Genomic DNA, 57,376 nt, shown 5'->3' with positions numbered 1-57,376 from the left:
GGACATCTTTAAAAATCAAATGAATAAATGGTTGGCCACTATACCTAATTATATCAAGCAATGCTTAAATATTTCTGTGTGCGAAAGTTGAGTTAAAAAATAAAGTACCTTAGTCAATTTTTAAACACTGCGATTCAAGTTGTGTCCTAGATGTTGGCAATGGAAAATTAGGATTGTTCGGTGCGAAAAACACATAAAGTTTCTCCGTAAATATCAAGCAATACAGTATCTAGTGAAACAAAACAAGAGCTGAGACGTATGAAAATGGTGCTATACCGTATTTACATCCTTAACGATTAATCAGCCATCCGAGACGAAGGAACTAGGTGATGCACTTGAGGGGAAAATTGGAGAAGAGATTTTTCTATTTATATACTGGGGAGGCAATGGCAGCAGTCATTTTTTTTATCATTAGTTTCATTTGGAATAAAGTCTTTGCCCATTTGCATTTATATTCGCTGTACTCTTTTTGGATTTCGTTTTTTCTGTTAGAGTTTCTCTTATTTCAGGGTAGTGTGTATTGGTTTGCAAAATGGAAGCGATTAAAAAAAGAAAATACTGCCATAACTCCTGCTTATATCGTCCATCGATTAAAAAATATAAAGAAATGGAATACACTGTTTATCATCATTTCGCCTTTCATGTTTTTTGTCGATCTAGTCAGATGGTATCCGTCGGTACCTGCAACAGGATTGTACATAGCGGGATTTATTTATGTTTTTGCCATACTTGAGTATATAAACTATTTTCATATTCAGCTTTCATATGACAATTTTTCTGATATGAAGTACCTCTTAAAGTCGAAAAAGCTGAAAAAATCGTGTTTACGTAAAGACTTTGAAAGATTAGGATAAAGTAATAAGATAGCGGAAGGAAGATTATAAATGATACATATTCTGCTTGGCGCTTCACCTTCGGGGAGTTTAAAAATGGTCTTAAGGGATTTAGATGTGGAGAAAAAAGAGCGCGTCATTTCTTTTTGGGAAACATTCTCGGTAGGTCCGATCTGGAGACTGCATGAAGACATTGGAAAAGAAGCGAGATTTCATTGGATAAAAAATAATTTGACGGATGCATACAATGAGTTTCATGAGTATGAACAAAACTTTCAAAAAACAGTCAATGAAATAACAGCGATTCCAGAAGGATCACCTATTATGATATGGATTTCTGACAACGCTCATGAACAGACCGGATTGCGATTTGTTTTATATCTATTGAAGAATAAAAATAATGACATCTTCCTCATCAACACGACAAAGGTATATGGCGAGCTTTTTAAGAAACGAAAAGAAAAATATACTGTTTTGGATACAGGTGAAATTCCTCCTGAAAAGCTTCGATTCATATATGAACAAAGTAAAAATGAACCGCCTCTTTCCCAGCATGAAAGAGAGAATTTTGAAAAGGAATGGCTCGCTCTTGCAAATACTCGCGAAGTATTGCGAATTTGGCAAAACGGAACGATACACAGCGTTTCGGAAGATTATTATGATCTTTTCATAATAAACAGAGCGAAAAAGCTGCATAATGAAATGAAGACGAAGGATTTTATAAAATCAGTTAGATTAATCGGTGAAGTACTGGGGCATCTAGACCAATATGTAGGAGATGAATTCTTGGAATATCGGCTAAGAAAGCTGATTGAAAAGAGAGCTTTTGAAATGGAAGGCAGTCTGGAAGCTATGGCCTTCTATAGTGTTAAATTGCGATAGGAAAGTGGTGAAATATGATTTACGCCATTATTTTATTTATTCTTGCTGGTTTAGCTGAAATTGGCGGAGGGTACTTAGTCTGGCTATGGATACGTGAAGGAAAACACTACTTGTACGGAGTTATTGGTAGTATGATCTTGGTTCTATATGGGCTGATCCCTACTTTGCAAAACTTTCCTACATTCGGTAGAGTATATGCCGCTTATGGCGGCGTGTTTATTATTCTTTCTGTTTTGTGGGGATGGTGGGTTGATAAAAAAACTCCTGATATTTACGATTGGATCGGAGCAGGCATTTGTTTAATTGGAGTTTCAATCATGCTTTGGGGTCCAAGACATTAGACTGTCCATTCTGATAGGGATTTTTAATAGAATAGCTGCAATTAAATAATGTGCGAGTGAGTAAGCTTTCTCGGAACATATCGAGCATGAGCAAGACAAATTCCGTATAGGGAGTATGGCATCCTAATTAATTGACAGTTTTAGCGTTATGCTGAATGACTTTTTTCCGGTGATGCCGATAATGTGCGATTTTTTAATAAAGGCTTCAGCTTGCCGTTACACTTCAGAGATATTACAGGCTCTGAATAATGGCAACAAGCGTGGCGGAAGGTGCAATCAAAATGATTTTTTTGTTTTATTTGAATAACAGATCGCTCCCATTCCCGACCAATCCAACGAGTCTTTAAAAAATGGACGAAAATCTCCTTAATGTCAAGCTATTGCAATTTTTTTAGTATATAAAAAGATTGCTGGCGTTCTTAGGAAGCCCCTGCTGTTGAATTGGTGAAGCGAGGAATTCAATTTTTTAGAAACTTTTATAGAAAAAAAACGTTAATACATATGTAAGGAATATAAAAAAAACGGGGTGTGCTCATGATCTGGGCGTTGGTATTGATTATGCTTGGAGGAGTGTTAGCTGGTTTTTTGCATGTTTGGTTGAAAAAGCGGATATCCTTTTTTCCGTTATTGGTGATAGAAATCGTACTGTTATCTGTTCTTGCAGTCTATTTATTTATAGCATATGAATTAGGTTTTACAATTAGAGCGATGTCTAGCTTTGGATACTCTTTTCTTATGTGTTTAATCACGTTTTCCCATGAATCGGGTTACGATAAAATAAAAAATGAAGCAAACAGAGTGGAATTTGAAAAGATTGAACTCAATAAACATTCGAGTCGGGTTTGGGTTGATGCGGCATTTGCGATGACATTCATTGGTCTATCTGTCTTATATTTTGTTTTCAATTCATACGATTCTGTTTGGTCTCTCATTTTGTTATATACGAATGCTGTAATGATTTGTCAATTGTTAAAAAAAGCTGTTCTTTATCGAAACCTTGAAGTGTATTTCAGTAAAGAAACAAATTGTATTTACATATTATCGAACATCAAAGCGAAACGATATCCGCTTTCAGAACTTTCGGAAGCAAAGCTCGAGTCAAATGTTGATGTACTTAAATTATTCCCATTATTTACGATGTTTTCAACAAATGAAGATTTCACGACAAGTATGGGAAATACATTAAAGCTAGTATTTTCAGGCGAAACTGTCTATTTTAATGCTAAAAACACTTCTTGGCTTGCGACCATTGAAAGCCGGGAAGAAAAGGAACTACCGTCGGAAATTGCACAAGTTGAAGTGCTTCCATTTTATCATAAAAAAAATATAAAGAGACTTCTCGGCAAAATGTACTTTGCCATTTCCGTCAAAGGAGTCGGCGCCTACACGACATTGACTGTTATCTTATCACTGCTAAAGGTTCCTATTTGGGCGATCACGATTGCGGTCATTGTTTTTTGGATATTTAATCTTTACATTTCTGATCGATTATTAAAAATTGCATTAGACGTGAAAGAGATAGATGATCCAAATGTTTTAGCTGTTGCAGACAAAGTGCTAAGTCGGGCTGGAATTTCTGATGTGAAAGTTTTTCAAGCAGAGGCGAATGAATTAAACGGTTTTGCAGCTGGGGCAAACATCGGTCGATCAATGATCGTATTAACGTCGGAAACGTTAAAGCTTCCGTTGGAAGCAATCGAAGCGGTTTTTGCTCATGAAGCTGTGCATGTAAAAAAACGGGATGTCATGATCGGTCAAATTATACGTATACTTGCGCTTTTAGTAATTGCTTTGTTCATTTACTGGTTATACCATTCTTTTCTATTAAGAAATGAGTCTCTTCTTTTTTACATTGTTTTTGCTCTTATTTTCTTCTTTCCTCTTATCCAGTCTCTTCTTTTGCAATGGATGGAAGTGCGGGCAGATCATTTAGGGGCTATATGGCTTGACAACGGAAATGATCAAATGGCAGACGGTTTAACTGCTTTAGCTGTAAAACAAGATGAGTTGACATACAAAGCACAACGCTACAATTTAAGTAATGAAGAAAAAAATTCCTCGATCGAGCGGGATTCATGGTTTTTCAGATTTCTAGAATTTCAATTTATGATCCACCCGCCAATGTATTGGCGTATTCAATCTTTAAAGGAAACTGGAACGGAATGGAACATGAAAAAAATACGAAAGTGGTGGAAAGAGCGTTTTTACGAATCGCTTCCTGATAAAAAGAATAAAATGGAAAGCATGTGAATCATTTTTATCGTTTGAAATGCTTATTAAAAATTAAACGATAGAAACATAACCCCCATACGAGAAAATGTGACGAATTTTCATATTGAGTCGGCATTTTGAGTGCCGGCTTTTTGTATTTTATGGGTATCCGTTGATCATAATCTTTTTGTCTTTACCTTTTCCAAATGCCGGGAAAATCGTAATGAAAGACGAAAACCAATTTGGTCGCTAGCAGTCAGAGTGAGAAATAGAAGAGTATTTGTCAATCTTCTTTTCTGCAGATTTGACCACATAATTTAGGAAAATGAATGTGTTTTTTTCTACAATAAGTAGATAACAATTATGATAATGAGATGCTACAATCAACTTAAAGATAATTCAAAATATTAAGTAAAAGAGAGGTGTTTCAGATAAATTGCAAACGCTTACTTAAAATGTGAAATACAAAAAATTTTTGATGAGGAGGTCTATAATAATATGAAACGGATTAACCCAATGAACGTAATTGACAACAGCCGCATTCATTCATTCCATATTTGGCTGATTTTCTGGTTATTTATCGTTATTATGTTTGACGGATTTGATGTTGTCATTTACGGTGCTTCTGTCCCGCTGCTTATTAAGGAATGGGGAATTTCGGATGTCACTGCCGGGGCTATTGGCAGCTATACAGTTGTCGGAACAGCAATCGGTGCTGTTTTGTTTGGATTGCTATCGGATAAAATAGGGCGAAAAAATATTATTTTGTTGACTACGTTCTTGTTTAGCTTTTTCACGCTGCTCGCAGGTTTTGCAGCAAATCCTGTCTTATTTACGATCTTTCGCGTCATTGCAGGTGTTGGTCTGGGCGGAGTTATGCCTAATGTCGTTGCAATAGCAACTGAATATTCACCGCGACGGGTTCGCACAGCAATTGTTTCATTCATTTTTTGCGGTTATTCTGCAGGAGCTATTCTAGCAGCGCTTACAAGCAGGCAGCTCCTTCCTACAGTTGGATGGGAGTCAGTATATTGGGTAGGCGGGATTCCTTTATTGTTCATTCCTTTCTTGTTGAAAAGTGTTCCAGAATCCATCGACTTTCTTTTGGAAAAAGGAAAGGAAGAAGAAGCTAAAAAAATTCTTGCCAAAATTGAGCCGGGAATTAGCAGCGATGGGGAATTTGAAAAAAAGGAAAAAGTGAAAGAAGCGGGATCGCCTATTGTCAGTTTGTTTGAGGAAAAACGTGCATTCAGCACCGTTATGTTCTGGATTTCCTGCTTTAGCGCATTTGTATTGATTTATTCCATGAATACATGGCTGCCGCGCCTTATGATGGAAGTTGGCTATGATTTAAGCTCAAGCCTTGCATTTACTGCTGTCATGCAAATTGGAGCGATTGTCGGAACAGTTGTTTTCGGCCCTATAGTTGACCGGCTAGGCTTTAAAAAAGTGCTTGTTCCATTGTTTTTCTGTGGAGCCATTGCACTATCTTTAATCGGTTTTGCCAACAGTACATTCATCGCTTTTGCCCTGATTTCTGTTATTGGTGCAGCATCCGTCGGGGTTCAAAATATGGCTAACGCATTCGTTTCTCAATATTATCCTACTAATATGCGTTCAACAGCTGTAGGAAGTACAATGGCATTTGGTCGTTTAGGCGGAATAGTTGCCCCTACATTTGTCGGGATTTTACTTTCATTAAATTTACAGCCGCAATATAATTTTGCAGCTATTGCCAGTGCAGCAGTGCTTGGCGGTTTAGCAGTATTGTTCATTCAAGAGCAGCATTCAGTCTATTATAAAGAGAAAAAACAATCTGAGTTAATAAATGAAGATGTAGCCGTCGAAAAATAATTTTTGTAAAATCCCGAGGAGATGGTCTCTTCGGGATTCTTATATAAAGGGATACCTATGATTCGTACGAATCGGTTTGTTCAGTACTTTTTGGCTCATCGAAATGTGACATAGAACGGATGATAAAATGAAACAAGAGCATTATAACTATAAGCCTGCGCCGACATCGATGCCTGTGAAAGATCTTGTGTTTCAAATGTTATCGATTTGCAAAAACAGTGAAATCAGGATGTATTTGGTGAAAAATTGAAATAGATGGAAAAAGACTTAAAAAAACTGGCAGAAATATATATCGAAAGTACAAAAAGCCTGTTAGAATCCGTGATGAATGAGGATCTTTAGCGCCAAGTCGATATTTCCAAAATTTTTGATTCGAAAATGTCTGGATTGCAATGATTTCAAACTGCGATGGCTCATGAAATCCACCATAAAGGGCAGCTTTTCGTCTATGTACGAGAAATACGGATCTTCCACGTTATGTGATGCGCAGCTGATGAAAGGAACCAGATGATTATCGAACAGAGTCACCTCGTTTCTTTCAGGACTTTGTTTGTGCGGAATGCAAAATAAATCGATGTCCCTAATATGGCAATTAAGAAAATATAAAGCGGATAGACTCCAAGACCATCTGCTTTTCCGAGTGCAACTTGAGCAGTTCGCCAGACCCCGAATAAAAAGAAATAAACTATTTCTGCTTGCAATAAACGGATGTAAATCCTTCCTTGATTATAAAGAAGCTTTTTTTGTTCTTTTGTAGCATTGTACTGATAATAAAATGCGTCGGGAATGCGGGACAATAATGTTGTCAAGATAAATATTCCTAGTCCTGTAAAAGGCAGAACAAGAATGAAGCCTTTTCCGCCGAATCCATCCGGTTCGCCTTTGAAATTGAAATGCCGTGGTATAGTATCCGGCAAATGCTCCCAAATGAAAATTACGTAAATGAACATTGCTGAAAGCCCAATAATTGAAAGTGTCAAAAGAACATTTTCAATTTTCTTTTTTTTCTCCACAGAGAAAACCTCCGTTTTCCATTATCGATGTTTTCATACGTATTCACCGTTTGTTTTGTTTCATTTAATCGCAGCTGCAGGATTCTATTATTCATTTACATCCCAAGTAACTGTAAAGCTTCCTTTCAGCTTGTCGCCTGTGACGATGATATGGTAGATGCTTTTTTCTGCCGCTTTGATTTGATATGTGCTTTCGTCGACTTCTTTCATGGCGACAACGTCGCCGTCTTTGTTCAATACATGAAAACCATGTCCGCCTCCGTTATTGTTTTGAATTTTAACGGAAAACGTAATCGTTTGACCTTTTTCCGCATAAATCGGAATGGCGTGTTCTCCGTGGAAATAGTCGAAAAGTGCGATATAGCTTGAATTCCTTTTCCATTCGCGCCAATCTTTTTTTACAGTAAAATCCGTGTTTAAAATAATACACAAAATAAACGGAGCACAGATTGCAAAAATATATTTAAAAAATACGTTTTTTCGCGCCATGTATGTTCCAAAATAAAAAACTAATGAACAAAGAGCTCCGACTGTTCCGCCAACAATCACCATCATCCATCCGAAAGGCAAAAAAATGAGATATCCTGCCAAAACGTAAAAGGCAATTTTAATGGTTCCAGTGATTTTAGGAATTTTCACAGCCAGCAGGTCAATAAAAATAGAACAAATTATTCCGTATCCGTAAAAAATGCTCCAAAGATAAGGGTTATTCAAATCTTTTGAAACTCCATACAAGTCAAAATCAGCTGCAATGAAAAAAACAGTAAAAAAAATAAACAGCGAGAATCCGGCGCCGGTGAATTTGGGTTTAACATAAGAAATAGCATTGAGGATATTTTTTTGTAAAAACACTAAGTGATCACAGCCTTATATTATTTTCTCAATATTATGTTTATTATAACATTAATTTTTCTCTGTACATTGACGTTGCGTAAAGGTTTATGATGATCTTGTCAGGAGGTGAAAGGATGGAATATACGGTAAAACAATTAGCAGAATTGACCGGAGTTACAACAAGGACATTGCGATATTACAATGAAATTGGGCTTCTTATGCCAGCGAAAATCAATTCATCCGGATATCGCATATATGGGGAAAAAGAGGTTGATAAACTGCAGCAAATTCTTTTTTATCGAGAGCTTGGAGTTGATTTAGATACAATTAAAAAAATCATCAATTCACCATCCTTCGACAGCATGAAAGCTTTAAAGGAACACCGCGAAAAGCTTCTTGCAAAACGCAGGCAGCTAGATTCATTAATCGCAAATGTGGAGAAAACAATAGCGGCAAAGGAAGGAAGGATCACGATGAACGATAAAGAGAAATTTGAAGCTTTTAAACAAAAATTAATTGAAGAAAATGAAAGAAAATATGGGTATGAAGTTAGAGAAAAATATGGAGACGAAATCGTCGATCGATCTAATCAAAAACTGAAAAACATGACAAAAGAGCAGTTCGAACAGCTGAAACAGCTTGAGGAAGAGGTCTTGAATACACTGAATAAAGCATTTGTAACTGGAGATCCAGCGAGCGAGCTGGCACAGAAGGCAGCTGATTTGCATCGTCAATGGCTCTGCTATTTTTGGGATCATTATACGAAGGAAGCTCATAGAGGAGTAACAGAGATGTATGTAGCAGATGAAAGATTTAAAGCGTATTATGATAAAAAACATCTTGGAGCAGCGGAATTTTTAAGGGATGCAGTTCGAATTTATACCATGAATTGAAAAGAATTTTTTACAATTCGGTCTTTGGAATGCTTTCTTTAATGAACCATATTTTAATTCTGTGACATCAGCTACCCATTTTTCATTTGGCTTTTCCGCTGTGAATTCACGATTCAATATATTTTCTGCAACATGTTGAGGAGTAGATCGCTTATAAGATTTCTGCTTTTTTCGAATAACAGATTGTATAGCGGCAACTTTCATCAGTCTTTATGATTGAAGTTCTGACCAAGCTTTCGATTTATATTCAACGTCATTCGACTGTAACCATAGATGCCGTCAACTTTCTCATGGAGAGCTTTCATCTCTTTTACGATTTCTTCATTCTGAAGTTCTCGGGAGGAAGGCGAACGTTTTAACCGCTTATAGTAAGCAGCTCGTGAAATACCGGCGATTTCACATAATAAGATTATGCTTAGGTTTTCTTTCTCATGAAGTTCCCGGATTGCGATATACTTGTCTTCAAAACGGATTTGGTTTGTTTTCGCCTCCTTTCGATTTCCTCTAACTTTCTTAAAAATAGATTCTCCGCACGTAAGCGTTCATTTTCTCTTTCTAACTTTTTCATCTCCAGTTTCATTTTTCCTTCTGGAGATAACTTTGCTTCTTCTTTTTTTCTTCCTCGTTTGTCTTTAAGCGCTTCTTCTCCACCATTTTCATACTTCTTCACCCATTGATATACTTGTTGATAAGAAACTTCATAAGTCTCTGCTGTTTTTTTTATAATCTTTTCCGTTCCCTAAACAATTAAGCACAATTTGTATCCGTTCATTCCAAGTCGTTTTTCTTCCTTTAGTCATAGAGCTTGTTTTTCCTTCGACGTATCCTTTAAATCTCTATGGCTATTATACTTCTTCATCCATCGTTGAAGTACCGATCTACTTGAAATACCATATGTCCTGACAATCTCGTATTGTGAGAACTCACCAGATAAATAATCTTTTACAGATGCTTCCTTAAAACCTTTCCAAGAATTTGAACGTTCTAAACCCTCTATTCCAAATTCCTCAAATTCATTTATCCATTGCCTTAAAGAATATTTAGTAATTTGATGCCTTTTACAAAGCTCTTGATATAGTACATTCTCGGTTTTCATATGCAAGTAAAACTTCAAGTTTGAACTCTGTAGTATATTGCTTATACATAGAAAAACTCCCCCTAAGGTAAAACAGATTTTTTATATTTTAATCTGTCTACCTTAAGGGGAGCATATCATGAAAGATCAGCCTCTTTATTTTTTACTTAAAACGTATGCGCTAAATCTTTTGCTCTCGCAATTGCGTTTTGTTTAATTTCCTCTGCTTTTTCAGGTTGAGCAGCATGTCCTTCTACAAACAAGCCTTCAAATGAAGGAACACCGAAAAATTGCATCACAACAGCCAAATAGCGGTGACCCATTTCCATTTGAGCTGCTGGACCTTCTGAATAAATGCCTCCACGCGCTTGAATATGCAGGGCTTTTTTATCAGTCAATAACCCAACAGATCCTTGTTCAGTGTATTTAAACGTTTTGCCTGCAACTGCAACTGCATCAATATATGCTTTCAAGACAGGCGGAAATGAAAAATTCCATAAAGGTGTAACAAAAACGTATTTATCCGCTTCAATAAATTGTTCACAAAGCTCTGAAAGACGTCCAACTTTCGCTTTTTCCTCGGAAGTAAGCTCATCTAAGCTTTTTCCGGATCTCAGTTTCCCCCAGCCATTTAATACATCAGCATCGATTTGGGGAATATATTCTTTATATAAATCAAGGTGAATTACTTCATGGTCAGGATTCGCTTCTTTATAGGTTTCGATAAAAGCCTTTCCTGCTGCCAAACTGTAAGATTGGGTGTCATCAAGTGGATGTGCTGTAATGTACAATACTTTTGTCAACGTAAACCTTCCTCTCTTGGTGCAATTTTAGTTTTTTAGTGAAAAAATAAAATTTATAAATTTTTATTTTGAAAATATTTATTTCGAGATAATTTTATAGGAATTTGTTTTAGATTTCAAATGATTTGTTTGTAAAAAAATTTATCCAATTTTAGTAAAATAATTTGTTTTCAGCTGTCTAATTTGTTTTTCACGTCTTATCGGTCAATAAACATGGCTGATCTACGAATGAGACTTGATCAGTTATTTTTGATTTTGAACGCTTTCGTCGTGAAAACTGTTTTTCATCCATTTGTTTGGAATATAATTTATTATTCCCTGTAATGTGAAGCTTAGCTATTGCCATTTTCTCCTTAAATGATAAGACAGCATTTTCTTTACGGAAAGGCGGAGTAAATGCCCGTTTCTAAATTCTTTTCCAATAATCCCATCGTCCTTCATTTATTTCTTTTTCGATTGTTTTAATATATTTCTTTAGTTCAACGGGCATCTCGTCATTTTCCAGCTCATCCATTGTAAAAGTAATCATTTGCGCACCGCTGAAATCCATGACCTGTACAACTCTTTGCCGACCTTTAAAATATGTTAGCATAATGTGATATTTACCCATTTCGTTTCACCCTATTTTTCGTTTTTTTATGGGACCAATTGAAAGAATGTTGGATCGTTTAAACGTTCGGAAAGTTTTTCGAAAGTGGCAGTAAGCGCGAATGTATTTATCGTTAAAGTCTTTTACTGTAATCAATCTTTCTGTTATTACCCCTTGATCGGTCATGTAGATCATCTTTAAAGCAAAACCGTACTTTTTGGCATTCAGCAGCAAACCGTTCATGATTTTCACCTCACAAAAAAGAACGTTTGTTCTATTTTTATTATATGCGAATATATGTTCTGATATGAAGAAGAAAATTTTGGAATGATTCATTTTTGGGGGCATCTTTCTTTAGAATGGAATGGCAAAGATTGAAATCACATGGAGAAGGGAATGCTGTTTTTTTTTTTTTTTTTTTTTTTTTCGAGAAGCGTGCAAGTGGGGAAGTTAAAATCATTTTAAATAAAAAATAGCTGTCAAGCGGGCCTCTATATCGATGATTTATTGACAACACATGCTGTCTTGGAGTGCGTATGAAAACAAATCAGCTTAAATTTAAGAAGCGAGGCGGAGTGCTGTGTTGACATAACTCATCTGCTCCAAGGATGGGGAGAAACTAATCTTATTTATTATATAATGCGGCAAAATTTACATCCCATTAAATAGAACTGATGAAGTATCATAAGCTGCCAAAGCTTGTTCAGGCAGTGTGTTCAATAGTGATATTTAGAAATGATAGATATCGAGTGTTTCAAATTGCAAGATGTATGTTTAATAAAATCAAGATTTTTCTGCAAGCACTAGCTCCTAAAATGAAATGCATTTTTAATTGAGGCTGTACAGAAAGTCAAATCTCCATTGAAAACAAAAAATCATAAACTTTCAAAAAGATGAAAGGGGGCGTCAATAAGCAGATAAAACGGCTTATTAGACAGCCCCCCGCCATTGTCCGCACATTCCTTCATTAAATTTTTTGCAGAGCTTGTCTGACATCTTCTTTTAAATCTTCGATATGTTCTATGCCGACAGAGAAGCGCACGAAGTTTGCCGGGATTCCTGCGAGCTGCATTTGTTCTTCGTTCATTGTTCCTTCCCACATCGCTGCTGTATGTACAACGAGAGACTCGACTCCGCCAAGGCTTACAGCGTTAGGAGGAAGCTTTAATGCGGAAACAAAGCGCTGTGTTTCAGCATAACCGCCCTTAATGGAAAAGGCAATAACGGCACCAAAGCCTTTCATTTGCCGCTTAGCAAGCTCGTGCTGCGGATGGCTTGGCAGCCCCGGATAATATACCCGTTCAACTTGAGGCTGATTCTCAAGAAATTCGGCTAACGCCAAAGCGTTCGCGTTAATCCGTTCGATTCGCATAGGAAGCGTGCGCAAGCCTCTCAGCAACAGCCAACCATCCATTGGCGAAAGCACTGAACCGATGGAAATATGCGTATTCCAAATACGTTCAGCTAATTCCTCGTTTGTGCAAATTACGCCAGCTGTCAAATCATGATGGCCGCCCATGTATTTTGTTGCACTATGGACAACAACATCAACCCCAAAGTCATGTGGACGCTGATTGATAGGGGAAGCAAACGTATTATCTGCGACAACGATAATTCCATGCTGGCGGGCAAGATCACACACTGCAGCTAAATCTGTCAATACCAATGTAGGATTGGCAGGCGTCTCAACCATAATAAGTTTTGTATTCGGACGAATTGCCTTTTCAAACGCAGAAGTGTCGGATTGGTCAACGAACGTCACGTCAACACCAAATTTCGGCAGCAGCTCATCCATAATTTTCGTTGTGCTCATATAATGATTTTTTTGGGCAATCACATGATCGCCTGCTGCTACAAGCGATAAAATAGTTGTCGCTATCGCTCCCATACCAGAGCCGGTTACTAAGGCTGTTTCAGTTCCTTCAAGATCTGCTACAATTTTTTGAACCCGTTCATGCACTGGGTTTCCGTAACGTGTGTAATATCGCGGATGACGAGGTGTTCCAGCAATTTCAGAAAATTCGCTTGCACTATGTGCCTGGAATGTTGCGGAATAGTAAATAGCAGGATTGACTCCTTTTTCGTCCGTTATAGAATCGTCGCCATGGATGACAATTGTTTCATCTCTGAGTGCTTGAGGATTCCGTTGTTCTTGTTCATTTCTTTTCATTATTTATTTCTCCCTTAAATCAAAGTAATTTTATAGATATTATATATCTATTATTAAAAAAATAAAACTAGTTTGAGAATTCATTTTTGTTCATTATATGATAAAACAGTATGAAACTTTTCGTTTTGATAAGAAAGGGGGGCTTGAAAAATGAATTATACAAAACGTTTAAACGAGTATTACGCCGTGATTTTTACATCGGAAAGAACAGAAGGGGACAATGGTTATGAGGCAATGGCAAAGGAAATGGATCAATTGGTGTCCAAACAGCCAGGTTTTTTAGGTGCAGAGAGTGCAAGAAATGAGAATGGGTACGGAATTACAGTTTCATATTGGGAATCATTGGATGATATCAAACGCTGGAAAGAAAATGCTTTGCATAAAGCGGCGCAGGATAAAGGCAGGAAGGAATGGTATAAACGTTATACAATCAGAATTTGCAAAGTAGAAGAGGAAAGGGTTTTCCATATTTGATAGATACTATAGCCCAGAAGAATGGCCGCTTCCCTAAAAAACAAAACCAAGGGAAAAGCATGAGACTAGGTTCATAGTAACTTCGCAAAATGTTTTGGCATAGCGCTGGATTGGTGAGAAAAAATTGCATATTATATAATGAAGTAAAGATTGTTCACTATTTGTGAACATTAGGATTGCGCAACTTTTCATTTTAGCTTAACACTGGAGAGAGAGAAAAATGTTAAAAAACATAAACAGCATAATGGAAAAGATGCTTCCTTTTTTAACCCCGTCAAGTGTTGTGATCGGGATTGTATTTTCAACTATATTTGACGATTTTTCTCAGCTTGTTCCGTGGATTTTTGCTTTTATTACGTTTGCGGGCAGTTTAAATCTTAGTTTTCATGCGTTTAAGCAGGCTCTTTTGCATCCGCTGCCGATTTTCGTCGTTCTTTTGCTGCTTCATCTTTTCATCCCGCTTTGGGCGTTTGCTGTCGGCCATCTTGCTTTTCAAGAAGACAGCTTCACAATCATTGGTTTAGTTTTGGCCGTGATCATTCCAACTGGTGTTACAAGCTTTATTTGGGTATCAATCCATAAAGGAAATTTGGCTTTAGCTCTTGCTGTTATATTAATAGATACGTTTATTTCTCCTTTTGTCGTTCCTGCCAGTTTATTAGTATTGGTGGAGAGAACGGTAGAAATCGACGTATGGAATATGATGTCTGGCTTATTTTTCATGATTATCCTGCCTTCCATTTTAGGAATGCTTGTAAATGAGTGGACGAAAAAAGAATTGAAACAGCGTATTGCAGCCGTTTTAAGTCCGATTTCGAAAATAGCCTTATCGCTAGTAGTGATCATCAACAGTGCGATAGTAGCTCCTTATTTGGCGAACCCGAATAAAAAATTAATTTTGATTGGTTTTTTCGTTTTTTTGATTGCTACAAGCGGCTACTTTTTTTCATGGATGGCCGGGCGTCTATTAAAATTTCAACAGGATGATATCATCACTTTAACGTTTACGGGCGGAATGAGGAATATTAGCGCCGGTGCAGTGCTTGCGATCACTTATTTTCCGCCGCAAGTGGCGGTACCGGTTGTCTTAGGCATGCTTTTTCAGCAGGTTTTAGCTTCTTTTTATGGACGCATGCTTGAAAAAGTTTATCACCATGCGCTTACTGAAAAAAAGTATGCGGCAAATGCAAAATGAACGCTTTTATGCAAAAAAGCATTAATAAAACGTTATGTGAGCATCCCCTTCAATTAAGGCATTTCTGCCTATATTGAAGGGGTTTTTTAAGGGCAATTTCAGGCATTGATGTGTTAATTATTTTATTCGCCAATTGGACGCAGAACCGGTAAGGAGCATCAATAATGACGTTACATGAATCAGCATTTTTTAATAGTGTTTTAGTAATATTTACAACTTTAACTATAAATTAACAAAAAATTAACTTTTTTTACAAGGAAAATAAAAGCAAATATAGAATTGCTTGGTAAGCGCGCGCTAATAGATCCTAAAAATAAATTACAGGAGGTATTTAAACAATGTTTCGGCTACTAGTCTCTGACAAAGTGAACAATGAAGGACTGAAACCGTTGATAGAATCAGAAGCGGTTGAAGTTGTCCAAAAAAGTGTATCGGAAGCAGAAGATGAACTAAATCTTTTTGATGCTCTTTTGGTGAGGAGCAGCACAAAAGTAACGAAAGAGCTTTTAGGAAAGATGACCTCTTTAAAAATTATCGGAAGAGTCGGAGTCGGTGTAGATAACATTGATATTGATGAGGCAACAAAGCAAGGAGTAATTGTCATTAATGCTCCCAATGGAAATACCATTTCGGTAGCCGAGCATACACTTGCGATGATTTCTTCTTTGATGAGGCACATTCCGCAAGCGAATATTTCAGTTAAAGCAAAAGAGTGGAATCGGTCAGCATTTGTTGGATCTGAACTTTACGGGAAGATCTTAGGCATTATCGGTTTTGGGCGCATTGGTATTGAAGTTGCCAAGCGGGCTAAAGCCTTTGGAATGAAAGTGCATGTATTTGATCCAATCCTAACTCCAGAGAGAGCAAATAATTTCGGTGTCGAAATGCTTTCTTTTGATGAAGTTCTTTCAAGTGCGGACATAATTACAGTTCATGCACCCCTGAACGAAAAAACGAGAGGATTGTTAAATAAAGATACATTGGCAAAAACAAGAAAAGGGGTAAGGATTATCAATTGTGCAAGAGGCGGAATTATTGAAGAAGAAGCTCTTTTAGAAGCTCTAGAAAATGGCCATGTCGCAGGTGCAGCGCTTGATGTTTTTGAAGTCGAACCGCCTATTCATTCAAAATTGGCTGATCATCCGTCAGTAATTGCGACGCCGCATATAGGAGCCTCGACAAAAGAAGCGCAGTTTAAGGTCGCTGCACAAATTGCCGAGGAAGTTTTGCGATTTATAAAAGGCATGCCTGTTAGGTTTTCTGTCAATTTTCCGCCCGTTGCACAGGAGGAGAATATTAACAAACAATTGATTTTACATTAAGAGTGCGGCTGAAAAACAAAAATTACAATTCCTTCTTGAATGGAATTTATATTTATTGGAGGATGATAGAGTTATGTATACAGAAATTCTCAGCGACAAGCTAAATTCGTTGAAGGAAAGAGGGCAATACCGTGAATTTATTACGATTAACCGCATATGCGGCCAGTATCCTTTGGCGAAGTTGAATGGCAAGGAAGATGAGCAGCCTGTTGTTGTTTGGTGCAGCAATGATTATCTGGGAATGTCCCAGCATCCTTTAGTAATTGAAGCGATGCAAGAAGCAATCCGGTTAAATGGAGCCGGTTCAGGCGGATCGCGGAACATAGGCGGCACACACTACCAATACACTTTGCTTGAATCATCATTGGCTGACTGGCACGGTAAAGAGGCAGCACTCGTTTTTCCGACCGGATACAGTTCAAATGATGCAACATTACAATGCTTATTGCGTCTGTTCCCTAATTGCATAGTGTTTTCCGACGAGCTTAATCATGCCTCCATTATCAATGGGATACGAAGTGCAAAAGCTGACCGCGCCATATTTAGGCATAATGATGTCGAACATTTGGAGGAATTACTAGCTTCCCAGCCGCATAATCGAGCCAAAATCATCGTATTCGAGTCAATATATTCGATGGACGGCGATATCGCACCGATTAAGGAAATTGTGAATCTTGCTAAAAAATATAACGCACTAACATTTCTCGATGAAGTTCATGCTATCGGTATGTACGGTCCTCGAGGAGCAGGAATAGCTGCAGAGCTTGGAGTTGCCAATCTCATTGACATTATACAAGGAACAATGGCGAAGGCGATAGGAGTGATAGGCGGGTATATTACTGCATCGGAATTGCTGATTGATGCTGTCCGCTCCTTTGCATCCGGCTTTATTTTTACTACCTCCCTGCCGCCGGCAATTGTTGCTGCATGCTATACAAGCATCGGGTATTTGAAATCTTCTGATAAAGAGAGAAATGAACTGCATAGAAAGACTAATCAGCTAAGAAAGATGCTCGTTCAGGCAGGTATACCGGTAATGCCATCGAGTGTAACACACATTCTTCCTGTAATGATTAGGGATGCAAAAAAATGTAAGGCAGCTGCTCAAAGAATGCTTGAAAAACATAAAATCTATCTGCAGCCTATTAACCCGCCGACAGTTCCTGTTGGTACAGAACGGTTTCGAGTCAATGTTACACCGAACCACACTGAAGAGCAGATGTTGCAGCTAACCGATGCATTAAATGAAGTTTTTTGCCACTTTAATATTCCATTTGCACAATCGGCCGATGTGTTCGCATAATTGGTTAGAGATAACCTATTACAATTCTGAGATAAGAGTAGTCCATAGTTTTTTGCCACCCTTAACGTATACAACAGAATAGGAGAGGATATTTATTCATGGATCATAATTTAAAAATTGTTGCTAGAAAGGCAACCATCAATGATGTTGACATGCTGATTGATTTAAGGAAGCTGTTGCTCAATGAAGGGGCAGGCCACTATGTTTCGAAATCACCCGAAGAACAAATGGCATGGCAGAAAAGCTATCGGAAATGGCTTATTCACAATATACCTGCAAATGAAAAAATGGTAATTGCTGTAGCCCACTATGATGGCGAAACCGAAATATCGGCCTGTGCTATAGGAATCATTGATGAACGTGCGCCGATGAAAGGATGTTTAAACGGACTTGTTGGGTGGGTGCAATCGGTTGTTGTTCACCCTGAACGGCGCCGTAGAGGGTTTGCAGAATGTTTAATGAACTATATTTTGGACTGGTTTCAGGCCAATAATGTTGAAAAAGTTATCTTACAAACAACACCGATTGCAAAAAATTTATATAAAAAGCTCGGATTTATTGATTCAGGCGAAGAGCTTTTAATAAAAGAAATTTAAATGTTAAAGGGAGGCAACTGATGAACGTCTTAATTTGTGGTTTGGGATATGCAGGGACAAGATTTCTTAAAGCTTTTTCCAATATGAATAAAGATATTGTTGGAGCTAGAAAAATCAATTTTGCATATGTTAATAGAAATCCTAAACGCAGGGATATTCAATACTTTAAAGAGGTGGATGCTGCTATTGAACAATTTGAGCCTCACATTATTGTAATTAGTGTAAATGATGAGTTCCACATGGATATAATTAAAAAGTTGGAAGGATACAAAGGCTTTGTTATTTGCGAGAAGCCCTTGGCGAATACGAACGATGATTTAGAGCTGCTGGAAGCGAAACTTAAAAGTGTATCTGGATTCTGTCTTAACCTTATAGAACGTTACTCTGATGCAACCATCGTCTTGAAAAAGTTTGTTGAAGAGCATAATTTGCAGCTTATTCGGGCCAATTTTTACTGGGGAAAGAACAGAATGAATGATTATAGGCCAACTGTAGGTGTGATCAGCGAAATAATCCATCCGCTAGATCTTATCCAATGGATTTGTGCATCCAATACTGATCTGGAGTTAAAGTCTATTCAAGGCACTCGATCAGACTTCTCCGTATCAGGTTCTGACGTACTTGACAGTGCAGCCGTAACTGCATGTTTAGGAAAAGCGGCAATAACCGGGTATAGCAGCTTCGTAAATATTGTCCGAAAGAGAGAAGTCGATCTTGTATTCGCTTCTCCACAAAACCGTCTAATCTTTGCCAATATGGTGTTTGATACACCTGTATGGGATGTTGACCATCTTCGTATATGGGAAAGAACTCCTTTCGGAGAACAGGTCATAATGGACATGAAAACGAATATTGATGACTCGAAGCCTGAACTAAAAACAATACGCAAATTGGTAAGATTGGTTAATGATGTTGGCGGGTATGTAGTAAACGGAGCAGCTCCTTCACAACCGTTTGCTAGCCTTCAAACAGCTTTGAAGCTCCAAAAATTATTAAATACAATAGAACGTGATGCTCAGACAATTGGACCGATAAATTATGTTGTTGGTTCACAACGGGAAATTTACAACGATGAAAATGATTGGGAGCGTCTAGGCTAAATGAATGCAAAATTTCAATTGATAATAATTGTAAATTTATCGGTTTTTTGAACCAATTTTTTAACGGCAAAATGATGTTAAAGACAAAAAAAGAGGAGACAGATACAAGAGTTCTTTCCCCAATCATCAAATCGGCTGCTAAAATGCATTGAAATTTACTTTGGCAGAGAGGGAAATGATTATTTTCATTGTACTCCTGCTTCTTTTTTTATTGCGGTTATTTCAATTATTCTCCTTGTTTAATTAAGGATTTGATAGAGAATTTTAATTGCCAGTATCATTTCATGAGATTATTTCTATTAAACTTGGTGAAAAAACGGAATGACAGATTTTCTCATTAAGTTAAGAAATGCATGAACAGTTGGAGACAAATTTCCACTTTTCCACGCAAAGGCAGTTGAAGTAGTAATTGGGTTGTTGTAAATGTCGCGATAGACAACTTTATTTTTTAATACATGCTGGATAGAGGATGGTACAATCGCTACGCCCATTCCTGATGAAACAAGGGATAGGACTGTAGGCAATTCTTGTGTTTCTTGAACTACTTTAGGATGGAATCCCGCTTGATAGCAACTGTTTATCACAGTATCATAGTGGCTTTGATTTGCCTTCCTTCCCGTCAAAATAAATGAATCGCCCGCCAATTCTTCAAGATGAATCGGGGAAGTGCCGGAAGCTAGCCGATGATCCTCTGGCAGAGCAATCATCATTCGTTCTTGCCGAATAACCTCGAAATGAATTCCGTCATTTTTTATGTTGGCGGGTTGGCAAAGGATTCCTATATCAATTGCGCCCTCATGCAAAGCTTTTAATTGCTCTCTAGTTGTCAATTGTTGCAAATCTATATGAATATTAGGATATGCTTTACGATAGTGCTCTATAATTGTTGGAAGAATATCATAGGCTGATGAGGAAATGAATCCTATCGCTATTTCTCCGACCTCTCCACGGTTCACCCTTTTTACTGATTCGACAGCTTCCTCCAGATCTTTGAAAATTTGATTAACTTTTTCCAAAAACAATTGGCCTTCTTTCGTCAGTTCTACTTTTCTTTTCGTTCGATGGAAAAGAGGCACGCCTATTTCTTCTTCTAATTGTCGGATTTGAAGGCTTAAAGGCGGCTGTGCCATATTTAAACGGGCTGCAGCTTTCCCAAAATGCAAATCTTCAGCAACTGTTAAGAAATATTTCAAGTGGCGCAGTTCCAATTAATCTCCTCCTTTATTAATATTTATAAGATATTAGTAGTTTTATAAATATATATTAGACATATTACATTCCGTCTTGTAAAGTGAAAAATAGATAAATCTTCCGTAAAGATAATTCCGTAAAAATGGAGGCTAAGTTATTATGCAAAAAGTTTTTCTCTTGACGATCGGTATGTTCGCTCTTGGGTTTGATGCTTATGTAATAGCTGGTTTGCTTCCGGATATCGGTGCAACTTTTCATATAACTCCTTCACAAACAGGGCAAGCCGTGAGCGTCTTTACGCTTTGTTATGCACTGGCCGCTCCGGTATTTGCAACACTGCTTGCTGGAAAACCGATGCGCAATATTTTATTGTTGGCGCTCGCAGTATTCTCGATAGGCAACGGGATAAGTGCACTAGCTTCAAATTTTTCCATGTTGCTGATTGCACGGGCAATTGCAGGCATCGGCGCCGGACTTTACTCTCCGCTAGCATCGGCAGCTGCAGCATCACTAGTGCCCGAACAGAAACGCGGCAGAGCACTTGGCATGACTCTTGGCGGCATGAGCACTGGAACAGTCATGGGAGTCCCTCTTGGACTGGTGATTGCGGAACATCTGAAGTGGAATGGAACTCTTTGGGTGATCACTGCACTAGGCTTAATTGCCATGATGGGAATTGCCATCTGGTTTCCACATTTTGCAGCTTCAGCTCCACCTTCACTCCGCCAGCGCGTCGCAATGATGACAAATGGACGGGTTGCAGCAATTGTTGGCATCACTTTTATGACCAGTGTTGCCAGCTTGGGTCTTTACACATATATTGCTGTTATTTTGAATAACTTGGCGGACATTTCCAACAACACGCCATATCTTTGGGCATGGGGAATTGGCGGCGTAGTTGGCAGTTTTTCCATCGGCGCTTTGATTGACCGGACAGGCAAACCGGGTTTGCTCATGGCAGGAATTTTGGCCATAATGGCTTTGTCCATGTTCAGTGTGCCATTCGCCCTTTCATTTCCGATCCTGTCATTTCTGCCTTTTATTCTATGGGGGGCGATGGGCTGGGCATCGCAAGCCCCGCAGCAGCATGAATTGCTTCACATACAGCCTAATCAAGGTGCAGCGGCCGTTGCTTTGAACAGTTCCGCAAATTATTTGGGCAGTGCAATAGGTTCTCTTCTTGGAGGGATAGTGATGCTGGCTGGATTGGCTCCTTCCCAACTTCCGTTTGCCGCCGGCGGCCTTGCATTAGTGACATTACTGGGACAATGGGGGATTTTATCAAGCAAAAGAAAGCATGGAAGTGAGAGAAAACAATCTATGCAACAATGACTATCTCTAGATTGAATAAACATATCATACTCATTTGTCAAATATCAAAGGGGTTGTTTATAAAATTTTATACAGCGAGCCATACTAAATAATGGTGATGGCTGAATGTACGAAAAAGAAGAATTGATCCGCTTTGTCCAAGAAGCGAAAAAGTATGGGCATCAGGGGAAAGTTGCCAGTTACATACCGGCTCTTGGCAAAGCGAATCCAAATGATTTATCTATTGCTATATATATGCCTGATGGGAGAATCATTGACGCTGGGGATGTAACGGTAAAAGTGACGCTTCAAAGCATTTCAAAAATTATCGCTTTAGCTCTTGTCATTATGGATCACGGTGAAAAGGAGGTATTCAAAAAAGTTGGGATGGAGCCGACGGGCGATCCGTTTCATTCCATTGCTAAGCTTGAGGAAACACAGCCTACAAAGCCGCTGAATCCGATGATCAATGCCGGTGCACTTGCCGTAACGCATATGATTTCGGGAAGAACGGTGAAAGAACGGCTGCAGAGACTCATTCGTTTTGTCCGCAAGCTAACAGGAAATCCAACCATTTCTTATTCGCAAGAAGTCGCTCAATCCGAATTTGAAACCGCGTTTTTAAACCGCTCCTTATGTTATTTTCTTCGACAGCATAATATTATAAACGAAGATGTCGAAGATCTGATGGAGCTTTACACGAAGCAATGTGCCATTGAAATGACATGCATCGATTTGGCGCGCATCGGCCTCGTTTTTGCGATGGATGGGCGCGATCCGTTTACAGAAGAGGAAATCATGCCCCTTGATGTAGCGCGTATTTGCAAAACGTTTATGGTCACCTGCGGCATGTATAATGCTTCGGGAGAATTTGCGATTAAAATCGGGATTCCGGCAAAAAGCGGCGTCTCAGGAGGCATACTCGCATCTGTTCCAAAAAGATGCGGCATCGGCATATTCGGTCCTGCATTGGATGACAAAGGCAATAGTCTGACCGGCATCAAACTGCTTGAATTTTTATCTAAAACATATTCATTAAGTATTTTCTAATATTTGAGGAGGAGACATACGATGCGTGAATTCACTGTTAAATTTCACCTTGAAGATGATATGGAAGAAATGAAAGTGCAAAAGCTGAGCCCGGATGATTTTGAAAGGGTGACAGAAGGAGGGACAAGACATTTGTTTGATCTCGATACAAACATTGGTTTTTTCGTCTTTTTTGACGCTGAGGACAGCGATGGCAATATGTCTTATCTTTCCCTTCGCTACGAGGAGGACGAGGAAGATCCGAGCGAATGCTACCGGTTTGAACTAAAAGACTTTTATGAATTTATAGCTCTTTATCTAAATGACTTAGAATTCGGTGATGAAGTGATGGCGGAGCAGGAGGAAGAGGAAATATACGGCCCCATTCAGCATCTTGCTCATCTTCTTTTCCATGTTGCTGAAGAAGGGAAAACAGTTGAAGTTTGAATACGTTGAATGAAATCCGGGGCATGCATACGAATTCAAATGCCAATTTTTCTGAAGGGCTTATTTTCAATCAACAACATCTATGTGTTTCAGAATTGCATTTTTTGTAATAAATGAAAGTACCGCGGGCGATCCGGATTGATGTTCACCGTTTCGTTAGGGCTTGGCAGGAGAACCGATTTTTGAAAAGTGCTTTTGAACTATGGATTTGGCGAAAAGGTAAGAGGCGCATCATATTGAGTGGCGTCCGATCTTTTTTATATTTCAATGTTTTTTTACCTTTTGTTCATCGTTTCGTCATATTTTTTGCCTAGTATGTCAATAAGACAAACGATGAAGAAGAGGAGGGCTTTTACTATGGGATATTATGATGAAATAGATCAAAACAATCGTGTGGAAAGAAAAAAGAACAGTTTGTTGAAGCCGGTTCTTTCTTCTTTAATCAGCGGTGTTTTGGGCGGAGCTGTTGTATACGGTGCGTTGACCTACTTGCCATTCCAAGATCATAACAAAGCTTCAAATGAAACAGAGCATATAGCGGTCAGTCAAAATACAAACGATCAGGAAGCATCTGTTAATGTTGCGAAGATTTCCAATCAAGGCGATATTGCAGAAATAGCTGAAAAACTTTCACCAGCGATTGTCGGCATTTCTAATTTGCAGCAGCAAAGGACAGATTGGTTTGGATCGCGCCAAGATTCTTCCAGCGAAGAAGTGGAAAGCGGAAGCGGAACAGGAATTATCTTTAAAAAGTCCGGCAATGATGTTTTTATTGTTACAAATAACCATGTTATTGAAGGGGCTTCTTCATTGGAGGTAACGCTTTCCAATGGCGATAAGGAAAAAGCAGAGGTAGTCGGTGCTGACTCATTGACAGACTTGGCCGTCATAAAAATTAATAACAATAGTGTTAACACAGTAGCTGAGTTTGGTGATTCCGATAATATACGAGTCGGCGATCAGGTCATTGCAATCGGGAATCCGCTTGGCAGCGATCTTTCTAGAACTGTAACAGAAGGGATTATCAGCGGAGTCAATCGCACAGTGACGATTACAACTTCTGAAGGAGACTGGGCGCTTGATGTCATTCAAACTGATGCAGCGATCAATCCAGGAAACAGCGGAGGCCCTTTAATTAACATGGATGGGAAAGTCATCGGCGTCAGCAGTATGAAAATCAGCCAGGAAGGTGTGGAAGGGCTCGGATTTGCTATTCCAAGCAATGATGTTGTGAAGGCGATCAATCAATTAATGGAAAAAGGAAAAATTGACCGTCCGTTTCTTGGAGTTGCATTATTAAATGTAAGCGAGCTTCCTGAGTATTTCCTTAGAGACACACTCAATTTGCCATCTGACGTTAAAGAAGGTGCGGTAGTTGGAAGAGTTCAGGCAAATTCTCCCGCCGATCAGGCCGGATTGCAGGAAAAGGATGTGATCGTCGCATTGGATGGGCAAAGTATTCACAACACGAGTGAGTTAAGAAAATATTTGTACAGTGAAAAGAAATCAGGAGACTCAGTCAAAGTCAAATTATATCGGGACGGAAAAGAAAAGACCGTCACAGTTACCCTTTCAAGTCAAGACTTATCGCAAACCTGATCGGGAATAGTATTAAAAAGAAAGGGCCCGCAAAAAGTCAGTTCAATTAACTTTTTGCAAAGCCCTTTTTTCAATGGGAATCTTTTTCATCAATGTGAAAATGATCTATCTCTGATAAATGAATGATACTCGCCAATTAACAACAGCATCATTTGCTTAGAAAAATTTCATCGCTATACATAACTTGTTTACATATTTGCTTCGCTAGACGAGATATTTTTTGGTTGAGCAGATTGTACAGCTTTGCTTGAGATTGCTAAAACAAATAAACAACTAATACTAATTAAAACTCCGTCCAATATTAGCGGAGCTCCCCAGCTGCCTGTGCTGTCTCTTAAATATCCTGATACGACTGGCGACAATACGGCGCCAATTTCTGCTATCAGATTCAGCATGCCAAATGCCCCGCCTTGTTTGCCTTCCGGCGCCAATTCTGCATTTAATGCATGTGAAACCGGCTGCAATGCAAAAAAGAATAATCCTGATATAAATAAAATGATTGATGTAATAATCGGGCTGCTATTTTCCGTTTGAATATACCAAGCAAAAACAAATATTGAAACAGCTAAAAGAAAAGTTAAAAGCGCTAATACATTTCTGCGGCCGTTCGGTCTATCAGCTAACAGGTCAGAAATTTTTCCGCCAAGCGGGAACCCGATAACCCCTGCTACTGCGTTAAATGAAGCTACTGCTGCTGCGGCAACTAGTGCTCCGCCGCCAAATTCTTGGACAATTGCCGTAGACCAGAATCCATACAACCATAAATGCCATAAAATCGGCAGGAAAGATAGATAAAGGAAAAACAGGTTTTTATTCATAATCAAAGGGTGCACTTCTGATTTTTTTGTTACATAAAGATATATGATCAATATGGGGGCTAAACTAGCCAAAATAAAAGCTATGACAATCGATGAGAGCCCTAATTTTGTTGATGTGAAGTATATCGCCATGATGATAACCAAAAACACAAGTGAATAAATACTTAAGTGATATAACGATTTTCCGTAAAATTCCTTCACACCAGGTGAATTTGGATCTGCTGATTGTATCAATTTTTTATCAGGCTTCATAAATTTAAACATAAGAACAGCAACGATTAAAGTAATGAATCCCATGAATAGAAAAGGAACTCTCCAAGCATCATTTCCCATTAGAGGAACAAAAGCTTCCAGAAGAAGAGGTGTACCGATTGTTGCCAACGTTAAGCCGATAGACAGGCCAGTAATAACAACTCCCATTCCTAAGCCCATTTTTTCCGGAGGAGTGTTGAAAGCAATATAGGATCTGTCATTTGAATAAAGGATTCCTTCACCTAATCCAAGTAATACACGGAATAAAACAAACATGACGAGTCCGCCTGATAAGCCTGTGAAAAAAGTGGCGACGGCTGCCCACAAAATACTTAATATAATAATAGGGCGGTATCCAAATTTATCTCCCAAGTTTCCTCCAGGAAATTGGTTTAACATAAATCCGGCAAAAAACAAACTGCCTATTAAGCCCCCAAATTCATGAGGATTCGGGACATCTGAAAAAAATGATATTTTATGTTCTATCATCCAAGTAACAATTGGGCCTGTCGCAGTTCTGTCGATATAAGAAACAACCCATCCTAGGAACAGCATTCCCCATATTGTATGGTACCTTTCCCATTTTTTCATTATCATTTTCACTCCTATCTAGATTTAAAATTTAACATAACCTTTAGATAGCGCTTACATAAAAGGGCAAAAAGAAATAGAAAATGCTGCTGGTTGAATATAAGATCATTGGCTGCTGGTTTTCTATATTTCGGACGATGTGCGATGAAAGGAATATAAAACTTTTTTAGCCTACATTCTTGATGATTCCATCTTGTTTTTGAACTTTCTCCGCAGCTTTAAAATTTTTGTACTTTCAACTATTCCAAATGAATTCAAATTTTAAATGCTTTTTGCTCCCGCTTTTTAAACTGTGGAATGGTTTTTTTCCTCTCTCATTTGGTTTTCTTGACTAATAGCGGGCAAATATACATCTAAAACAGCGGAACGGCCAGACTTGACAGTTTTTATTGCTTCATTCAGAGCCTCTTTCAGCTCATGAGGGTTTTCTATTTTTCTTGCATAGGCGCCACCTGCAGCTTCTGCAATTTTCGAAAGATCAGCATGAGGAGTGAAATCTACGAAAAATTGATTCGTTTCATTTGCGATACCATTCGGATGAACAGCTAAGGTTGACAGTTTCGGAGATTTCCAACCGCGATTATTATAAATTACGGTTAAAAATGGCGCGTCATATTTTTGCGATATCCAATGAACGCTCGAAGGGACGCTAAACAGATAAGATCCATCTCCAGTAAGGCTGATCACTGTTTTAGACGGGTCTGCCAGTTTTGCTCCTATCGCTGCTCCGCCGTTCCATCCAAGTCCGCCTCCGCCGCTGCCAAAAATAGAACCTGGTTTGGTCATTTGCAAATGGGTATATAATGTTTGGAAATTTGAAATGCCTTCATTGACAATAATCGTGTTTTCATCGCACACTTCCCGTATGCAGGCAGTTAAATACTCAGGCGTGATAATGTCGTCAAAAAATTGTTCAGCTTTTTTCCATTCTTCACGCTGAGCTTTATGATATTTTTCTATTTGTTTTCTCCTTTCATTTACTTGCAAGCTGTCAATGTCAGCGTTTTTAATCACTTCGTTCAACTGGCGCAAGGCCGTTTCGGCATCAGCTGCGAAAAAACGTTTTGATGGGATATACCATAATGTCATCCCTTCCTTCAGCGGATCTTCATCAATATAGTAAATCGTACAATTTGGCGATGGTTTATTATTCACTGGAATCCAAGGAACATCACTGTCAATGACCATTATAAAATCTGCTTTTTCGATTAAATCGTTTTGTGTTGAAGTATTCCACTGATATCCGCAATGAAGCGGGTGATCAGATGGAAAGTTCATATAGTTTGGCACTGACTCTAAAACAGGTATCGCAAGTTTTTCACAAAATTGAACGAGTTCTTTCACCGCTTGTTTGTTTTTGCCAATATATGACGTGACAATGAGCGGATTATTTGCTGCCAGTAAATCTTTCACTAAAGGATCTATTTCTTGCGGTGCCAGTGCACGCGCTGCAATTGGTCTCCATTGCTCAGGATGAATTTCTACTTTTTCTACTTCCTCCTCCAAAACTTCTCTAGCGCTCGTCAAATATACGGGTCCTTTCGGGCTGCTTTGAGCAATTTGCAGGGCACGATGGACAATTTGTTTTACATTTTTCCCGGTGCGAATCTCATGAGTATACTTCATGTAACCCCTTACAATTCCGGGCTGATCGGGAACATCCTGAATCCAGTGAATAAATTCGTTCCTGCTTCCCCGAAGCTCCCCTTCTTGAGTATATGGAGAAGTTCCGGCAAAAATGAGGACAGGCACCCGACCTTTCCAAGCATTGTGAATGGCAGCGCCAAGGTTTTGCGTGCCGCATTCAACATGCACTAAAACAGCTTGAGGTTTCCCGCTTACTTGAGCATATCCATGTGCAGCGCTTAAGGCAACCATTTCATGTGGACAAGTAATGATTTTCGGAAAATCAATTCCCTCTTTTTCAGCTTCGGCAAGGGCTTCAATAATGGCAGGGTGATCGCTTCCTAGATTTGAAAAAATAAAGGAAACATCAGCTTCTTGTAACGCTTCTAAAAGTGCCTTGCTTGTCGTATATCGGCTGGTCAAACAACACACACCCTTTCAACATAATTTAGATAATTAATACTAGTCAGATAATTCCGTAATCAGAATTGTACTTGAAAAGAAAAGATAGTACAATACTATAATAACTATCATAATAATAGAAAATATCTATAGAAAGGAGCTATAAAATGGAGTTCCGTCTTTTGCAATATTTTGCAATATTGAGTCAAGAGCTGCATTTTACGAAAGCTGCAGAAAAGCTGGGGATTACGCAACCAACATTAAGCCAGCAAATTCGCCTTCTTGAAAACAGTCTTGATACAGTTCTTTTTCGAAGAATGGGGAAAAAAATTGAATTAACGGAAAGCGGAGAGATTTTACTTGAACATGTGAAAAAAATTTTTTCTGAAATTGATCAAGCAAAAATTAAAATACATGAATTAAAAGGATTGAATCGCGGCCATTTAAAAATCGGATGTGTTGGCAATCATCTTCTTTATTCTTCCTTGCTTACGTTTCACTCACAGTTTCCAAATATAAAACTCTCTGTTTACGATCTAAAAACGGAAGAAACGTTAGAAAAAATAGTCAAGTCTGAGCTCGATATAGGGATTGTCTATTTACCAGTTCATCATCCGCAAGTAGAGGTTATTAAATGGTTTTCATTAGAGTTTTTTGCCATTGTATCCCTTGATCATCCTTTAGCTGAAAAAAATTTAATATATTTGGAAGAGCTTCAATCGTACCCGATCTTTTTATTGCCCGAGCAATATGTTCTTAGACAGACGATCGATTCATTTTGTAATAAAGAAGGCATTAAGTTAAACCCAATTGTGGAATTGTCGGATACGTATTCGTTGTTAAAGATGACGCTTTTACATAACGGAATTACGATCCTGCCAAAGCTTTATGTTGAAAACAGCCCGGAGTTTTCTGTCAAGCTTTTGAAAATTGCAGACGAACTTCCGCGTAAAGAGGTTGCAATTATTTATCGAAAAGGTCTTCTTTCTTCCACTGCCATTCGAACATTTATCCAGCAGCTGACAAGGAGATGACTCATTTTAATTTTTAAATAGGTAAAATATTGGATTTGCTTTCAAAGGAAGGTAGGGATAGAATCTATACGTATACATTTTTTAATAGAGGAGCGAATAACAATTGGATTTATTTTCAGTTGGTATATCTATTTCATCTGACGCCATCATTGCCTTATTAAAAATTATTGCAATCGATATTATTTTATCCGGCGATAACGCAGTTGTAATTGCAATGGCAACGAGAAATCTGCCGAAAGAACAGCAAAACAGAGCTATATTCTGGGGGACTGGAGGTGCGGTCGCATTACGGATTTTGTTTGCATCCGTCATTGTTGTCCTGTTGAAAATCCCATTTGTCAACATTGTCGGCGGATTTTTGCTGCTTTGGATTGCTTATAAAGTTTTGGTAGATGACGGAGAAGCTGCGCATGTCCAATCTCAAAGCAGTCTGCTTAAAGCTATTCAAACGATCATTCTTGCAGATGCCGTCATGAGTTTGGATAATGTGGTTGCAGTAGCAGGTGCGGCACACGGCCATATCGGCATGATTGCGGTTGGAGTTTTGATCAGTATTCCAATTATGATTTTTGGATCAAAAGCGATCGTAAAATTAATGAACAAATTTCAATGGATTGTATATGTTGGATCTGGAATTTTAGCTTGGACCGCCGGTGAGATGATCTTTAAGGATAAACATATTGAACAATGGTTTCACATCCAAAACTTGTGGATCGAATATTTACTTATCGGAATTATGACATTGATTGTGTTAGCGATCGGTTATGAGAAAAATAAGCGTGCAGAGAAAGAAAATAAATTGCAGCATAGTGCTTAGCAGGCGGCTGTTGAAACGGCGCCTGTTTTTTATGAAAAGAAATTCCACGTTTTAATAGATTTAGTTATGTCTAAAATTTTTGTTATCGGAAAATATGCACACTTCTGTAAAATGACGGTTTCTTTTGCAACAGCTCTAATTTGCATGTAAATTCGAGAGATCGTTCTTTGTGTATAAGCATTCATCGTCCAGAGAAGGTGAGTGCTTTTTTATTTTATCCACAGATATTTCAGATAATTCACAACTTATACACATTATCCATACTGTTTTTGTGGATATTATGTAACTGTTGGAGCTTAAGAAGCTGGATTTTTTCATAAAATCCTACTATGAATGTGGATAACTATAGTAATTGTTAACAATTTGTGAAATATTTCACAAATATATTGAAGTTAAATTCAGAAAATTATATATTGAAATTGAAGAGGTTAGTGAAATATTTCACAAACTTCTTCGAAAAATAAAAGTGAAAAAACAAACAAAGGAGATGGTTGAAGATGGAATGGCTGAAAGGTCCAAAAATGGCGGTTGTCTGGGCGGCTCTTAGAATTTGGCTCGGTTATCAATGGTTTGTCGCGGGAGTCGAAAAGCTGGGTGGATTTGATGCGACAGGATTTTTAAAAGGGGCGATTGCTAAAGCAACCGGAGAACATCCGGCCGTTCAAGGATGGTATGCAGCGTTCCTTGAAAACTTTGCTCTTCCGAATGTAGAACTTTTTAATTTTATTATTCCAATTGGAGAAGTGTTAGTTGGCATCGGACTGATTTTGGGATTGTTTACAACTCCTGCATTAATTGCTGGTGCGTTTATGAACTTGAATTTTATGTTAGCTGGAACAACAAGCACGAATCCGATTATGTACACTGAAGCAATCATTTTAATGGCAGTAGGCGCAGCTGCGTATTATTGGGGAGCTGATCGGTTTATCCTGCCGTATTTGAGAGATAAATTTACAAACAAAAAATTCAATCAACAAGCAAATGTTTAAATGCAGCAATCATCTTGACTTTTAAAAATTTTTGAAACATAATTTTAAAAAAAGTATATTTTCGGCGTTGAAAGGGGCCAGTAAATAGACTTTAGGCGAAAAAGAGAGTGAAACCCTATGGCTGAAAGGTTTCATCGCTGATAAGCTATTGAACCTACCCCTGGAGCTGTCAGGCTCATAACCTGACCGTATCCTTCGTTACAGGCTAAAGGGAGCACTAAACTAGTGCTAAAAAAGGTGGTACCGCGGATATAGACTCATATTCGTCCTTTTTCGAAAGGATGATATGAGTCTTTTTTATGACTGTCAAGCAATGAAGAGGTGTTTTTTAGTGAGGAAAAAGCGAGTGGTCGTAAAAATAGGAAGCAGTTCTTTAACAGATGACAACGGGGGACTCAGCAAAGAAAAGCTGCACGAGCATGTTGAAGCGATTGCTAAATTGAAGGAAGCAGGGTATGAAGTAATTTTAATTTCGTCAGGAGCGGTATCAGCAGGGTATGGAGATCTTGGATATCCTTCCAGGCCTGTGACAATTAGAGGAAAACAGGCGGCTGCGGCAGTGGGCCAAGGGCTGCTTATCCAGGCTTATACAGAAGCATTTAAAAAATACGGCATTGTATGTGCCCAGCTTTTGATGACAAGGAGCAATTTTCAGCATAAAGAGCAATATCAAAACGCATACGCCACCTTATCGGAGCTTCTAAAGCGGCAAGTGCTCCCGATCATCAATGAAAATGATTCGGTTTCGATTGAGGAATTGACGTTTGGAGACAACGATATGCTGTCAGCTCTTGTGAGCGGATTATTGCATGCCGATTTTCTTATTATTTTGACGGATATTAACGGTTTATATGAAGAAGATCCTACCAAAAATCCGAATGCGAAACGATTTGATTTTTTGCCGGAAGTAACAGATGAATTAATTGAACAAACAGAGGCAACATCCGGTTCGAAAGTTGGAACAGGTGGCATGAAATCAAAGCTCATGGCGGCAAAAACGGCACTTGCCCTCGGTGTATCCGTATTTATCGGGAAAGGTCAAGGAAAAGAGAAATTAATCGAAATTTTAAATGGGAACGGTGACGGAACATATATTGGCAAAAACGATTTAAGTGCTGTTCGTAATTCAAAAGCATGGATTGCTCTTCATTCGATCATATCTGGTGATGTGGAAGTCGATGATGGAGCAGTAGCGGCTATTTTGAAGGAAGGGAAATCGCTCCTTCCTGCTGGCGTTAAGCGTGTCAGCGGCAACTTTCAATCCGGAGACGTGGTGCAAATTTTAAACAAGGAACAAAAGCTGATCGGAAAAGGCATAGTCAATTATTCATCTGAAGAATTAAAAGAAATTATGGGCATGCCGAGTCAAAAAGCGATGGAAATGACAAAGCGCATACATCCTGAAGTGGTTCACCGTGATCAATTTGTAGCGATAACGAGTAAGGAGATGATGATATGAGTGAAGTGTTGACAAAAGGGAAGCTGGCAAAAGAAGCTGCTGCCAAGCTGGTTGCAAAGACTACTGAAGAAAAAAACAACGCATTATCAATCATCGCTGAACAATTGCAAAAAGAAACGCCTTATATTTTAAAAGAAAATGAAAAAGACATTGAAAACGGGAAAGCGAATGGTTTATCCGACGCTCTTATTGACCGTCTTCTTTTAAACGAAGAACGAATTAACGGAATGATTGAATCGTTAAGACAATTGATTTATTTGCAAGATCCAGTTGGGGAAGTGCTGGAAAGCTGGACTCGTCCGAACGGTTTACAAATCGAAAAAGTTCGGGTGCCGCTCGGAGTTGTTGGGATGATTTACGAAGCCAGACCAAATGTGACAATTGATGCCTCAAGCCTTTGCTTAAAAACAGGGAACGCTGTTCTTCTTCGCGGCAGCTCATCCGCATTGCATTCAAATATGGCGATCGTAAAGGTGATACGAGAGGCGTTAGAAAAAGCGAATTTTCCTGCCGACAGTGTACAGCTTCTGGAAGATACCAGCAGGGAAACGGCAGCGGAAATGTTCAAATTAAATGATTATTTAGATGTGCTAATTCCTCGCGGAGGGAAAAATCTGATTAAAACAGTTGTTGAAAATTCATCTGTCCCTGTGTTAGAAACGGGCGCAGGCAATTGTCATGTGTTTATTGATGAATCAGCAGACAAAAAGATGGCGATTGATATAACTGTAAACGCAAAAACACAAAGACCTTCCGTCTGCAATGCAGCCGAAACTCTTCTCATCCATGAAAATTGGAATAAGGAGTATATTCGCGAGCTCATTGAAAAGCTCGAGGAGAAAAATGTGGAGTTGCGAGTCGATCAAGCATTGTACAATGAATTCCCGCATTTGAAATTAGCGACAGAAGAAGATTGGGAAACGGAATATTTAGATTATACAATGGCGGTGAAACTTGTTTCGAATGTAGATGAAGCAATCGAGCATATTAATCGTTACGGAACAAACCATTCTGAGGCAATTATCACAGAAAATGCCGCAAATGTAGAAAAGTTTTTCAAATTAGTTGATTCCGCAGCTCTTTACCACAACGCATCGACGCGCTTTACAGACGGATTTGAATTTGGGTTTGGCGCAGAAATCGGGATCAGCACGCAAAAGCTCCATGCCAGAGGACCGATGGGACTCCCTGCACTGACTTCTACAAAATATATTATTAAAGGAAGCGGACAGATTAGAGAATAAGAAATGATAAAAAAATGGAAGCAGACATCTTGATTCGTTCGGATGTCTTCTTCCAATTTTTTATGCTTCCTTCAATCTGCTTTCTTCGTCTGTCATGAAACCGTTTCGTTTTGTATACAGTGTGTACATATCCTTTGAAATTTCAAAGATGTTGTATAAGTTTTTGTTTTCAATATGGGGAAGCTGACGAGATTCATCGGCAAGGGAGACATATGGAAGCTTCTGCGCGGCTTTCATGGAACGTTCATTGTCTTTCCGTATTTTCATAAAGATCGTTTGAATTCCAAATTCATAAAAAATCTCTTGAAAAAAAGCGTCCTTAGCAAGCTGATTATATCCTTTACCATGGTACGGCTTGCCGAGCCAAGTTCCGAGAAATCCCGTTTGGTCAAAAATATCATACAAGCTGATTGTTCCAATAGGAGAGCCCCATTCATCCAAAATGGTGCGGGAAATTAATTCCCCTCGTTCCTCTGCTTCAATCAACTGTTTTGTTATAAACATGTATTCTTCAATCGACGTTGCTTTATGACGAACATAAGGGAAGACCTCTGGATGAACCATAAGTTCGAACAACTCTTGACAATCCGCTAGATCACGTTTTTTTAACATGCTCATCCTCCTCTATCAACGAGGGCGGTTACCACGAAATCTAACGGATCCCACCCTCGAAATTTTTATTTATCAAGTAAAAATTTCGGGGTGGGAATCGAACCCACTAGAACCGGTCAAAGACCGGTGGCGCACCATTTGCCTTCCCTTAAAAACAAGTAAATTTAATTGTCAGCATTTCTTCTAGTATCATACTTGATTTCTATGGAAAAGAAAACAAAAATTTTGTAAAAAGATTATTAAGAAAATTTTACTTTTTTCTTACTACTTTAAGAGTTTCTATAAGCAGTGAATAGGGCAAAATTACAATGTTTTCTTTGACAATATTTTTTCCTTTGCTTTGATGCAATAACAGAGAGGACCGCATTTCCTGACTGAAGCAGATTTGCCTGATGCCAGCAAAATATTTAGAAATCATAATAAGAACGGTTGAATTTTGCTTCATAGTTTTATAGCATCAACGGCTAGAAAAGTCAGCAAAATGTTCCTTACAAGCTGAAAAATCTATTGTTACAGTATTCATACACTTTCATGCTTAAAACTTCCATTTATTTATTTTTTCTATGGTACTATAAAAATGAGGTGTCTGTACATGTTTATTGTAAAAATAGAAGTTCAACCTAAAAAGAAAAATCGTTTTAATATTTACGTCGATAGAGGAAACGGTGAAATATTTGCTTTTAGCGTCGGGGAAGATGTTTTAATTAAGCACGGGCTAAGAAAAGGGATGGAGCTTGATGAGCTGGATATAGATGCGATTTTGCACGAGGATCAAATAAAAGCAGCATTCAACAAAGCTTTAACTTTTCTTGGCTATCGAATGAGATCGGAAAAAGAGGTCCGTGACTATCTTGTAAGTCAAGGTATAGATGAGAGGGTTATTGAACGTGTAATGGTTGAGCTTCAATTAAAAAATTATGTAAATGACAAGGAGTTTGCGGAAGCCTTTGTAAGAACGCAAATGAAAACCACTTTGAAAGGGCCCGGCATAATAAAAGCAGAACTGGGACAAAAAGGGATTGAGAACGATTTGATAGAAGCAGCTCTTGATCTTTTCACGAAAGAAAGACAAATAGAAGCAGCGTATAAATTAGCTGAAAAGCAATTGGGAAAAAAAGCGAACATATCTATGTCGCAGCTAAAGCAAAAAATAGAGCAGGCAATGTTTAGGAAAGGTTTTTCATCCGAAGTGATTCAAGCTGTTTTAGAGATGCTGCCTTTACATGAACGTCATGACCAAGAATGGGAAGCATTATTAATACAAGGCGAAAAAGGGAAAAAAAAGTATTCCCATCTAGATATGTACACATATCGTCAAAAGCTTGCGCAATTTTTATATCGAAAAGGTTTTTCGCAAGAACTTATTCAGCAATATTTGCAAAAACACTTAGAGAAAAGCGAGGAATAGGAATGGAAAAACGGTACAGTGAAATGACGGAATACGAGCTAAAAAATGAAATTGCCCGATTAAAAGAAAAAGCGCGCAAAGCGGAACAGCACGGAATGATCAACGAATATGCTGTCCTGGAAAGGAAAATTGCTATGGCAAAAGCATATATGTTGAATCCTGACGATTTTCCGCCAGGTGAGACGTATGAAATCGATGGAGCTCCTGGTGAATATTTCAAAGTTGAATATTTAAAAGGAGTTTTCGCTTGGGGGTATCGATTATCATCTCCTTTAAAGGAGGAAGCACTGCCGATATCGATGTTGATTAAAAAAAGTAATATAAATGAGAAATAAGTTGAGAACGAAAAATGAAGGAAGTTGGGGAAAAGAGTGGCCGCTGATTTCTTTCAATCGTTTTTTTCTTCCTGTTCGTGGCTATGCTTCATCGCGCCTAACTTTACATTATGGTTATCAAACTGAATACTCTCTCAATTGACCTTGAAAGGATACGGATTTCGTTTTTAGCTTGAAATCTTTTGTTAACAAATAGTATCAAAAAAAACCATATATTTAATAAGGCGAATAATGGAAATTTGTTTACTCAAGCAATGTTGAAGCTAAATATTTTCTTTATTAAATTTAATCGAGGAAATCATAGTTGAGTTTTGAATCTAGGCGATTATTTTTAAAAATTAAAAAAGGTCTGTATAAACAAGATCATGCCAAATAATGGCATGATCTCGTATTATTTATTTATGAACGTTTTCGCATTTCGTTTTCCAAAATGATTAAGCTTTGGGTTTGCTGGGTTTCCCCGTTTACTTGACGGAATGAATGTTTCGGTTTTCCCCAAGCTCCTAAAAATTCGTTTTTCTGCTTTTTTGATAAGGATGATCGGTTAGTGTCCATTAGTAAACACCTCTTGAAAGGTCAATGGTTATGAAAAATTTTTATCCCGTTCTCCTGAAGCTTTCATCCTCTCTTGAGGGTGTGTGTTAATGGTTCCGTTCGCACGACGTGACGCGAATTCCGCTTTAGCACGTGGCTCACCGTCAAATTTTTCATGCTTCGGAAATCCTTTTGCTTTATTGCGCATCGCAGATCCTCCAAGGAGAAAAAAATTTGCGCTATTGGACGCGCATAAATAGTATTTGCTTATTAGAAGCCAATATAAAAGAAAATTAAGGAAATGTCATAATCAATCAATTAGCGGTTTAAGTTTTTTCTTCATTCTTTTTTTACTGAAAATCCAACCTGTGTACGAACGAACAATGTTGAGGTCTTTATCGAGCTGTGCAACTGCTACAAAGGGATAATGACCTTTGCTGAAATAACGCAAGTCAACCAAACGGATTTCGGTATAATCAAGCTGCTCTTTTATTTGCCAATGGAAAACAGGGGAAAAATGCAAAAATGCTGAAATATTCCGGTCTTTTTTTGCGGCTTCCATTGCAGGGTGATTCGGCAGCTCTTTGCGCTCAAACTGGTCGACGATTTGAATTTCGGTAAAATTTGAATATGCAACGTAATAATGTTCTTTTGTCACAATGACGAGCTGCCACTTGCGGAATTTCATTGTTGGGTTAAATATGACGTTTTCAACATTTTTCCATCTGTTTAAGATTTTTTTCTTAATCGATCTTTGCATTAGAAGTCTAACGACATAATATAAAGCGATTATGCAATAAATAATTAAAAAGGTATAGCCCCCATGGGCGCCGGAAAGCCAAATGCCAATGCCGACAATATGAGCGATGAAGATAAACGAATCAAACGTATTAATTGTGCCCAGCGCAATCCACTTTTCAGAAAAAGGTCTGAGAGCTTGAGTGCCGTAGCCGTTGAAAATGTCGACAACAACATGAAGAACAACAGCTAATAACGTCCAAATCCATACATGGATGAGGCTGCTGCTTGGCATAAGAAAATGAATTGCTCCAGTGATCAACAGCGACCATAATAAAACTGCGGGAATTGAATGAGTTATTCCGCGATGATTTTTTAAATAAGCTGCATTATTTTTAAATTTAAGAACCGTATCAAGATCTGGTGCTTGTGAACCGATAATCGTGCCAACAAGAACTGCCTCGCTTGTCAGAAAGGAACCGCCGACAGCCGGATCCAAAGTTGCTAAGCCTCCCAATGCGATTCCCATGACGAAATGTGTACCTGTATCCAAAGCCATCCTCCTTAGCTGAAAAAACAATCGTTATGATGATATTTGAATTTTTTCCATTGAACGCAAAAAACATAAATTCATTTTTTCTTTCATGCCAAAAAAAAATAATGTACGATAAATTCATAAGTTCTTTTTAGTGTAACATATTTTGAAGTGCATAATGGAGGAAATATTGAAAAATGGGTCAATCACTGCAAAAAATTGAGAATTTCGATATTAAAACATTTCAGGAGGACCTGATCGGCTGGTATATACGGGAAAAAAGAGATTTGCCCTGGAGAAAGGACCAAGATCCATACAAAGTATGGGTATCTGAAATAATGCTTCAGCAAACACGGGTGGAAACGGTTATACCGTACTTTAACAATTTTATTAAAAAATTCCCGAATGTTGAGGCGCTGGCAAATGCGGATGAAGAAGAGGTTTTAAAGGCATGGGAAGGCCTAGGCTATTATTCGCGCGCCCGAAATTTGCACAGTGCAGTGAAAGAGGTGGCAGCAAAATACGGAGGAAAACTTCCGGATGACCCGAAGCAGCTTGGAAAATTAAAAGGAATTGGGCCTTATACAAAAGGAGCAATATTAAGCATTGCTTATAACAAGCCTGAGCCTGCTGTTGACGGCAATGTGATGAGAGTGCTGTCAAGAATTTTACTGATTGAAGAAGATATAGCAAAGCCAAAAACAAGAAGAATATTTGAAGAAGCGGCTGCAAATCTTATTTCAAAAGAACGTCCTTCCGATTTTAATCAAGCATTAATGGAACTGGGAGCAATGGTTTGTACGCCGACTTCTCCGTCCTGTTTGCTTTGTCCTGTACAGGAGCATTGTCTTGCCTTTTCAGAAGGATTACAGGAAAAGCTGCCAGTAAAAACACGAAGCAAATCAACAAAGCAAGTTTCGATTGCTTGCGCGGTTTTAGTGCAAAACAACGATTTATATATTCATAAAAGACCTGACACAGGACTGCTTGCGAATTTGTGGGAATTTCCAAATTGCGAAGTTCGCACAAACAGAATTCCTAAAAGGATATATCTAGAAAATTTTTTGCGGGAAGAATACGGTGTTGAAGCGAAATTAAGCGAGCTAAAAGGAACGATTCAGCATGTTTTTTCCCATTTGACATGGAATATTAATGTTTATTTCGGCAAAGTTTGTAGCGATGAATCAATGAAAGAGCTTGAAAAAGTTTTCATCAAGGATATTGATCGATATGCTTTTCCTGTACCTCATCAAAAAATATTTGCTCTTTATAAGGAAAAAGCTGGCATACAAGTGGAGCCGTAATTCCATTGGGAAGTGAATGAAAATGCAATCGGCATGTACCGATTGCATCCATTATGTCTCAAAAATTGGTTTAATCAGTCTTTGTTAATACCGCCGCGCGCTTCAATTTCTTCTATAATTTCACGGTGAATGGTATGACCTTCTATATTCAGGTAAGGCATAATTTGTTGAAAGGCGCGGTGATAATGCTGAAGCTCCTCACTGCTCCAAGCTTGCTTCGAGATCATGGAGAGCTCTGTCATATCTCGTATAGGCAATTTACAAAAACTCCTTTTTATATGTTTTTCTATATCTATTCTTTGTTACGATAGAAATAACTATTCAATACATAAGGAGATGTAAAATATGAATGAAAAAGTAGCGCTTGTCACAGGATCTTCAAGAGGAATCGGCAAAGCTATTGCCTTGAGGCTTGCTGAAAAAGGGTATCACATCGTCATTAATTATGCTCGCAGCAAATCGAAGGCGATCGAAACCGCGGAAGAAATTGAACGTCTTGGTGTGAAAACGCTTGTGGTGAAGGCAAACGTCGGAAAACCTGAAAAAATAAAGGAAATGTTTGCAGAAATTGACAAAACGTTTGGACGGCTTGATATTTTAATAAACAATGCAGCATCTGGAGTTTTACGCCCTCTAATGGAAATTGAAGAATCCCATTGGGATTGGACGATGGATATTAATGCAAAAGCACTTCTTTTTTGTGCGCAGGAAGCAGCAAAATTGATGGAAAAACACGGCGGCGGACACATCGTGAGCATCAGCTCTTTAGGGTCTATTCGCTATTTAAAAAATTACACGACAGTAGGGGTTTCTAAAGCAGCTCTTGAAGCTTTAACTAGATATTTAGCAGTTGAATTAGCACCGAAAAATATTGTAGTAAATGCGGTTTCCGGCGCAGCTGTCGATACGGATGCATTGACACATTTTCCGAACAGGGAGGAAATTTTAAACGAAGCAAAAGAAAAGACTCCGGCTGGAAGAATGATTGAAAAAGAGGATATCGTAAATGCAGTTGAATTTTTGCTCTCTGAAAAAGCTTTCATGATAAGAGGGCAAACTTTGATCGTAGATGGAGGCATTTCCTTATTGCTGTAACTGCAAATTTTTTTGGATAAGTTTTTTCCCTCCTGGACATGATATATGACGTGGAGGTGAAAAATGATGGCAAAACAACAGCAAAACAAAACAAATGCTCAACAAGTGAGAAAGCAAAACCAACAATCAGCTCAAGGATTTGGAACAGAATTTGCTGCTGAAACAGATGCACAACAAGTAAGACAACAAAATCAACAATCTGAACAAAATAAACAACAAAATTCTTAACTATTAATTTTGAATGTTTCTTTTAAAAGAGCCAGGCAAAAAGCGGAGAACGTTTCAGCTCTCCGCTTTCTTTCATTAAAGGAAAAAAACATAGATGATGATCGCCAAAATGATCCGATAAATAGCAAATGGTGTAAGTTTAATGCGGTTGATCAACTGCAAAAAGAATCTTATGGCCAAAAGCGCGAAAATAAACGCACTGATGAATCCGGCGATAAAAAACGGCAGGACGTCGATCGTGAAATGCTCCCAATTTTTAATAAGAGAAAGACCGCTCGCCCCCGCCATTATCGGCACAGCCATAATAAACGTAAAATCGGAAGCTGCACGATGGCTTAAACCGGCTAAAACCCCGCCGGAAATCGTTGAACCGGAACGCGAAAAACCAGGCCAAAGGGAAATGCATTGGATGAGGCCGATGGTTAGCGCTTGTTTGTATGTAATTTGATCAACCGTTTCTGCTTTCGGTTTTCTTGGACCAAATAGGTCTGCTGCAATCATTAATAATGCCCCTAACACAAGGCCGACTAATACGCTATGAGCGGAAAACAAGTACGTATCAATATAGTCTTCAAATAAAAAACCTAAGACGGCAGCAGGAAGAAGTCCTGTGATGACAAGGCCAAGCGTTAATCTTTGACCGTTTTGATGCTGCATTTTCTTAATCTGTAATAAATCGAAAAAGCGATCTTTAAATACGATCACCGCTGCTAGTATTGATCCAAGCTGAATGACGACTTTAAAAGAGTTGGCGACAGGCTCTGAATATATTTCTTTAGATTTTAGAAGAATGTCATCAACAAGAATCATATGTCCAGTAGAAGAAACAGGGGCAAATTCCGTTAACCCTTCAACAATGCCTAAAATGACTGCTGTGATGATTTCCCACACGATATAGTAACTTCCTTTCTCTCAAAAAAAATCAAAGTTTGTAATGATTCAATCTTGTCAGATTGTACATAATGAATGAATGGAGAGTCAATAATAATTTTGACCTAAGCGTTCATACGACAAAACTTCTTAATTGTCTACATAACTTGTCAAAGGAATCAAGTGAAATAGTTAGAATATGTATCCATAAACATTTTATGTGGGAGGGATTCATTTGAATACATATAACCGCTTTGATCTGCTAGTTGGCGAACAGCTTGAAACGATGGATAAGCTTGTATCGCTTCAATCTAAAATAGAGCATTATCAACAAATGGAATTGGAATTTTTGAGACAAAATGATGATAAGAAATTGCGTTCTGTGCAAAAAGAAATTGAAAAAATGAAAAATGAGTTGATAGACATTCAAAAAACGTTTGAAAAGCAAACGGAAGAAGTTATTAAAATGTACCAAATCGAAATGTATGACTCGAGTCAGCCATTTTAGCGGCATGGCTCTTTTATTTTCTTTTTGAATATCAAACGTTATAATAAAGAAAAATGATTTTTTCGGATTTGAAGTGAACTGTTCATTAGAAAGTAGGGAACAAAATGGCGCTGCCAAAGGAAGGAGATATCATTCAAATACACAGTTATAAACATAATGGATGCATTCATCGTGTTTGGGAGGAAACGACCGTTTTAAAAGGATCGCAAAACTGTATTATTGGCGGCAACGATCGAACAACGGTTACCGAAGCTGACGGCAGAACTTGGATTACAAGGGAGCCGGCGATTTGTTATTTTCATGCACGTCATTGGTTTAATGTAATTGGAATGATTCGTGGTGACGGCATTTATTATTATTGCAACATCAGTTCTCCTTTTGTTTGGGATAATGAGGCATTAAAGTATATTGATTATGATTTGGATATTAAAGTGTTCCCGGATATGACCTATACACTGTTAGATGAAGATGAATATGAACGGCATAAGAAATCAATGAAATATCCGCAAGTCATTGACCGTATCTTAAAGAATAATGTGAACAAATTAATTTATTGGATACGCGGTAGAAAAGGTCCGTTTTCCCCTGAATTTATCGATCAGTGGTATGAAAGATATTTAACATATTTATGATGGAAAAGTCTGTTGGAGTATCAACAGACTTTTCGCTTTGCATTGATCTGAAAGGAGAGAAATGGTTGGGTTCGATTAAACGCTATTTTCAATTTGTAAAACCATATAAAAAACAAATTTTTTTAACGATTTTCATCGGGATTATAAAGTTTGGCATTCCTTTGTTAATTCCGCTCGTATTGAAATATATCGTCGACAATATTTTAAACGGATCATTATCAAATGACGTAAAGATAGAGATGCTTCTTTTTTTAATGGGCATCATGTTATTTATATTCCTCGTCATACGGCCGCCGATCGAGTATTATCGGCAATATTTTGCGCAATGGACGGGAAGCAAAATTTTATATGATATTCGCGATCAACTGTTTACTCATCTTCAGCGGCTGAGCTTAAGATATTATTCAAACAATCGTGCGGGAGAAATTATTTCGCGGGTGATTAATGATGTTGAACAAACAAAGACGTTTGTTATTACGGGCCTTATGAATCTATGGCTTGACCTTTTTACTATTATATTTGCCATTGGGATTATGTTTACGATGGATGTCACGTTGACCATTGTATCGATTATGTTGCTTCCTATATACGGATTGTCAGTTAAATATTTTTACGGCAGGCTTCGTCATTTGACAAGAGTTAGGTCGCAGGCGCTGGCAGAGGTGCAGGGGCATTTGCATGAGAGGGTCAGCGGAATGGCTGTCATTCAAAGCTTTGCGAATGAAGAGCATGAACAAAAAGAATTTGATCGTGAAAATCGCAATTTTCTTGAAAGGGCGATTGATCATACAAAATGGAACGCAAAAACGTTTGCTGTTGTTAACACCGTTACTGACCTAGCGCCTCTTTTCGTCATTTTTTACGGGGCTTATGAAGTGATACAAGGGAATTTAACGATCGGGACGATGGTTGCCTTTACAGCCTATATTGATCGGTTGTACAATCCTCTTCGCCGTTTGATCAATTCATCAACTACTTTAACACAGGCTTTCGCTTCAATGGACAGAGTATTTGAGTTTCTTGACGAACCTTACGATATTGTTGATAAACAGGATGCAATAGCAGCAGACAAACTTTCGGGGGAAATTATTTTTGACAAAGTATCCTTTCGCTATCATGACAACGAAGAATTTGTACTAAAGGATATTCATTTAACGATTCAAAAAGGGGAGACGGTCGCTTTTGTCGGGATGAGCGGAGGGGGAAAATCCACCCTTGTGAGTCTTGTTCCGAGGTTTTGGGATGTAACGGAAGGAAAAATTTTGTTGGACGGCATTGACGTTAGAGATTATAAAGTGCAAAGCGTCAGGGAGCAGATCGGCATAGTTTTGCAGGATCCTTTTTTATTCAGTGAATCGATAAAAACGAATATTTTAATTGGCAAACCAAATGCAACGGATGAAGAGGTCATAAAAGCGGCCAAAGCAGCTAACGCTCACGAGTTTATTATGAGTTTGCCTGATGGCTATGATACGAAAGTGGGCGAAAGAGGCGTGAAGTTATCCGGCGGTCAAAAACAGCGAATTGCAATTGCCCGAGTATTTTTAAAAAATCCGCCGATTTTCATTTTGGATGAAGCTACGTCTGCTTTGGATTTAGAAAGTGAACAATTTATCCAAGAAGCCCTTGATAAACTGGCAAAAAACCGTACGACCTTAATTGTTGCCCATCGTCTGTCTACAATTACTCATGCAGATAAAATTGTACTAATTGAAAACGGGAAAATTGTTGAAACCGGAACTCATGAAGAACTAATGAAAAAGCGCGGACATTACTATAAACTATTTCAAATTCAGCAATTGGGTGAATGGTAAAAAATACCGCAGCAAAATGGGTAATTAGCCATTTGCTTTGAAATCCATAATATACTTTAATTTTAGCAAGACTTTTGCCAGTCAAGTTTTTCATAAATTTTTGATTCAATCCCTTTTGAAAAAACGATTTTGGTAGAATAAAAGAAAAGACTAAATTCGTATAAGAACGGAGGTTGTCATGGCGGCGGAAAAGCAGTTAATTGAAAAAAACTTTTATCAAACATTATTAAAAGAAAATGAAACGAAACATCCGATCCAACTGCTTGGGGAGCTTTTTCAAGAAGAACAAAAAAAGGTCGCATATGATCTGTCTTATGTACGCTATGCTCAAGGAGAAGTATATTTCCACCACAAAGATTATGAAGCGGCAATTTTTAAATGGGAAAATATAGAGAATGAGCTGGCGCCATGGGCGAGAAAAAATATCGGAGATGCATATTTTGAATTAGGATTATTTTCATCTGCGGAAGAAATGTACCGTTCCATTGAAACGGATTCAAAAGTTCTTAAAGCAGAAGCATCGTTAAAGCTGTTTTCGCTTCACCGCCTTCAAGGAGAAAAAGAAAAGGCGTATGAGGCGATTCGTGATGCGGTATCGATCAACCCTGACCATGGTCAAGCATCCACCATCGCTATTCAATTTTATGAAGAACAGGAAGATTGGGACAAAGCTGTCCATCTTACGGTTGAAGAATTAATTCGGACTGAAAAAGCGGAATGGTTTCAGCGTTTGATCAATTATGTTGAACAAGGTTTTGTCAAAGAAAAAGAGCCGGATTATTTCTTTAAAGCATTAACGGTTTTATACAGAACCGACGTAGAGCAATTCGAGAAGCTTGCTGTTTCGCTGTGGCGATGCTATAAACACGATCAAAAATATTTTATTCCATGGTTAAAAACGATAAACAATCTAATTTTCAATGTGAAAGTGGACGAATTTCAGCATTGGGATGAAATATCGCGTTTTTATGAAGAATCCTATAATAAGCTTCTTGGCGGATCATATTTACTAAAAGAGCTTCAAGATATTATGCCGGACATTTTAGCCAATTGGCTGAAACTATCGACAGGAAAACAACTATCGACCGCTGCAGCAGCTGTCGTTGCATGGAGTGAAATTTACCGTTCAAGCTTAGATGAGAAAGTGATAGAAGAAGCGGAGAACGTTTTGGCATCAGGTAGTCATGATCGTGCTGATGGTCATGAAGCCAAAAAACGGCTATTTGCGAAGCTGGTCGATTGGGCGGAAATAAATCAAGTAAATCTTGGGCAGAAATATCATTGGATATTAAAAAAGATTTTTGAACAGAACGAACATTATTTGCTCATTGTTGGAGAAAGCGGTTTTGCCCGATCGCTGCTTGGCCATTCTCTTCCAAGCATTCCTTCATCAAAAATTACTATTTACTGCCATGAAGACCGGACAAACATAAAGCAAATAAATAATGAAAGCATAACAGATGTATTCGCTGAAGAAGATGCGGCAGTTCGTGAAGATGGAACAATTGTTGCGGTATGTGCGCCTAATGATTTGTTAAACGATCATAAGCTAAGTTTAATAGAAGTACCTGACATAGAGCATGTTGATCAAGAGGAGCTAAAGGAATATATACAACTGGCTGATGGGTTGGTATATGTCCATCCAGAGCATCAACCTGCTTCAGTTGAGAAAATGGTAGAAAGCCTGGCATCGATTGCTTTAAAAAAGGAGCTTCCAATTTACTTTTTGCTTGAAGATAGCGGCATGCTTCATAATCATTTTAAAGAACAAATACTTGACTTTTTCCCGGAAGCTGAATTTTTCCCATTCCCTTCAAGAAATGAAGGAGAGAAGCGGAAACAGTCCTTCGCTGAATTTATTCATTCACGTTTTCCGTTTCATCAAGATAACAAAACGGAGAAGCTGTTGTTTTTCTTGAAAAAAGCTATTAAATATGCTTATAGCAAACGGATGGAATTAGAGCAGCATTTAGAAGAAAGCATCGATAAAAATAAAGAAATCGTGTCTCGATTAAAAGGATTAATACACAGCCTTGGCGATATGGAAAATGAAAAAGCTAAGGAATTGAGGCAGTCACTCCGCTCCACATTGGAAGAGATAAAAAAGGATCTTCATGATGAGTTAAGGACTCTTTTGCGATCTGCATCGAAATTCATAACGGAAAACAGCGATTTCAGCCATTTACACATAGAATTGAACAAAAAAATGAACGATCAGGTGAAGGCGCATTTTACTGAAACGCTGCTTCCAAAAATGTCGCAAAAAATGGGAGAATGGGTTTCATTTGCTGAAAGCGAGCTAAAACAATGCCAAGTCTATTTAGATGAAATGTGTGAATCGTTTAATTCATTGTACGGTCATGACCGTGTGAAGCTTATGTCTGATTTCAAAGTAGTGGATGATTGGCGGCGGGATATTGATCGTCTGACAACAGTGGTGAACATCGAAGAAGAAAATATTATGAACCGCTTTAAGCCTGCACAAGTTATATTAAAAGGAGCAGGAAAGCTGTTTTCGTCCATTGGGAAAAACAAGCTGTTTATCGCACAGCAATACAAAAAATACATTGAAACTGAAACATTCGATGATGCGATTCAATCGATGATCCGAAAATTTTTTGCTCAATTCGACTTATTTGAAAAAGGAATTGAACGAGATGTGAAAATGTTTTTCCGTGAACCTGTTCACAACCTTGAACAAATTGTGCAAGAAGGAGAGCAGCAAATTCGGACAGATCAACAACAATTGGACAGCTTGAAAACAAACCCAGAGATTTATTATGATCCGCTGACAGTTTTTGAATTAAACTTAAGACAATGTGAAATATTGAATGAATACCATTCCTTAAACAATAAAGCGGTCGAAACGAATATAAATAAGTTTTCAAGCGGAGATTAAAGCAATGCTTAGCACATTTTTAGATTAGGGGCTGTCCATAAAGTCAAATCCCCATTGAAAAACAAAAAAATCATAGACATCGATATATCAACGTTTCTAAAACATTAAAGGGGGCGTCAATAAGCCGAAAAAACGACTTATTAGACAGCTCCTATTTATTTTATTAGTAGAAGTGAAACGCAGGTCGAGACTGTCTGAGAGCTTTGAGCTCAAAAAGCTGACCGTGATTCTAAAGGAGCCTCCTTGTGATAACATCCAACAAAGCTTTGAGTTGGAAAGCTGAGAAAATACAGCTGTTCCAAATGATATAAAACTTGCCTGCGCTTGGATGATATAAGACGATTTCAATTTAACAAGATGAAGCGGTTTGGAAACAGCATTTCGGCGGGGATCAGTTGGATGATCTTGAAGACAAATTAAAACGCAGCCTTTATCCGCAAAGCTGCGTCCATGAAATTCCAGTTATCATTTGCAGAGGATAAAAATGAAATAAGATTTATTTCCAAGGCAGAAAAGCTCCCGATACTTTTCTGAGAGCAGAGAGGTCATTCAGCTTCTCAAATAAATTAAATGATTGTCTTAAAAATGATGAAAGACTACAGAATTCATGAATGAAATTCTGTAGTCTTTTACAATTTTTTGCTTTTTTCATCGCCTTCTGAAGGCTGTAATTCACGGAGATGAACTTGTTTACTCTTCATCCTCCACATGAATTTTATTTTCTTTTTTATGGAAATGTTGAAAGCTGTTAATCAATGTATCTAAATGCTCCAATTGATCGTGATAATCAACGATGGCGGAGACTAAAGATAGTATTTGGTAAAACGAATCGGAATCTTCCGCTTCTTTTTCAAATTTCAAAAACGCTTGAATGAATTCTTTTCGATTAAATTTGTCATAAGGAAGCAGGTCTTCATCGTGATTGTTTTTAATTTTTTTTGTTATTTTTAACAGCGCCTGCTCATGCAAAATTAATAAAAAGTCAAGCTCTGATATAAGCATTTCATGGAGCTTTCTAGGTATTTGCCGAAGTTCGTTTTCCAAGCAATGAATTTGGCGCAATGTGTAAAATGCCCTGTTCGTTGTGATAATCATCTGTCTATACAGGACAAGTTTTCTTGATTTTGGCAATACCTTCGCTTTAGAATAAGTTCGCTCTTCTTTGTAAAGCAAAAATAAATGATCAAGTTTTATCAGCTGATCTTTGATTTTGTCTATTTCCTCTTTAAGAGGGGCAAACTCAGATTTATTTCGAATATTGATCCGAATCCATTTCATAATCTCATGGGAAATTTCGGTGATTTTATGGTAAAGCTTTGTTTCGTATTTTGGTGGCATAAATATCAAATTAACAAAAAAAGCTGATAAAACCCCAAGTAAAATCGTTAAAAACCGTATGGTAGCAAACTGTACAAAATCGTCACCTGTTGTTTCAAGTATCGCAATAACCGTTACTAAAGCAATTGCGATTGTGTTTTCAATCTTTAATTTTAAACAAATAGCAATGGTAATCACTGCTGTAAGACCAATAATAAACGGGTTTGTTCCGAAAGAAATCCCGAATAAAACTGCGACAACAGCGCCGATTATATTTGCCTGAACTTGTTCAATTACGGTTAAATATGATCTATATATTGACGGCTGTATCGCAAAGATAGCTGCAATCCCTGCAAATGCTGGAGATGGAAAATGAAGCATCTCTGCCAGCATTAATGCCAGTGTAATTGCAATACCTGTTTTTAAGATACGGGCTCCAAGTTTCATGTTGAATAAAAATTTTTCCTTCCTTTCATCAAAAAGGTTGTAAGCTATTCAGACTATACATTGTTTAACACGAATATTCAAGGTTATTTTAAGAGAAAGGAAAAAATTAACACTCTTGTAATATGATATGATCCTTTAATATAGACAGACCAAATAGTTACGTTGTGATCGAGCGAACTTTTGCACTTTTTTCGTACAACTGAAGAGGCGGCAGTTTTACATCACCTCCATCGTTTCCAAAAGAAATAAACAACCTGAGTCCATAAATATCGGGCTCAGGCTGCTTAAAGATTTACTTTTTCATTCTGCCTGCTTGTGCAGTAGGCGCTTTAGTAAGACTCATTTTTGGTCATGTGAAAGCTGTTTAAACGATTGTTCGACTGCCGAAATGGTTTTTTTAATGTCCTCTTCTGTATGAGCGATTGTAATAAACCAGGCCTCATATTTAGACGGCGCCAAATTAATGCCTTGATGAAGCATCAGTTTAAAAAATTTAGCAAACATTTCTCCGTCTGTTTTTTCGGCTTGCTCATAATTCGTCACCTTTTCGCGTGTAAAATATACTGTTAATGCACCTTTTAAACGGTTGATGGTGATCGGTATATTATATGATCTTCCAGCGTTTAAAATGCCTTCTTCAAGCATCCTGCCGAGCTTATCAAGATAGTCATAAACTCCTTCTTCGCTCAGCACTTCCAAACAAGCAATTCCTGCTAAGATCGATGCAGGGTTTCCTGCCATCGTCCCTGCCTGATAAGCCGGTCCTAATGGCGCCACCTGCTCCATAATTTCTTTACGGCCGCCGTAAGCTCCGATCGGAAGGCCTCCGCCGATAATTTTTCCAAGTGCGGTTAAATCAGGCTCTACATGAAGCAGATTTTGGGCACCGCCGTACATAAATCGAAACGCTGTAATAACTTCGTCAAAAATAAGCAGCGCGCCTGCTTTGTGAGTAAGCTGTTTGACTGTTTCTAAAAATCCTTCCTTAGGTTCCACAATACCAAAGTTTCCGACAATTGGTTCAACTAAAACGGCTGCAACTTCATTTCCCCATCTATGAATAGCTTGTTCAAACGCCTCCACATCATTAAAAGGTACAGTGATAACTTCTTGAGCAATGCTTTTTGGTACCCCTGCGGAATCAGGCGTTCCAAGGGTCGATGGACCTGATCCTGCTGCGACAAGCACCAAATCGGAATGTCCATGGTAGCACCCGGCAAATTTAATGATTTTATCCCTTCCTGTGTATGCACGGGCAACTCGAATTGTTGTCATTACTGCTTCTGTTCCAGAATTGACGAAGCGGACCTTTTCTAGAGAAGGGATAGCTTCTTTTAACATTTTTGCAAATTTGATTTCATGAGGCGTCGGTGTTCCATATAGGACGCCTGTCTCGGCAGCGTGCTTGATTGCTTTTGTAATATGAGGGTGTGCATGGCCGGTGATGATCGGGCCATATGCTGCTAAGTAATCGATATATTTGTTGCCATCAACATCCCAAAAATAGGCGCCCTGCGCCCGCTCCATTACAACAGGTGCTCCTCCGCCGACAGCTTTATAAGAACGGGACGGGCTATTTACCCCTCCTACAATATGTTCGAGCGCTTCTTTATGCAGCTGTTCTGATTTTGTAAAATTCATTGTTTCACCTTCTTTTTTACTTAACTGTACAGCCAAAAATATTCAAGCATCCTCGTTTATTCTAGCACTTTTCATAAAAAAGAAAAAAGGTGCATGCAAATTGTTAATTTCAAATAATTCGAGTAAACTAATGTTTGTGATTGATCGATGGAGGTTACAGCTATGAATGTCATTGAAGTAGAGAATTTGCGCAAAGAATTTAAGAGCTATTCAAGCCGCTCTGGATTAAAGGGGGCTTTTCGCGATTTATTCACTAGAAACTATAAAATCAACAGAGCTGTTAATGATATTTCCTTTACAGTGAAACAGGGAGAAATGGTGGGTTATATAGGCGAAAACGGCGCAGGAAAATCGACAACGATCAAAATGCTAACAGGGATTTTAACACCGACATCAGGGAAGGTCCTGGTGAACAATATGAATCCTCATAAGGAACGGGAAAAGTTTGTCCGGACAATCGGTGTTGTATTCGGACAGCGTTCACAGCTTTGGTGGGATATTGCTGTTCAAGAGTCATTCAGGCTTTTAAAAAAGGTATATAAAGTGTCCGATCAAGATTATAACGAACATATGGATCATGTCATTAAAACGCTGGATATCGGCCCTTTGTTAGATAAGCCGGTGCGAAAGCTGTCATTAGGGCAGCGGATGAGATGCGAGCTTGCCGCAGCATTAATTCATAATCCTCCTCTTTTATTTTTGGATGAGCCGACGATCGGCTTGGACGTTTTAGTCAAGCTGAAAATTCGTGAATTTTTGAAAGAGATAAATGCAAAATACAAAACAACGATTTTGCTGACGACACATGATATTGCGGATATAGAAGCATTGTGTGAACGCGTCATAATGCTTGATGAAGGAAAAATTATATATGACGGCTCTTTGGACCATTTGCGCGGGAATTGGGGAAAAGGGAAGCAAATTGAATTTCAATTTGCCTCTTCTGTTGATGAATCCCTTTTATTGCAATTAACGAGTGGTTTTCACGTGCAATGGATGAAGGGAGATAAAAGCAATGTTTGGATCGCGCAAATTGCGAATCATGAGGAAATGCCGGAAATCATTAGCCGCGTCATGAAGGCTCAAACTATCGTGGATCTAAGCATTAAAGAAATATCAACGGAGGAGATTATACGCAACATTTATGAAAAAGGTGATGCGAACAGTAACTTAGAAAAGGTGATCATGAATGTCTAAATATTTGGAAATGATCCGCATCCGTTTTTTAATGATGCTCGCTTACAGGACAAACTATTATTCTGGAATTCTCATATACAGCATTAATATCGGTGCTTACTACTTTTTATGGACAGCCATTTATGGGGGAAAAGAAAGCATTCAAGGTTTAGATGCAGCGCAAATGGTGACATACGTGGCAATTTCATGGATGGCAAGAGCATTTTATTTTAACAACATCGACAGGGAAATCGCAATGGAAATTAGAGAAGGAAAAGTGGCAGTGGAGCTGATTCGTCCCTACAATTATCTTGGCATGAAAACGATGCAGGCGTTTGGAGAAGGCGTTTTTCGCCTTTTCTTTTTTTCCATGCCTGGAATGGTAATTGTAAGCTTTATTTTTCCGCTCGAATTACCGCTTGATTGGCAGGCGTGGTGTTTTTTTGCCATTTCCATATTTTTTAGTTTTGTTATTAATACAGAAATTAATTTATTGACAGGAATCTCAGCTTTTTTCTTATTTAACAACGACGGACTAATGAGAGCGAAACGCGTCATCATTGACTTGTTTTCCGGACTGCTGCTCCCCATTAGCTTCTACCCAGTTTGGGCTCAAGAAATAATGGAATATTTGCCTTTTCAAGCAATCAGTTATATTCCAAGCATGATCTTTACAAAAGGATTCCAAGAGGCTGAAATTACAGACGCTATTCTTTTTCAATTGTTTTGGTCCATTTTATTGATCATTCCAATTTGTGCTATGTGGGCGGTTGCGAAAAGAAAAATGATTATTCAAGGGGGGTGAAAAGATGTTTTATGTGTCAATGTTTTTTCAATATATCGCTCAATATTTAAAAACAAGGATGGAATACAGAGCGGATATGATTGTAGAGATATTGTCTGATCTATTGTTTCAGGCAGTAAATTTAGTTTTCATTCTCGTCGTATTTGGACATACAGAATCGCTTGGCGGCTGGCAAAGAGATGAAATTATTTTCATTTATGGCTTTTTCTTAGTTCCTTATGCTTTATTCAGCACCTTTTTTAACATTTGGGATTTTAATGAACGATATATTGTAAACGGTGAAATGGATCGCATTTTAACGAGACCGATCCACAGTTTGTTTCAGGTGATATTGGAGAGAATGGAGCTTGAATCGCTTTTTGGCGTTATTACAGGGCTTGTTGTCATGGGGTATGCAGCAGCCCGGCTGAATCTTACTTTTCATTGGTATGACATTTTTATTTTTATTCTATTTGTATTTGGCGGCACCCTTGTCTGCGGCAGTATTTTTGTTGCGCTTGCATCGATTGGGTTTTGGTCGGATGCAAAAACATCGATTATGCCAATGATGTATAACATTGGAAACTACGGCCGCTATCCAGTAAATATTTACAACGATGTAATACGTTTTATTTTAACGTGGATTTTGCCGTTTGCCTTTGTGGGAGTTTATCCGGCTTCCTATTTTTTACGAAAAACGGATTGGTATATTTACGCTTTTTTAACTCCTGTGATAGGCCTTCTGTTTTTTATTTTGTCGGTTATTATTTGGAATATTGGAGTGAAGCGATATCGAGGGGCAGGAAGCTGATCATAGTTTCCTTTCGTTAAGCGATAAAATTCAAAGAGGCTGTTGACATCGGTTTGGTTGACGAACAAGTTTCCTTTAGCTAGTGATAAAATTCAATAAGGCTGAATAACATGTACAAACAATAATTTTCGGGGGAAATTATGGCGATTGTCGTAGGAACAGGGATAATGTTCTGTTTGGTTATGAGCATTCGAACGATGTTTTCTGCTGTGAAAAGAGGTACGTTCCTTACGTTTGAAACTGTATATTTAATTGCTTTAGTATATGCCTCTTTTTTGTTAGGATTTGGTGTGATTTATTTAATTTTAACTCAATACGGCTTTCCGATTTTAGCTGAATCTGGGCGGCCTCTTTATGGGACGTATTTAGAAAATTTAACCACCTGCTTATACTTTAGTGCAGTTACGCTGTTTTCTGTAGGCTATGGGGATATCACTCCTTTCGGCATTGGAAGGTGGATTGCAATTGTACAGGCGATGATTGGCTACATATTGCCTACGGTTGTTGTTGCCAAAACAATGATTGATATTGAGAAGAAACAATAGTTGTAACATGAAGCGAAATTCGGTACGCTGAAGATAAAATGAACAACTGGAGGGATTAGATATGGCAGCTGAAGTGGGAAAGCCTGCACCAGATTTTGAGCTGACTGCTGATACTGGAGAAAAAGTAAAACTTTCTGATTTTAAAGGAAAATATGTAGTGCTGTATTTTTACCCGAAAGATATGACTCCGGGATGCACAACGGAAGCGTGCGATTTTCGCGATAAATATGAGAGCTTTCAAGAGCTTGATGCCGTCATTTTAGGAGTAAGCCCTGATCCGCAGGAACGACATCAAAAATTTAAAGAGAAGCACGGGCTCCCTTTTTTGCTTCTCGTTGATGAAGATCATAAAGTTGCGGAACAATACGGAGTATGGAAATTAAAGAAAAACTTTGGAAAAGAATACATGGGAATCGAACGATCGACTTTTATTATAGACAAACAAGGAATATTAGTGAAAGAATGGCGAAAAGTAAAAGTGAAAGGACATGTTGAAGAAGCTCTCACATTTATTCAAAATAGAGAAGAATGACAGCAAATGATTTGCTCTGTTCACCCTATGTTGTCAAGGCGGGCATTTGTGCCCGCTTTTTCCCGTGCAAAAGCGAAAATCTTTTTCTTAAATTGGTGCATTTTTTCAAGGAATAGATAAAATGTTCTACTAAATTAAACGCTCCCATTGACAAAAGTCTTATAATCAATGTACACTAATTATAAATATTATAAAGTAATAATGATACAAAATAAGAATGTTTTCAAGAAATGAGGTGCATGGCGATGTCAGACAATACGTTAAAGGAAGCTCTTGAAATTTTAAAACAAACGGGAGTCCGCATCACTCCGCAGCGTCATGCGATTTTGGAGTATTTAGTTAATTCAATGAATCATCCAACTGCTGATGATATATATAAAGCGTTAGAAGGTAAGTTTCCAAACATGAGTGTTGCAACTGTTTATAACAACCTTCGGGTATTTCGTGAAGTTGGACTGGTAAAAGAATTAACGTATGGCGATGCATCTAGTCGATTCGATTTTGTGACAACGGAGCATTATCATGTCATTTGCGAGGAATGCGGAAAAATCGTTGATTTCCATTATCCAGGTTTAGACGAGGTGGAGGATCTTGCAGAGCATGTAACGAACTTTAAAGTTAGCCACCACCGAATGGAAATATACGGGAAATGCCCTGCATGTCAGCAAAAAGAAAAAAATATGCACTGAGAAAGCTGGTAGGAAAACAAACTATCAGCTTTCTCTTTTCCTTGATTTACGATTGTACTTTTCGTCGAATTCTTTGCCTTCAAGCTCTTTATCAAGAGTCAAAGGCTCTCTGCAATACATGCACATATCCACACGACCGAGCATTTTTGTCACTTTCCCGCATGAAGGACATACTACTTGAACAGCTCTCGTCGATAGCATCCCGATCCAGAAATAGACGACAGTACTTCCGATGATGGATAATAAACCAAGCAGCATGAAAATGGTCATGACCCATACATGTTCTCTGAAAAAGATGCCTATGTACATAATGATAAAACCAACAAATACTAAACTTAAGGCAAAAGTGCGGATTTTATTTATTTTGCTTGTATATTTTTTAGCCATTGTACAAACCTCCTGAACACTACTATAGCATATTTTCACTTTTTTTTCGTCACAGAACGGCCAATTGCTAACAGTATTTCTTTTTTTATTTATAGAAGCTTTTGTTTAATGTGTTTTATTCAGACAGCGGATGAATAAATGATTTGCAGCGAATCTATATACACTTAAAGAAAGGACTCGCCATCCAGATACATTAGCTGTATTATTTAATAGAAAAAGAATGCTGCTTCTCTGCAATCCGATTATTTGGCCTTTGCTTTGCTGCTGTTGTTTATACAAACCTCCGATAAACCTTTGATTATAAAATATTATGGATTACTTAATGAAAAGGCAGCACTCAATATAGCAACAAATTTTTTAGGCAGTAGCCGGAGAATTATCGACTGATGTTTAAATAATGGAAAAATATTGTTTGACTGGAACGAGTATCTTTCCGATCTGAATCGAGCGTTAAAATACATTACCATTTCGGGGCGGAAAAGTTACCATCGTCGAAGATAATCAGGAACTCAACCAGAAGAGAGAAAGTGGAAAAATTCAGTTGAATTTGCAAAATTAATTAGACAGTGTTGGCTAAAGGAAAAGCATTGTTGATGCAAAACGATATCTTTGAAGCATATAATCATATTGTTGCTGCACTGCATCACTTGTAAAGACCGGAAGTGATCGGTTTCTGGCTGCTATATGTGCTCAAGTAAACCAAGCTGTATAAATAATTAAATTAATTGAATATGATAAAGGGCAGTATAAAAACGTTTCAAATTATTTTTATACTGCGTTTGGCTGTTTAATCCGTTCAAAAGCTGATTTCTGTGCGGCTCAAAAAATGTTTTTTCCGAGTTATTTGAACATCTTAAAGTCAGACTGTATTTTGCGGATTAAGTGTGCTGCTGGAATATTTAATTTAATCGAGCGGATTCAGTTGTTTAGAAATCAAAGGGAACAGGCGTTGGCAGTTTTTATTGATATTTTTTAAAAAAAGTGTTGACACTAAAATTTCATGATGATATATTATAAAGCGTCGCTGTTGAAAAGATGAATAATCTTCGAAACAGCAAAATAATCTATAAATGTAAGTTTAAAAATTTTATTCCGGTTGTTGACATAACTTCATTTATCTGCTAGAATAAAAAACCTGATCGGAAATGATCTTTGAAAACTGAACAAAACGAAAAGCGTGCCTGTTGATTCTAAAAGAGCATTTGGTGACAAACTTTTTTTGGAGAGTTTGATCCTGG

54 protein-coding genes, 3 pseudogenes and 1 other annotated feature are annotated in these 57,376 nt (G+C 38.1%); of the genes and pseudogenes, 37 read left to right on the top strand and 20 right to left on the bottom strand.

Features of this window, described 5'->3' with window-relative positions; genetic code table 11:
• Positions 1-335: 335 nt before the first annotated feature.
• The 6 genes and pseudogenes from FB379_RS13880 to FB379_RS18805 form a co-directional block, all read left to right on the top strand.
• Positions 336-854 (top strand): general stress protein, encoded by a 519-nt coding sequence (locus tag FB379_RS13880; protein ID WP_144598223.1) that lies wholly within the window; start codon positions 336-338, stop codon positions 852-854.
• 30 nt (positions 855-884) lie between these two features.
• Positions 885-1,715 (top strand): DUF1835 domain-containing protein, encoded by an 831-nt coding sequence (locus FB379_RS13875; protein WP_066247358.1) that lies wholly within the window; start codon positions 885-887, stop codon positions 1,713-1,715.
• A gap of 14 nt (positions 1,716-1,729) precedes the next feature.
• On the top strand, positions 1,730-2,056 hold the full coding sequence (locus FB379_RS13870; protein WP_044895977.1) for a YnfA family protein: 327 nt from the start codon (positions 1,730-1,732) through the stop codon (positions 2,054-2,056).
• Between the two features lie 534 nt (positions 2,057-2,590).
• The gene (locus tag FB379_RS13865) at positions 2,591-4,306 is read left to right on the top strand and encodes a M48 family metallopeptidase (RefSeq protein WP_144598222.1); all 1,716 of its coding nucleotides are present in this window, start codon (positions 2,591-2,593) and stop codon (positions 4,304-4,306) included.
• A gap of 459 nt (positions 4,307-4,765) precedes the next feature.
• Positions 4,766-6,121, top strand: coding sequence for an MFS transporter (locus FB379_RS13860; protein WP_063388360.1), 1,356 nt, complete (start codon positions 4,766-4,768; stop codon positions 6,119-6,121).
• Between the two features lie 405 nt (positions 6,122-6,526).
• Positions 6,527-6,604 (top strand): annotated as a pseudogene (locus FB379_RS18805) (DinB family protein); the annotation flags it as partial.
• 41 nt (positions 6,605-6,645) lie between these two features.
• Here the strand turns inward: FB379_RS18805 and FB379_RS13850 are convergent.
• Both FB379_RS13850 and FB379_RS13845 read right to left on the bottom strand, forming a co-directional pair.
• On the bottom strand, positions 6,646-7,134 hold the full coding sequence (locus FB379_RS13850) for a DUF1648 domain-containing protein (RefSeq protein ID WP_144598221.1): 489 nt from the start codon (positions 7,132-7,134) through the stop codon (positions 6,646-6,648).
• A gap of 87 nt (positions 7,135-7,221) precedes the next feature.
• Entirely contained in the window at positions 7,222-7,848 is a 627-nt protein-coding gene (locus FB379_RS13845; protein ID WP_144598220.1) for a hypothetical protein, read from the bottom strand.
• 254 nt (positions 7,849-8,102) lie between these two features.
• Here FB379_RS13845 and FB379_RS13840 point away from each other — a divergent pair, with 254 nt between their 5' ends.
• A complete protein-coding gene (locus FB379_RS13840) occupies positions 8,103-8,861 on the top strand; it encodes a MerR family transcriptional regulator (RefSeq protein ID WP_144598219.1) in 759 nt (252 codons plus the stop codon).
• A gap of 415 nt (positions 8,862-9,276) precedes the next feature.
• Here the strand turns inward: FB379_RS13840 and FB379_RS13835 are convergent, their stop codons facing one another.
• From FB379_RS13835 to FB379_RS13810, 6 genes are all read right to left on the bottom strand, one after another.
• Positions 9,277-9,585 carry a helix-turn-helix domain-containing protein gene (locus FB379_RS13835; RefSeq protein ID WP_277874808.1) on the bottom strand — a complete coding sequence of 103 codons (309 nt, stop codon included), beginning with the start codon at positions 9,583-9,585 and terminating at the stop codon, positions 9,277-9,279.
• A 72-nt stretch (positions 9,586-9,657) separates the two neighbouring features.
• Positions 9,658-9,957, bottom strand: a complete 300-nt coding sequence (locus tag FB379_RS19285; RefSeq protein WP_144598217.1) for a helix-turn-helix domain-containing protein — start codon at positions 9,955-9,957, stop codon at positions 9,658-9,660.
• A 146-nt stretch (positions 9,958-10,103) separates the two neighbouring features.
• A complete protein-coding gene (locus tag FB379_RS13825; RefSeq protein ID WP_063386284.1) occupies positions 10,104-10,739 on the bottom strand; it encodes an FMN-dependent NADH-azoreductase in 636 nt (211 codons plus the stop codon).
• 406 nt (positions 10,740-11,145) lie between these two features.
• Positions 11,146-11,349: a hypothetical protein gene (locus FB379_RS13820; RefSeq protein WP_066247338.1), complete on the bottom strand. Its 204-nt coding sequence runs from the start codon at positions 11,347-11,349 to the stop codon at positions 11,146-11,148.
• A gap of 6 nt (positions 11,350-11,355) precedes the next feature.
• The gene (locus FB379_RS13815) at positions 11,356-11,571 is read right to left on the bottom strand and encodes a hypothetical protein (protein WP_063386281.1); all 216 of its coding nucleotides are present in this window, start codon (positions 11,569-11,571) and stop codon (positions 11,356-11,358) included.
• 724 nt (positions 11,572-12,295) lie between these two features.
• Complete coding sequence (locus FB379_RS13810) at positions 12,296-13,498, bottom strand: trans-sulfuration enzyme family protein (RefSeq protein ID WP_375338759.1); 1,203 nt, start codon at positions 13,496-13,498, stop codon at positions 12,296-12,298.
• Positions 13,499-13,648: 150 nt separating this feature from the next.
• Here FB379_RS13810 and FB379_RS13805 point away from each other — a divergent pair, with 150 nt between their 5' ends.
• The 6 genes and pseudogenes from FB379_RS13805 (at position 13,649) to FB379_RS13780 (ending at position 19,488) form a co-directional block, all read left to right on the top strand.
• The gene (locus FB379_RS13805; RefSeq protein ID WP_144598216.1) at positions 13,649-13,972 is read left to right on the top strand and encodes an antibiotic biosynthesis monooxygenase family protein; all 324 of its coding nucleotides are present in this window, start codon (positions 13,649-13,651) and stop codon (positions 13,970-13,972) included.
• Between the two features lie 220 nt (positions 13,973-14,192).
• The gene (locus FB379_RS13800) at positions 14,193-15,167 is read left to right on the top strand and encodes a bile acid:sodium symporter family protein (protein ID WP_144598215.1); all 975 of its coding nucleotides are present in this window, start codon (positions 14,193-14,195) and stop codon (positions 15,165-15,167) included.
• Positions 15,168-15,505: 338 nt separating this feature from the next.
• Positions 15,506-16,459, top strand: a pseudogene (gene serA, locus FB379_RS13795) (phosphoglycerate dehydrogenase); the annotation flags it as partial.
• 103 nt (positions 16,460-16,562) lie between these two features.
• Positions 16,563-17,792: a 5-aminolevulinate synthase gene (hemA, locus tag FB379_RS13790; protein WP_144598213.1), complete on the top strand. Its 1,230-nt coding sequence runs from the start codon at positions 16,563-16,565 to the stop codon at positions 17,790-17,792.
• Positions 17,793-17,890: 98 nt separating this feature from the next.
• A complete protein-coding gene (locus FB379_RS13785; protein ID WP_094244543.1) occupies positions 17,891-18,388 on the top strand; it encodes a GNAT family N-acetyltransferase in 498 nt (165 codons plus the stop codon).
• A gap of 20 nt (positions 18,389-18,408) precedes the next feature.
• Positions 18,409-19,488: a Gfo/Idh/MocA family protein gene (locus FB379_RS13780; RefSeq protein ID WP_094244544.1), complete on the top strand. Its 1,080-nt coding sequence runs from the start codon at positions 18,409-18,411 to the stop codon at positions 19,486-19,488.
• Positions 19,489-19,787: 299 nt separating this feature from the next.
• On the opposite strand, the gene FB379_RS13775 is transcribed toward FB379_RS13780, so the two are convergent.
• On the bottom strand, positions 19,788-20,696 hold the full coding sequence (locus FB379_RS13775) for a LysR family transcriptional regulator (RefSeq protein WP_144598212.1): 909 nt from the start codon (positions 20,694-20,696) through the stop codon (positions 19,788-19,790).
• 142 nt (positions 20,697-20,838) lie between these two features.
• Here FB379_RS13775 and FB379_RS13770 point away from each other — a divergent pair, with 142 nt between their 5' ends.
• From FB379_RS13770 to FB379_RS13755, 4 genes are all read left to right on the top strand, one after another.
• Entirely contained in the window at positions 20,839-22,011 is a 1,173-nt protein-coding gene (locus FB379_RS13770; RefSeq protein ID WP_144598211.1) for an MFS transporter, read from the top strand.
• A gap of 105 nt (positions 22,012-22,116) precedes the next feature.
• Positions 22,117-23,040, top strand: coding sequence for a glutaminase A (gene glsA / locus FB379_RS13765; protein WP_066247321.1), 924 nt, complete (start codon positions 22,117-22,119; stop codon positions 23,038-23,040).
• Positions 23,041-23,061: 21 nt separating this feature from the next.
• Positions 23,062-23,466, top strand: a complete 405-nt coding sequence (locus tag FB379_RS13760) for a cytosolic protein (protein ID WP_066247319.1) — start codon at positions 23,062-23,064, stop codon at positions 23,464-23,466.
• 357 nt (positions 23,467-23,823) lie between these two features.
• Positions 23,824-25,065, top strand: coding sequence for a S1C family serine protease (locus FB379_RS13755; protein ID WP_242009334.1), 1,242 nt, complete (start codon positions 23,824-23,826; stop codon positions 25,063-25,065).
• 188 nt (positions 25,066-25,253) lie between these two features.
• Here the strand turns inward: FB379_RS13755 and FB379_RS13750 are convergent, their stop codons facing one another.
• Both FB379_RS13750 and FB379_RS13745 read right to left on the bottom strand, forming a co-directional pair.
• Complete coding sequence (locus tag FB379_RS13750) at positions 25,254-26,726, bottom strand: MFS transporter (RefSeq protein WP_242009333.1); 1,473 nt, start codon at positions 26,724-26,726, stop codon at positions 25,254-25,256.
• 285 nt (positions 26,727-27,011) lie between these two features.
• Positions 27,012-28,775 (bottom strand): thiamine pyrophosphate-requiring protein, encoded by a 1,764-nt coding sequence (locus tag FB379_RS13745; protein WP_144598209.1) that lies wholly within the window; start codon positions 28,773-28,775, stop codon positions 27,012-27,014.
• A gap of 146 nt (positions 28,776-28,921) precedes the next feature.
• Here FB379_RS13745 and FB379_RS13740 point away from each other — a divergent pair, with 146 nt between their 5' ends.
• The 5 genes from FB379_RS13740 to FB379_RS13720 all read left to right on the top strand — a co-directional run bounded on the left by FB379_RS13740 (position 28,922) and on the right by FB379_RS13720 (position 34,297).
• Positions 28,922-29,788: a LysR family transcriptional regulator gene (locus tag FB379_RS13740; protein ID WP_063386271.1), complete on the top strand. Its 867-nt coding sequence runs from the start codon at positions 28,922-28,924 to the stop codon at positions 29,786-29,788.
• A 124-nt stretch (positions 29,789-29,912) separates the two neighbouring features.
• A complete protein-coding gene (locus FB379_RS13735) occupies positions 29,913-30,605 on the top strand; it encodes a TerC family protein (RefSeq protein ID WP_063386365.1) in 693 nt (230 codons plus the stop codon).
• Between the two features lie 497 nt (positions 30,606-31,102).
• Positions 31,103-31,594, top strand: coding sequence for a DoxX family protein (locus tag FB379_RS13730; RefSeq protein WP_066247308.1), 492 nt, complete (start codon positions 31,103-31,105; stop codon positions 31,592-31,594).
• Positions 31,595-31,652: 58 nt separating this feature from the next.
• Positions 31,653-31,868 (top strand) — a binding site (T-box leader).
• A gap of 57 nt (positions 31,869-31,925) precedes the next feature.
• On the top strand, positions 31,926-33,053 hold the full coding sequence (gene proB / locus FB379_RS13725) for a glutamate 5-kinase (protein WP_063386269.1): 1,128 nt from the start codon (positions 31,926-31,928) through the stop codon (positions 33,051-33,053).
• Entirely contained in the window at positions 33,050-34,297 is a 1,248-nt protein-coding gene (locus FB379_RS13720; RefSeq protein ID WP_063386268.1) for a glutamate-5-semialdehyde dehydrogenase, read from the top strand. Before proB ends, FB379_RS13720 begins: the two co-directional genes overlap by 4 nt.
• Positions 34,298-34,357: 60 nt before the next feature.
• Here the strand turns inward: FB379_RS13720 and FB379_RS13715 are convergent, their stop codons facing one another.
• On the bottom strand, positions 34,358-34,909 hold the full coding sequence (locus FB379_RS13715) for a GNAT family N-acetyltransferase (protein ID WP_063386267.1): 552 nt from the start codon (positions 34,907-34,909) through the stop codon (positions 34,358-34,360).
• 592 nt (positions 34,910-35,501) lie between these two features.
• Here FB379_RS13715 and recX point away from each other — a divergent pair.
• Both recX and FB379_RS13705 read left to right on the top strand, forming a co-directional pair.
• Positions 35,502-36,317, top strand: a complete 816-nt coding sequence (recX, locus tag FB379_RS13710) for a recombination regulator RecX (protein ID WP_144598208.1) — start codon at positions 35,502-35,504, stop codon at positions 36,315-36,317.
• A gap of 2 nt (positions 36,318-36,319) precedes the next feature.
• Positions 36,320-36,652, top strand: a complete 333-nt coding sequence (locus tag FB379_RS13705) for a YfhH family protein (protein ID WP_063386265.1) — start codon at positions 36,320-36,322, stop codon at positions 36,650-36,652.
• 399 nt (positions 36,653-37,051) lie between these two features.
• Here FB379_RS13705 and FB379_RS13700 read toward each other — a convergent pair whose 3' ends face one another.
• The 3 genes from FB379_RS13700 to FB379_RS13690 form a co-directional block, all read right to left on the bottom strand.
• Positions 37,052-37,207: a YpzG family protein gene (locus FB379_RS13700; RefSeq protein WP_082829369.1), complete on the bottom strand. Its 156-nt coding sequence runs from the start codon at positions 37,205-37,207 to the stop codon at positions 37,052-37,054.
• Between the two features lie 28 nt (positions 37,208-37,235).
• Complete coding sequence (locus FB379_RS13695; RefSeq protein ID WP_063386264.1) at positions 37,236-37,394, bottom strand: small, acid-soluble spore protein K; 159 nt, start codon at positions 37,392-37,394, stop codon at positions 37,236-37,238.
• A gap of 102 nt (positions 37,395-37,496) precedes the next feature.
• Positions 37,497-38,477 (bottom strand): metal-dependent hydrolase, encoded by a 981-nt coding sequence (locus FB379_RS13690; RefSeq protein WP_117017368.1) that lies wholly within the window; start codon positions 38,475-38,477, stop codon positions 37,497-37,499.
• 179 nt (positions 38,478-38,656) lie between these two features.
• Here FB379_RS13690 and mutY point away from each other — a divergent pair, with 179 nt between their 5' ends.
• Positions 38,657-39,763, top strand: a complete 1,107-nt coding sequence (gene mutY, locus FB379_RS13685) for an A/G-specific adenine glycosylase (protein ID WP_144598207.1) — start codon at positions 38,657-38,659, stop codon at positions 39,761-39,763.
• Positions 39,764-39,837: 74 nt separating this feature from the next.
• On the opposite strand, the gene FB379_RS13680 is transcribed toward mutY, so the two are convergent.
• Complete coding sequence (locus FB379_RS13680) at positions 39,838-40,005, bottom strand: cytosolic protein (protein ID WP_094246379.1); 168 nt, start codon at positions 40,003-40,005, stop codon at positions 39,838-39,840.
• A gap of 103 nt (positions 40,006-40,108) precedes the next feature.
• Here FB379_RS13680 and fabL point away from each other — a divergent pair, with 103 nt between their 5' ends.
• Both fabL and FB379_RS13670 read left to right on the top strand, forming a co-directional pair.
• Positions 40,109-40,858: an enoyl-[acyl-carrier-protein] reductase FabL gene (gene fabL, locus FB379_RS13675; RefSeq protein ID WP_130157645.1), complete on the top strand. Its 750-nt coding sequence runs from the start codon at positions 40,109-40,111 to the stop codon at positions 40,856-40,858.
• A gap of 84 nt (positions 40,859-40,942) precedes the next feature.
• Positions 40,943-41,086, top strand: a pseudogene (locus FB379_RS13670) (gamma-type small acid-soluble spore protein); the annotation flags it as partial.
• Positions 41,087-41,161: 75 nt separating this feature from the next.
• On the opposite strand, the gene FB379_RS13665 reads toward FB379_RS13670, so the two are convergent.
• The gene (locus tag FB379_RS13665) at positions 41,162-41,977 is read right to left on the bottom strand and encodes an undecaprenyl-diphosphate phosphatase (RefSeq protein ID WP_144598206.1); all 816 of its coding nucleotides are present in this window, start codon (positions 41,975-41,977) and stop codon (positions 41,162-41,164) included.
• Between the two features lie 214 nt (positions 41,978-42,191).
• On the opposite strand from FB379_RS13665, the gene FB379_RS13660 reads away from it, so the two are divergent.
• The 4 genes from FB379_RS13660 (at position 42,192) to FB379_RS13645 (ending at position 47,809) form a co-directional block, all read left to right on the top strand.
• The gene (locus FB379_RS13660; protein ID WP_232515610.1) at positions 42,192-42,464 is read left to right on the top strand and encodes a YgaB family protein; all 273 of its coding nucleotides are present in this window, start codon (positions 42,192-42,194) and stop codon (positions 42,462-42,464) included.
• 104 nt (positions 42,465-42,568) lie between these two features.
• A complete protein-coding gene (gene ntdP / locus FB379_RS13655; RefSeq protein ID WP_063386259.1) occupies positions 42,569-43,096 on the top strand; it encodes a nucleoside tri-diphosphate phosphatase in 528 nt (175 codons plus the stop codon).
• A gap of 65 nt (positions 43,097-43,161) precedes the next feature.
• The gene (locus FB379_RS13650) at positions 43,162-44,910 is read left to right on the top strand and encodes an ABC transporter ATP-binding protein (protein ID WP_066247284.1); all 1,749 of its coding nucleotides are present in this window, start codon (positions 43,162-43,164) and stop codon (positions 44,908-44,910) included.
• Positions 44,911-45,088: 178 nt separating this feature from the next.
• Positions 45,089-47,809, top strand: coding sequence for a tetratricopeptide repeat protein (locus tag FB379_RS13645; RefSeq protein WP_144598205.1), 2,721 nt, complete (start codon positions 45,089-45,091; stop codon positions 47,807-47,809).
• Between the two features lie 690 nt (positions 47,810-48,499).
• Here the strand turns inward: FB379_RS13645 and FB379_RS13640 are convergent.
• Positions 48,500-49,573 (bottom strand): FUSC family protein, encoded by a 1,074-nt coding sequence (locus FB379_RS13640; RefSeq protein WP_066247279.1) that lies wholly within the window; start codon positions 49,571-49,573, stop codon positions 48,500-48,502.
• A 339-nt stretch (positions 49,574-49,912) separates the two neighbouring features.
• A complete protein-coding gene (locus tag FB379_RS13635; protein ID WP_144598204.1) occupies positions 49,913-51,214 on the bottom strand; it encodes a glutamate-1-semialdehyde 2,1-aminomutase in 1,302 nt (433 codons plus the stop codon).
• 162 nt (positions 51,215-51,376) lie between these two features.
• Here FB379_RS13635 and FB379_RS13630 point away from each other — a divergent pair, with 162 nt between their 5' ends.
• From FB379_RS13630 to perR, 6 genes are all read left to right on the top strand, one after another.
• Positions 51,377-52,411 (top strand): ABC transporter ATP-binding protein, encoded by a 1,035-nt coding sequence (locus tag FB379_RS13630; protein ID WP_063386255.1) that lies wholly within the window; start codon positions 51,377-51,379, stop codon positions 52,409-52,411.
• Positions 52,404-53,195 (top strand): ABC transporter permease, encoded by a 792-nt coding sequence (locus tag FB379_RS13625; RefSeq protein WP_144598203.1) that lies wholly within the window; start codon positions 52,404-52,406, stop codon positions 53,193-53,195. The genes FB379_RS13630 and FB379_RS13625 overlap by 8 nt, the downstream gene beginning before the upstream one ends.
• A gap of 4 nt (positions 53,196-53,199) precedes the next feature.
• Positions 53,200-53,985, top strand: a complete 786-nt coding sequence (locus FB379_RS13620) for an ABC transporter permease (protein WP_063386253.1) — start codon at positions 53,200-53,202, stop codon at positions 53,983-53,985.
• A 140-nt stretch (positions 53,986-54,125) separates the two neighbouring features.
• Positions 54,126-54,530: an ion channel gene (locus tag FB379_RS13615; protein ID WP_063386252.1), complete on the top strand. Its 405-nt coding sequence runs from the start codon at positions 54,126-54,128 to the stop codon at positions 54,528-54,530.
• Between the two features lie 61 nt (positions 54,531-54,591).
• Positions 54,592-55,062: a thioredoxin-dependent thiol peroxidase gene (bcp, locus tag FB379_RS13610; protein WP_063386251.1), complete on the top strand. Its 471-nt coding sequence runs from the start codon at positions 54,592-54,594 to the stop codon at positions 55,060-55,062.
• 245 nt (positions 55,063-55,307) lie between these two features.
• On the top strand, positions 55,308-55,751 hold the full coding sequence (gene perR / locus FB379_RS13605) for a peroxide-responsive transcriptional repressor PerR (RefSeq protein ID WP_186439264.1): 444 nt from the start codon (positions 55,308-55,310) through the stop codon (positions 55,749-55,751).
• A 24-nt stretch (positions 55,752-55,775) separates the two neighbouring features.
• Here perR and FB379_RS13600 read toward each other — a convergent pair whose 3' ends face one another.
• Positions 55,776-56,138, bottom strand: coding sequence for a YgzB family protein (locus FB379_RS13600; RefSeq protein WP_063386249.1), 363 nt, complete (start codon positions 56,136-56,138; stop codon positions 55,776-55,778).
• Between the last annotated feature and the right edge of the window lie 1,238 nt (positions 56,139-57,376).

Source organism: Aeribacillus composti, from assembly GCF_007827555.1.
Classification (GTDB): Bacteria; Bacillota; Bacilli; order Bacillales; family Aeribacillaceae; genus Aeribacillus; species Aeribacillus composti.
Note: the sequence above shows the minus strand (reverse complement) of the source record. Positions and strands in the feature narration are given on the sequence as shown.

Coding starts and splice junctions, on each gene's coding strand:
- FB379_RS13875 (WP_066247358.1), top strand. CDS start 885: ATGATACATATTCTGCTTGGCGCTTCACCTTCGGGGAGTTTAAAAATG.
- FB379_RS13870 (WP_044895977.1), top strand. CDS start 1,730: ATGATTTACGCCATTATTTTATTTATTCTTGCTGGTTTAGCTGAAATT.
- FB379_RS13865 (WP_144598222.1), top strand. CDS start 2,591: ATGATCTGGGCGTTGGTATTGATTATGCTTGGAGGAGTGTTAGCTGGT.
- FB379_RS13860 (WP_063388360.1), top strand. CDS start 4,766: ATGAAACGGATTAACCCAATGAACGTAATTGACAACAGCCGCATTCAT.
- FB379_RS13840 (WP_144598219.1), top strand. CDS start 8,103: ATGGAATATACGGTAAAACAATTAGCAGAATTGACCGGAGTTACAACA.
- FB379_RS19285 (WP_144598217.1), bottom strand. CDS start 9,957: ATGAAAACCGAGAATGTACTATATCAAGAGCTTTGTAAAAGGCATCAA.
- FB379_RS13820 (WP_066247338.1), bottom strand. CDS start 11,349: ATGGGTAAATATCACATTATGCTAACATATTTTAAAGGTCGGCAAAGA.
- FB379_RS13815 (WP_063386281.1), bottom strand. CDS start 11,571: ATGAACGGTTTGCTGCTGAATGCCAAAAAGTACGGTTTTGCTTTAAAG.
- FB379_RS13810 (WP_375338759.1), bottom strand. CDS start 13,498: ATGAAAAGAAATGAACAAGAACAACGGAATCCTCAAGCACTCAGAGAT.
- FB379_RS13805 (WP_144598216.1), top strand. CDS start 13,649: ATGAATTATACAAAACGTTTAAACGAGTATTACGCCGTGATTTTTACA.
- FB379_RS13800 (WP_144598215.1), top strand. CDS start 14,193: ATGTTAAAAAACATAAACAGCATAATGGAAAAGATGCTTCCTTTTTTA.
- hemA (WP_144598213.1), top strand. CDS start 16,563: ATGTATACAGAAATTCTCAGCGACAAGCTAAATTCGTTGAAGGAAAGA.
- FB379_RS13785 (WP_094244543.1), top strand. CDS start 17,891: ATGGATCATAATTTAAAAATTGTTGCTAGAAAGGCAACCATCAATGAT.
- FB379_RS13780 (WP_094244544.1), top strand. CDS start 18,409: ATGAACGTCTTAATTTGTGGTTTGGGATATGCAGGGACAAGATTTCTT.
- FB379_RS13770 (WP_144598211.1), top strand. CDS start 20,839: ATGCAAAAAGTTTTTCTCTTGACGATCGGTATGTTCGCTCTTGGGTTT.
- glsA (WP_066247321.1), top strand. CDS start 22,117: ATGTACGAAAAAGAAGAATTGATCCGCTTTGTCCAAGAAGCGAAAAAG.
- FB379_RS13760 (WP_066247319.1), top strand. CDS start 23,062: ATGCGTGAATTCACTGTTAAATTTCACCTTGAAGATGATATGGAAGAA.
- FB379_RS13755 (WP_242009334.1), top strand. CDS start 23,824: ATGGGATATTATGATGAAATAGATCAAAACAATCGTGTGGAAAGAAAA.
- FB379_RS13750 (WP_242009333.1), bottom strand. CDS start 26,726: ATGAAAAAATGGGAAAGGTACCATACAATATGGGGAATGCTGTTCCTA.
- FB379_RS13740 (WP_063386271.1), top strand. CDS start 28,922: ATGGAGTTCCGTCTTTTGCAATATTTTGCAATATTGAGTCAAGAGCTG.
- FB379_RS13730 (WP_066247308.1), top strand. CDS start 31,103: ATGGAATGGCTGAAAGGTCCAAAAATGGCGGTTGTCTGGGCGGCTCTT.
- FB379_RS13720 (WP_063386268.1), top strand. CDS start 33,050: ATGAGTGAAGTGTTGACAAAAGGGAAGCTGGCAAAAGAAGCTGCTGCC.
- FB379_RS13715 (WP_063386267.1), bottom strand. CDS start 34,909: ATGTTAAAAAAACGTGATCTAGCGGATTGTCAAGAGTTGTTCGAACTT.
- recX (WP_144598208.1), top strand. CDS start 35,502: ATGTTTATTGTAAAAATAGAAGTTCAACCTAAAAAGAAAAATCGTTTT.
- FB379_RS13705 (WP_063386265.1), top strand. CDS start 36,320: ATGGAAAAACGGTACAGTGAAATGACGGAATACGAGCTAAAAAATGAA.
- FB379_RS13700 (WP_082829369.1), bottom strand. CDS start 37,207: ATGGACACTAACCGATCATCCTTATCAAAAAAGCAGAAAAACGAATTT.
- FB379_RS13695 (WP_063386264.1), bottom strand. CDS start 37,394: ATGCGCAATAAAGCAAAAGGATTTCCGAAGCATGAAAAATTTGACGGT.
- mutY (WP_144598207.1), top strand. CDS start 38,657: ATGGGTCAATCACTGCAAAAAATTGAGAATTTCGATATTAAAACATTT.
- FB379_RS13680 (WP_094246379.1), bottom strand. CDS start 40,005: ATGACAGAGCTCTCCATGATCTCGAAGCAAGCTTGGAGCAGTGAGGAG.
- fabL (WP_130157645.1), top strand. CDS start 40,109: ATGAATGAAAAAGTAGCGCTTGTCACAGGATCTTCAAGAGGAATCGGC.
- ntdP (WP_063386259.1), top strand. CDS start 42,569: ATGGCGCTGCCAAAGGAAGGAGATATCATTCAAATACACAGTTATAAA.
- FB379_RS13645 (WP_144598205.1), top strand. CDS start 45,089: ATGGCGGCGGAAAAGCAGTTAATTGAAAAAAACTTTTATCAAACATTA.
- FB379_RS13640 (WP_066247279.1), bottom strand. CDS start 49,573: ATGAAACTTGGAGCCCGTATCTTAAAAACAGGTATTGCAATTACACTG.
- FB379_RS13635 (WP_144598204.1), bottom strand. CDS start 51,214: ATGAATTTTACAAAATCAGAACAGCTGCATAAAGAAGCGCTCGAACAT.
- FB379_RS13630 (WP_063386255.1), top strand. CDS start 51,377: ATGAATGTCATTGAAGTAGAGAATTTGCGCAAAGAATTTAAGAGCTAT.
- FB379_RS13625 (WP_144598203.1), top strand. CDS start 52,404: ATGTCTAAATATTTGGAAATGATCCGCATCCGTTTTTTAATGATGCTC.
- FB379_RS13620 (WP_063386253.1), top strand. CDS start 53,200: ATGTTTTATGTGTCAATGTTTTTTCAATATATCGCTCAATATTTAAAA.
- FB379_RS13615 (WP_063386252.1), top strand. CDS start 54,126: ATGGCGATTGTCGTAGGAACAGGGATAATGTTCTGTTTGGTTATGAGC.
- bcp (WP_063386251.1), top strand. CDS start 54,592: ATGGCAGCTGAAGTGGGAAAGCCTGCACCAGATTTTGAGCTGACTGCT.
- perR (WP_186439264.1), top strand. CDS start 55,308: ATGTCAGACAATACGTTAAAGGAAGCTCTTGAAATTTTAAAACAAACG.
- FB379_RS13600 (WP_063386249.1), bottom strand. CDS start 56,138: ATGGCTAAAAAATATACAAGCAAAATAAATAAAATCCGCACTTTTGCC.